Source organism: Cellvibrio sp. UBA7661 (genome assembly GCA_002483365.1).
Lineage (GTDB): Bacteria > Pseudomonadota > Gammaproteobacteria > Pseudomonadales > Cellvibrionaceae > Cellvibrio.
Genome location: DLHT01000006.1, coordinates 245,524 through 303,194, shown reverse-complemented (window position 1 = coordinate 303,194; position 57,671 = coordinate 245,524). Strand labels below are relative to the sequence as shown.

41 protein-coding genes and 1 other RNA gene (1 of these 42 running past the window's edge) are annotated in these 57,671 nt (G+C 48.4%); 28 read left to right on the top strand and 14 right to left on the bottom strand.

The features are described from left to right. Positions 1–428, top strand: partial view of a glycoside hydrolase family 5 protein gene (locus B2739_RS05410; RefSeq protein ID WP_331344845.1) — the final stretch only. The gene continues 679 nt to the left of window position 1, outside the view; only the last 428 of its 1,107 coding nucleotides appear in the window; its start codon lies beyond the left edge, outside the window; its stop codon occupies positions 426–428. A gap of 81 nt (positions 429–509) precedes the next feature. Here the strand turns inward: B2739_RS05410 and B2739_RS05405 are convergent, their stop codons facing one another. Both B2739_RS05405 and B2739_RS05400 read right to left on the bottom strand, forming a co-directional pair. Then, positions 510–1,418 carry a hypothetical protein gene (locus tag B2739_RS05405; protein WP_331344844.1) on the bottom strand — a complete coding sequence of 303 codons (909 nt, stop codon included), beginning with the start codon at positions 1,416–1,418 and terminating at the stop codon, positions 510–512. 20 nt (positions 1,419–1,438) lie between these two features. Continuing rightward, the gene (locus B2739_RS05400) at positions 1,439–4,201 is read right to left on the bottom strand and encodes a TonB-dependent receptor (protein ID WP_331344843.1); all 2,763 of its coding nucleotides are present in this window, start codon (positions 4,199–4,201) and stop codon (positions 1,439–1,441) included. Between the two features lie 306 nt (positions 4,202–4,507). Between B2739_RS05400 and B2739_RS05395 the strand changes: the two genes are divergently transcribed. From B2739_RS05395 to B2739_RS05360, 8 genes are all read left to right on the top strand, one after another. Then, a complete protein-coding gene (locus tag B2739_RS05395) occupies positions 4,508–8,023 on the top strand; it encodes a glycosyl hydrolase (protein ID WP_331344842.1) in 3,516 nt (1,171 codons plus the stop codon). A gap of 372 nt (positions 8,024–8,395) precedes the next feature. Then, the gene (locus B2739_RS05390) at positions 8,396–11,347 is read left to right on the top strand and encodes a TonB-dependent receptor (protein WP_331344841.1); all 2,952 of its coding nucleotides are present in this window, start codon (positions 8,396–8,398) and stop codon (positions 11,345–11,347) included. 40 nt (positions 11,348–11,387) lie between these two features. Beyond that, positions 11,388–12,212, top strand: coding sequence for a SapC family protein (locus B2739_RS05385; RefSeq protein WP_331344840.1), 825 nt, complete (start codon positions 11,388–11,390; stop codon positions 12,210–12,212). Between the two features lie 49 nt (positions 12,213–12,261). Beyond that, positions 12,262–13,275, top strand: coding sequence for a cupin-like domain-containing protein (locus B2739_RS05380; protein ID WP_331344839.1), 1,014 nt, complete (start codon positions 12,262–12,264; stop codon positions 13,273–13,275). Positions 13,276–13,320: 45 nt separating this feature from the next. Next, a complete protein-coding gene (locus B2739_RS05375; protein ID WP_331344838.1) occupies positions 13,321–14,805 on the top strand; it encodes a tryptophan halogenase family protein in 1,485 nt (494 codons plus the stop codon). 591 nt (positions 14,806–15,396) lie between these two features. After that, positions 15,397–17,946 carry a glycoside hydrolase family 3 protein gene (locus tag B2739_RS05370; protein WP_331344837.1) on the top strand — a complete coding sequence of 850 codons (2,550 nt, stop codon included), beginning with the start codon at positions 15,397–15,399 and terminating at the stop codon, positions 17,944–17,946. Between the two features lie 181 nt (positions 17,947–18,127). Continuing rightward, a complete protein-coding gene (locus B2739_RS05365) occupies positions 18,128–20,230 on the top strand; it encodes a glycoside hydrolase family 16 protein (protein WP_331344836.1) in 2,103 nt (700 codons plus the stop codon). 99 nt (positions 20,231–20,329) lie between these two features. Beyond that, on the top strand, positions 20,330–21,703 hold the full coding sequence (locus tag B2739_RS05360) for an ADP-ribosylglycohydrolase family protein (protein WP_331344835.1): 1,374 nt from the start codon (positions 20,330–20,332) through the stop codon (positions 21,701–21,703). A 51-nt stretch (positions 21,704–21,754) separates the two neighbouring features. Here the strand turns inward: B2739_RS05360 and B2739_RS05355 are convergent, their stop codons facing one another. Further along, positions 21,755–22,915, bottom strand: a complete 1,161-nt coding sequence (locus tag B2739_RS05355) for a helix-turn-helix domain-containing protein (protein WP_331344834.1) — start codon at positions 22,913–22,915, stop codon at positions 21,755–21,757. Positions 22,916–23,064: 149 nt separating this feature from the next. Between B2739_RS05355 and B2739_RS05350 the strand changes: the two genes are divergently transcribed. Together B2739_RS05350 and B2739_RS05345 are read left to right on the top strand one after the other, a co-directional pair. Continuing rightward, on the top strand, positions 23,065–24,126 hold the full coding sequence (locus B2739_RS05350; RefSeq protein ID WP_331344833.1) for an alpha/beta hydrolase: 1,062 nt from the start codon (positions 23,065–23,067) through the stop codon (positions 24,124–24,126). Between the two features lie 108 nt (positions 24,127–24,234). Next, complete coding sequence (locus B2739_RS05345; RefSeq protein WP_331344832.1) at positions 24,235–25,197, top strand: DUF368 domain-containing protein; 963 nt, start codon at positions 24,235–24,237, stop codon at positions 25,195–25,197. Positions 25,198–25,321: 124 nt separating this feature from the next. On the opposite strand, the gene serA is transcribed toward B2739_RS05345, so the two are convergent. Continuing rightward, positions 25,322–26,551 (bottom strand): phosphoglycerate dehydrogenase, encoded by a 1,230-nt coding sequence (gene serA, locus B2739_RS05340; RefSeq protein ID WP_331344831.1) that lies wholly within the window; start codon positions 26,549–26,551, stop codon positions 25,322–25,324. A 330-nt stretch (positions 26,552–26,881) separates the two neighbouring features. Here serA and B2739_RS05335 point away from each other — a divergent pair, with 330 nt between their 5' ends. Then, positions 26,882–28,102: an MFS transporter gene (locus tag B2739_RS05335; RefSeq protein WP_331344830.1), complete on the top strand. Its 1,221-nt coding sequence runs from the start codon at positions 26,882–26,884 to the stop codon at positions 28,100–28,102. Here the strand turns inward: B2739_RS05335 and tsaA are convergent. Then, positions 28,085–28,801, bottom strand: coding sequence for a tRNA (N6-threonylcarbamoyladenosine(37)-N6)-methyltransferase TrmO (gene tsaA, locus B2739_RS05330; protein ID WP_331344829.1), 717 nt, complete (start codon positions 28,799–28,801; stop codon positions 28,085–28,087). The genes B2739_RS05335 and tsaA overlap by 18 nt on opposite strands. Before the next feature lie 354 nt (positions 28,802–29,155). Here tsaA and B2739_RS05325 point away from each other — a divergent pair, with 354 nt between their 5' ends. Continuing rightward, the gene (locus B2739_RS05325) at positions 29,156–30,100 is read left to right on the top strand and encodes a choice-of-anchor A family protein (protein WP_331344828.1); all 945 of its coding nucleotides are present in this window, start codon (positions 29,156–29,158) and stop codon (positions 30,098–30,100) included. A 67-nt stretch (positions 30,101–30,167) separates the two neighbouring features. Here the strand turns inward: B2739_RS05325 and B2739_RS05320 are convergent, their stop codons facing one another. Further along, the gene (locus B2739_RS05320) at positions 30,168–32,351 is read right to left on the bottom strand and encodes a metallophosphoesterase (protein WP_331344827.1); all 2,184 of its coding nucleotides are present in this window, start codon (positions 32,349–32,351) and stop codon (positions 30,168–30,170) included. Positions 32,352–32,681: 330 nt separating this feature from the next. Between B2739_RS05320 and B2739_RS05315 the strand changes: the two genes are divergently transcribed. Next, a complete protein-coding gene (locus tag B2739_RS05315) occupies positions 32,682–35,474 on the top strand; it encodes a TonB-dependent receptor (RefSeq protein WP_331344826.1) in 2,793 nt (930 codons plus the stop codon). A 60-nt stretch (positions 35,475–35,534) separates the two neighbouring features. Here B2739_RS05315 and rpiA read toward each other — a convergent pair whose 3' ends face one another. Beyond that, on the bottom strand, positions 35,535–36,209 hold the full coding sequence (gene rpiA / locus B2739_RS05310) for a ribose-5-phosphate isomerase RpiA (protein ID WP_331344825.1): 675 nt from the start codon (positions 36,207–36,209) through the stop codon (positions 35,535–35,537). 180 nt (positions 36,210–36,389) lie between these two features. Between rpiA and ilvA the strand changes: the two genes are divergently transcribed. Beyond that, positions 36,390–37,904 carry a threonine ammonia-lyase, biosynthetic gene (gene ilvA / locus B2739_RS05305; RefSeq protein WP_331344824.1) on the top strand — a complete coding sequence of 505 codons (1,515 nt, stop codon included), beginning with the start codon at positions 36,390–36,392 and terminating at the stop codon, positions 37,902–37,904. Positions 37,905–38,227: 323 nt separating this feature from the next. Continuing rightward, on the top strand, positions 38,228–40,825 hold the full coding sequence (locus tag B2739_RS05300; protein ID WP_331344823.1) for a family 20 glycosylhydrolase: 2,598 nt from the start codon (positions 38,228–38,230) through the stop codon (positions 40,823–40,825). A gap of 594 nt (positions 40,826–41,419) precedes the next feature. Here B2739_RS05300 and B2739_RS05295 read toward each other — a convergent pair. The 4 genes from B2739_RS05295 to B2739_RS05280 all read right to left on the bottom strand — a co-directional run bounded on the left by B2739_RS05295 (position 41,420) and on the right by B2739_RS05280 (position 43,005). Beyond that, a complete protein-coding gene (locus B2739_RS05295; RefSeq protein WP_331344822.1) occupies positions 41,420–42,064 on the bottom strand; it encodes a 5-formyltetrahydrofolate cyclo-ligase in 645 nt (214 codons plus the stop codon). 41 nt (positions 42,065–42,105) lie between these two features. Beyond that, a non-coding RNA gene (gene ssrS, locus B2739_RS05290) (6S RNA) lies at positions 42,106–42,284 on the bottom strand. 153 nt (positions 42,285–42,437) lie between these two features. Next, the gene (locus B2739_RS05285; protein ID WP_331344821.1) at positions 42,438–42,743 is read right to left on the bottom strand and encodes a cell division protein ZapA; all 306 of its coding nucleotides are present in this window, start codon (positions 42,741–42,743) and stop codon (positions 42,438–42,440) included. Positions 42,744–42,798: 55 nt separating this feature from the next. Then, positions 42,799–43,005, bottom strand: a complete 207-nt coding sequence (locus tag B2739_RS05280; protein WP_049631597.1) for a TIGR02449 family protein — start codon at positions 43,003–43,005, stop codon at positions 42,799–42,801. A gap of 230 nt (positions 43,006–43,235) precedes the next feature. Between B2739_RS05280 and B2739_RS05275 the strand changes: the two genes are divergently transcribed. The 9 genes from B2739_RS05275 (at position 43,236) to B2739_RS05235 (ending at position 51,168) form a co-directional block, all read left to right on the top strand. Then, the gene (locus B2739_RS05275) at positions 43,236–43,850 is read left to right on the top strand and encodes a UPF0149 family protein (protein WP_331344820.1); all 615 of its coding nucleotides are present in this window, start codon (positions 43,236–43,238) and stop codon (positions 43,848–43,850) included. 39 nt (positions 43,851–43,889) lie between these two features. Continuing rightward, positions 43,890–45,203, top strand: coding sequence for a Xaa-Pro aminopeptidase (pepP, locus tag B2739_RS05270; protein WP_331344819.1), 1,314 nt, complete (start codon positions 43,890–43,892; stop codon positions 45,201–45,203). 11 nt (positions 45,204–45,214) lie between these two features. Beyond that, positions 45,215–47,749 (top strand): 2-octaprenyl-6-methoxyphenyl hydroxylase, encoded by a 2,535-nt coding sequence (ubiH, locus tag B2739_RS05265; protein ID WP_331344818.1) that lies wholly within the window; start codon positions 45,215–45,217, stop codon positions 47,747–47,749. Positions 47,750–47,770: 21 nt separating this feature from the next. After that, entirely contained in the window at positions 47,771–48,283 is a 513-nt protein-coding gene (locus B2739_RS05260) for an MgtC/SapB family protein (protein WP_331344817.1), read from the top strand. A gap of 39 nt (positions 48,284–48,322) precedes the next feature. Beyond that, a complete protein-coding gene (locus B2739_RS05255; RefSeq protein WP_049631602.1) occupies positions 48,323–48,697 on the top strand; it encodes a hypothetical protein in 375 nt (124 codons plus the stop codon). A gap of 284 nt (positions 48,698–48,981) precedes the next feature. Beyond that, a complete protein-coding gene (locus B2739_RS05250) occupies positions 48,982–49,191 on the top strand; it encodes a cold-shock protein (protein WP_039912329.1) in 210 nt (69 codons plus the stop codon). Positions 49,192–49,310: 119 nt separating this feature from the next. Next, positions 49,311–49,628: a DUF3301 domain-containing protein gene (locus B2739_RS05245; RefSeq protein WP_331344816.1), complete on the top strand. Its 318-nt coding sequence runs from the start codon at positions 49,311–49,313 to the stop codon at positions 49,626–49,628. A gap of 15 nt (positions 49,629–49,643) precedes the next feature. Next, positions 49,644–50,201: an NUDIX hydrolase gene (locus B2739_RS05240; RefSeq protein ID WP_331345125.1), complete on the top strand. Its 558-nt coding sequence runs from the start codon at positions 49,644–49,646 to the stop codon at positions 50,199–50,201. 121 nt (positions 50,202–50,322) lie between these two features. After that, on the top strand, positions 50,323–51,168 hold the full coding sequence (locus B2739_RS05235; protein WP_331344815.1) for a hypothetical protein: 846 nt from the start codon (positions 50,323–50,325) through the stop codon (positions 51,166–51,168). 61 nt (positions 51,169–51,229) lie between these two features. Here B2739_RS05235 and B2739_RS05230 read toward each other — a convergent pair whose 3' ends face one another. Next, positions 51,230–51,952 (bottom strand): acyltransferase, encoded by a 723-nt coding sequence (locus B2739_RS05230; RefSeq protein ID WP_331344814.1) that lies wholly within the window; start codon positions 51,950–51,952, stop codon positions 51,230–51,232. A 107-nt stretch (positions 51,953–52,059) separates the two neighbouring features. Between B2739_RS05230 and B2739_RS05225 the strand changes: the two genes are divergently transcribed. Then, on the top strand, positions 52,060–52,668 hold the full coding sequence (locus B2739_RS05225; RefSeq protein WP_331344813.1) for a class I SAM-dependent methyltransferase: 609 nt from the start codon (positions 52,060–52,062) through the stop codon (positions 52,666–52,668). A 29-nt stretch (positions 52,669–52,697) separates the two neighbouring features. Here B2739_RS05225 and B2739_RS05220 read toward each other — a convergent pair whose 3' ends face one another. Beyond that, positions 52,698–53,534, bottom strand: coding sequence for a MipA/OmpV family protein (locus tag B2739_RS05220; protein ID WP_331344812.1), 837 nt, complete (start codon positions 53,532–53,534; stop codon positions 52,698–52,700). A 113-nt stretch (positions 53,535–53,647) separates the two neighbouring features. On the opposite strand from B2739_RS05220, the gene dbpA reads away from it, so the two are divergent. Next, a complete protein-coding gene (dbpA, locus tag B2739_RS05215; RefSeq protein WP_331344811.1) occupies positions 53,648–55,027 on the top strand; it encodes an ATP-dependent RNA helicase DbpA in 1,380 nt (459 codons plus the stop codon). A 283-nt stretch (positions 55,028–55,310) separates the two neighbouring features. Beyond that, positions 55,311–56,624 (top strand): gluconate:H+ symporter, encoded by a 1,314-nt coding sequence (locus B2739_RS05210; RefSeq protein WP_331344810.1) that lies wholly within the window; start codon positions 55,311–55,313, stop codon positions 56,622–56,624. A gap of 80 nt (positions 56,625–56,704) precedes the next feature. On the opposite strand, the gene hslO is transcribed toward B2739_RS05210, so the two are convergent. After that, entirely contained in the window at positions 56,705–57,610 is a 906-nt protein-coding gene (hslO, locus tag B2739_RS05205) for an Hsp33 family molecular chaperone HslO (protein ID WP_331344809.1), read from the bottom strand. Between the last annotated feature and the right edge of the window lie 61 nt (positions 57,611–57,671).

The window sequence follows — 57,671 nt, the reverse complement described above, 5'->3', positions numbered from 1 at the left end:
CGCACAACCCCAATGCGATTTCATTGGTGGCTGGTTTTAATTGGGCGTATGACTTAACGCCGGTTGCCACTGCGCCTATCGAGCGCGAGAACGTAGCGTATGTGAGCCATCCTTATCCGATGAAAGTGGGTGCGCCTTACGAAAAAAACTGGACGCGCGATTTTGGTTTTATCGCCGATAAATATCCGGTCTTTGCCACCGAAATTGGCTATCAGTTAGCGACCGATAAAGGCGCACACGTACCGGTAATTGACGATGGAAAATACGGCAAACGCATTACCGATTATTTTGGCAGCAAAGGTATTAGTTGGGTGGCCTGGGTGTTTGATCCGGATTGGTCGCCACAATTATTTACCGATTATGAAACCTACGAGCCAACCATGCAGGGCAAACATTTCCGCGCGGTTATGCAGAAGGAAAATAAATAGGCTGCGCCCATGGATCCCCGCTCGCGGGGATGACCGCTGCTTTTGATTTGAGGGCAGTGTTTTTAATCTGGAGCAGTGCTTTTAATCAGGAAAGTTCAGTGGTTTATCGCACTGCTGTGCGTCCGGTAAGTAGGGTGATGGCAAACAAAACATTTTGCGCTGCCGCAGGTTCAGTTGTGCCATATCGGCAGCGTGGTGTTGATTAAACAAACGCATGAACTCGCCTGAGTCCTGCAATTTTTTCAGCCCCAGTTCAACCCGCTGTGCGAGCTGTGGGAATTTTTTGCTGACATGCAAATAGATTGGGTAGTTGTAATAGATCAACAGGTTGTTATCCAGTGCTAAAAACGGGTACAGGGCTTTCTTGTCACGCAAGGTGTACATCACCTCATCGGCACCCAACGGTAGGCACTCGAAGCGCTTGGCGGCCAGCATGTCAAATAGGGCTTCAAATGTTGGAGCCTGTTTGAGTGCGATGCCGTTGTGTTTATAAATCTCAATATCCTGCCAATTCAAACCCTGCCCGATAGATAACTGGTGCAGTGACGTGAGCTCGCGCGGATGGGCAGGAAAATTAGCGGGGTTGATCAGGCACACCCTATATCCCAATAAACCGCGCAGGATGTCCACCGGAATGGTATGCACCTCGGCGCGTGCGATGACCGTACCCGGCGATGCCCACAGCAAATTGAGGATTTGTCCTTCCGTAATCAGCAGCGCTTGCCGCTTGGCACTGGGTTCTTCACCGAAGGGGACGATGGTGTAATCGCCAAATTCGGTGCGGGTGACTTCCAGAATCCGTTTGATCAGTTCGAATTTGTAAGCGTGACGGGCATCTTTAAGCCCGCGGTCATAGTAACGAACGACCATGGGTGTTGCTGTTGCGGAGGCTGTGGTAGCTGTTTGGGTATTGCCATGGGTGCTTCCACTGAGCAACCACAACAGCGGCAGCCATACAGGCAAAAAGTTGTGCAGTCTGATCTTGGCCATTCTTGGTTCCGTGTCTGGCATTACCATTTTATTGTTGCGCCCAAATACCAGCGACGTCCGGCCTGATCATAGGTCATGGTGTCGGTATTGGTATCCAGCCAATTACTTACATAAGGCGCACTGCGGTCGAACAGGTTATCTATGCCCAGCGCAAGTTCGAGTGTTTTGGCGGCTTGATAGCGCATCTGTAAATGATGATAGCTAACCGCAGGAATATTGGCACCGATACTGCCGGGAGTTGCATCCAACTGGGTGCCTTTGTGCAAGTAACGGATGCCGTAGCTGCCCGACCAGTTGGCACGCGCAAGGGTCAGGCTCGCCAGTGAGCGCCACTTGAGATAGCTGCCGCGCCCGCTGGTGACTTTACCGGCATAGTCAATCCGCCCGGCATTTTGGTAGGGCTGGATCTGGTAGCTATCCAGATAGCTGGTGTACCAGTCGAGCTGTGCTTGCCAGCCCTCCCACTCTGTTTGCCCGCTGAGCCTGAGATCTACCCCTTGTTGTGTCTCGCGTGCGGCATTTACCCATTGCACCGAGAGGTAATTGATCTCGCCACTAAACGGATTGCGAGTGAAATGGCTGGCTCCGCACAGGGGGTGCGAGAGATTGTTGGAGTTATAGCAGGCGGCAAGGCGGGTGGTGCCATCGACCGTGACTATCGCCTTGTCGATGTTAATGCTGTAGTAGTCCAGACTGGCGCTCAACCCCGGCGCAAACGCAGGTTGCCAGAGGATGCCGAGGGTGTGTGTGTGCGCTTCTTCCGGTTGCAAATCGGGGTTGCCGCCCACGGTGGTAGGGACGCTGGTGACCAATTGCTGGTAGTTGGCCGGTACCCCGGCTGCCTGACAGTTTTGGCGTGTCATTGAGTTGGCGGGCAGGCTGCTCCAGTTGTTACATGGGTCGCGGGTGATACGGTTTTGCACCAGATTCCCCAGAAACAGTTCAGGCACATTCGGGGTGCGGAACGCACTGGCGTAACTGCTGCGCAGCTCCAGATCATCCACTGGCTGCCAATTCAGTGCCAGTTTGTAATTGGTGTTATCGCCAAATAAATCGTAATCGGAATAGCGCAATGCACCGCTGAGTCCCAGCGATTTGATGGCAGGCAGATCGCGCAACAGGGGAATATTGGTCTCGACAAATGCCTCCTGTGCCTTGAGCGTACCTTTTACTGATTCCTGCTCTCCGCTATTGGCCGCGCGGGCAAGTACGAGTGGGTCGGGGTAGCGCCAGGCTTTGTCTTCACGAATTTCGGCACCCGCCGCCAGCAGCAGTGCGCCCGCGGGGAGTTGCATCAGCTCGCCGCCCAGATGGGCGGCGATAGCCTGTTGCTCATTGCCGCCACTGTCCTCGATATTCGTCATTATGTAGTCGAGCACCCGTTCACTCAGGTCGCCATAACCCAGATAGTCGCCACAGGGAATAGCGGCATTGGGAGCATTGCTGCATATGCTGGTGTCGAGTGTTTGGTCTACCCGGTCAAGGTTGGCGACATTGGTCCAGCCATCCAGCCCGGTGTTGCGGCTATGGTTGATGCTTATCTGCCATAGCCAGTTGTCCCGGATCTTGTACTCCATCCCGATCAGGCCGTAGCTGTAATCAATATCCTGATAAAAATTCCGCGTACCTGCTTCCAACAGCCGCCGCCGCTCCAATACCAAATTCTGGCCCGTGGGGTTGGTCGGGTGATCGGCGCTGATCGACATTGGCCGGTTTAACCCCAATATGCCCGGGGATGCAAGCTGCTCAGCCTCTTGTTTGGTGTACATAAAGGTTGAAAACAGCCGCAGTTGGTTTTGGGTAATAAGCTCCGCTTTGGCGCTTAGGCTGGTGCGGTCAACTGGGTTGATGGCATTGAGATAAGGGTTGGCGTTGAAATTATGCTTGCTGGCGGAATAGGGCTCATAAAAGTCGCCATCACCGCCTGCTGTTTGGTTGAAGTTGATGCGTTGGCCATCGGCAAGGCGCGCGCGCCCACCAATCGTATTGCCGCTGTTTACGCAGACGAGCTTCCCATTCACCTCACCCAGTCCACAAGGCGCGCGGCTGGCCATATTGATGGGGTCGCTGGTGTAGTGGTTCAGGTCAACTAGCAGGGATGCCTGATTGTTGCTGGCACCCAGCTGGCCGCTTGCGCCCCAGCTGATCTGCGCGTTGCGTACAGCGCCATCGTGTTTGCTGGTTTCGCCATAGCGGATACTGGCTTCGGTGCCCTGCAGCTTGTTGCGGGTGATGATATTGACCACCCCAGCCACAGCATCGGCGCCGTAAATTGCTGAGGCGCCATCGCGGAAAATTTCAATCCGCTCCACCAATGAAAGGGGGATGGCATTCAGATCAACCGCCGCATTGGCACCTGTGCCGCCATTGGCGATGCGATGGCCATCGATCAATACCAGCGTCCGGTTAATGCCCAGCCCGCGCAGGTTTACATGAGTACTGCTGTTGCCGTTAGTGCCCCAGTAGGTATTTCCTGCATTGCCAGCGTAACCGGCAGAAATAGGTAATTGCTGCAGGAGTTCATCCAGCGAGTTGGCGGCAGAGCGGGTGATTTGCTCCCGGTCAATCACGGTGATCGGGCTATAGGCTGGTGATTCAAGGCTCAAATAGCTGCCGGTGACGCGGGTATTGAGCAGTTGCTTGAGATCCATTTCGAACAGGTCTTCGACCGAAGGCGATGAAGCGGCCATGACCGGGCTTACCAGTGAGCCAAGTATCAAACAGGCTGCGCTGAGTTGTCGCTGCGCCCGCAGTAGGGCGCGAGCCGGAAAAAGTATCTGCATAGATTGCTCTGGGTTGTTATAGCCAGCCAGTGTTGTGTCGCCTAAAGCCTAGCTTGAAAAAACTATAGCAGCAGATCGGTAGCTTTCCCTCTTTGCATCACATCAAAGTGAGACAGGCCCAGTTTGTCTTTTGACGCCAACATGGGACGACCAGAGTTAAATTCAGGTAGACGATAAGGCTACTGGAGCGCAGTCCCTCTCGTCTCTCAGGAATCTTGAATAATAATAACAGTGACGTTCGCAATACCCATTAGAGACACGGTGCTCCCGGTTCAAATAATCAATAACAACTATTGGGTCACTTATATGAAAAGATTCAACAGAGTCCTGCTATTGCTGGGCGCGCTGGGCTTTGCCCATGCCAGCAACTCCGCAATCCTGAATTATGGTGCCGGCAATATTAGCGATACCGTCAACCCTGCCGGCTGGAAATGTGTGGTGGATTACGGCAACTGGATCCACAACGCCGGTGTGGTCAAACCGGGTGTGAGCAGCTGTAATCCGATTGGCACTCCAACTCCCATTTATCCGCAAGAAGTGTCTCCTGCGAGCACCAAACCGACCATGACCCATCGCTGGTGGGGTTCAATTCCTTTCATGGGGGAGATGAGAGTTGGTGCCACCACTGACTCCGGCTATATCACGCCTGATCCAATTACGGCACGTATCACCGAGCGCGGTGTGCGTATTCTGGGAATTCCGGGCGGTCTGCGCACCGGCACCAACGACACCCTGTATTCAATTCCCGATCCTTTCAGCGAAGTGTTTGATGGCATTGCGGTAGGTAACTCGTCTTACTCTAACCTCGATGCTTTCCTCAAAGATTTCAGCGACGGTTCTGTCACCGTGCAGTGGAAAAGTGGCGCGACCGCGGTAATGGAGGCGACCTTTGTTCATGGCTCTCCTTACGTTTACTTCACCGCGTTGCAAGGCAATCTGGTCATACGCACCAAGTCTGCTGACGGCGGCGAGAAAGGCGTATTCCACCAAAGTGGTAACAATTTGGGGATCTGGACTGACGTGGCGGGCAACCGCAATGCGTTCCTGATCGTCGGTCACGATGCCACCACCTTTACCGGTGTGAATACCAATAGCATCGGCGTAAATAACAGCACCAAGCGCATGACTGTAGCCTGGTTGCCACAGCTGACCGGAACGCCATCGGCGGCCATGATCACCGCTTTTGCCCAGTACGCTACCCAGCGCGTGGACAAAGTAAACATCAACTACAGCGTTAACCGCGCCACCAACATGGTGACCGTGAGCCATCAATATCAATTCAATGGCGCGAACGTGACCACCATGGCGGGATTACTGCCGCTGCACTGGAAAAACTCTACCCAGGCAGTTACCAGCTATAAAGTGCGCTCGGCTCGCGGTGTAACCAAGTTCGCGACTACCAGTAGCTTCAGCTACACCATCCCATATGTGGGTGTGTTGCCTTACTTCCCCGAGAATATTGGCGATTACAACGCAACCCAGTTGCGCGCGCTGGTAACCGAGTTTATGAATCAGGGTAGCGCTAACTGGAATACCTTTACCGACACCTACTGGGCAGGCAAAAACTACGGCAAAGTCGCCGAACTGGCAGCGATTGCGCGCTCAATTGGTATGACTGCCGAGGCGAACCAGCTAATCGCCTGGCTTAAAGGTGAGTTGCAGGATTGGTTCCGCGCCAACACCACTGGCAGTCTTGATACCACCAAGTACTTCGCATATGACAACAACTGGAACACCCTGCTCGGGTTTGACGAATCCTTCGGTGCGCAACAACAGTTGAATGACCACCACTTTCACTACGGCTACTTTGTCCGTGCGGCTGCTGAAATCTGCCGTATCGATGCCGCCTGGTGTGGATCTACCCAATACGGTCCGATGGTTGAGTTGCTGATCCGCGACTACGCCGCTGGCCGCGATGACGCTATGTTCCCGTACCTGCGTAACTTTGACCCTGCTTACGGTTTCTCCTGGGCATCAGGTCACGCTAATTTTGCGTTGGGCAATAACAACGAATCCACATCAGAGGCAGCCAATGCCTATGGTGCGATGGTGTTGTACGGCATGATCACCGGCAATAATGCGTTGACAGAGCGCGGTATGTACCTGCACGCGTCATCGACGGCGAGCTATTGGGAATACTGGAATAACATCGACCGCTATAAAGGTCTGGGTGGCGATTACGACAATTTCACCTCCACCTATACCAAACCAACCACCTCGATTATCTGGGGTAACGGCCATGTATTCTCGACCTGGTTCTCAGGCGCTTATGCGCACATCCTCGGCATCCAAGGCTTGCCGCTCAGCCCGCTGGTGTTGCACATCGGCCAGCATGCGGATTATCTGAACGGCTATGTATCCCTGGGTTTGAGCGAGTCATCCAATGGTAAGCCTTCCGGTTTACCGAATGACCAGTGGCGCGATGTCTGGTGGAATATCTGGGCGATGACCAATGGTCAGGCCGCCGTGGACGATATGCTCGCCTATGGCTTGAACAATCTGACCCCTGAGCAAGGTGAAACCAAAGCCCATACCTATCACTGGGTCTACACCCTGAAGCAATTGGGTCATTTGGCGACGGGTACTGGTGCGTTGACCGCTAACCACCCTGCAGCGGTTGCCTTTAATAAGAACGGCACCCTGACGTATATCGCCTACAATTTCGGTTGCTCGGCTATTAACGTGGCCTACTCTGATGGAACCAGTTTCTCGGTTCCTGCCAAAGGCTATGCCCTGAAGCGCACCGGCCAATCCGTTGTCTCCAATGGTGCAGGTTGTGGTGGTACCAGCAGTTCGACACCATCCAGTGTGGTGGGCAGCTCCAGCAGCGTGCCTGCTAACGCGGTAACCCTATACAACGACATCAACTATGCCGGTTGGTCAGCCAGCTTCCCTGTCGGTACCTACAATTACAACGCGTTCGTAGCGGCGGGCGCGGTGAACGACCAAGCCACCTCAGTGCGTGTACCTGCGGGTTACAAAGTGACCCTCTATGAGCATGGCGATTTCACTGGTACCAGTGTGACTTTAACGGCGGATAGCAACTACCTGGGTACATTTAACGACAAAGCATCGGCCGTGGTGGTGAGTCTCAATAACAGTAGTTCCAGTGTTTCATCAACTACACCAACAACCGGTAATGGGCATACAGTCTTGACTGGCAGCAGTGTTCGCTTCTATGCCAACAATGCGGCCTGGGCGGATATTCACTACACCATCAATGGTGGTGCACAACAAAATATCCGCATGACCAATGCGAACAACAATAACACCTATGACCTAACCGGTATTCCTGCGGGTGCGACAGTGCGTTACTTCTTCACCATCGCCCAAGGTGCCGGTGCAATTGATACCGCGTGGGTGCAATTCAGTTGCTGTTCCGGGGGTAGCAACTCCAGTACTCCAGCCAGCAGCACTGCTGCGAGCAGTTCGGCTCCTGCGTTTAGCCAGTTGGTACAAGCGGAAGCGTTCACGGCAATGAGTGGTGTCCAAACGGAAGCAACAACCGATACCAACGGTGGTCAAAATGTATCTTACATAGATGCAGGTGATTGGATGGCTTACGCCAACATCACCATTCCGACTACCGGCAGCTACCGGATTGAATATCGTGTCGCCAGCCCATCAGGCTCACTGCTATCAGCAGACTTGAATGCGGGCGCTACCCAATTGGGTAATGTGACGATTCCGGCGACAGGTGGCTGGCAAAACTGGACTACCGTAAATCACACTGTGACCCTGAATGCAGGAACCTACAGTTTTGGAATCTTTGCCCAGCAATCGGGCTGGAATTTGAACTGGTTCCGAATCACCAAGCTGTAAAAGCGCAGTAAACAGATAAGTAAAAGAAAGCTTTAAACGTCAAACCCCTGCTCGGAGAGGTCCGCGCAGGGGTTTTTTATTTGTACCACTTTCTGAATTGGGTAGATTCTACACGTGGGAGGTAACAGGAAAAAATCAAGATAACTTATTGAAATATAAATGAATTGTGTAATCCCATTTACTTGGGTGGAAAGTGACATGCCTCAGGTTCGAGTAAATTTGAAGGTGGGACGACACTTTTTCGAACCAATTGTAATTATGGCTTCGCTAGAAAAGCAGTTCTGACCCGGGGTTTTACAGAGAGGCTCATACCTCTTAATCACTGGAAAGGTCATTACACAATTTCATACCAATAAATAAATGGAGAACTCCATGAATAAGACACTAACAACCAAGCAGTCTACGGGCTTTAAGAAAAAACTGATCGCTACCGCAGTTGCATCTACTCTATTCGGCATGAGTGGTTTTGCAGCAGCACAAGATGATAGCGTCGAAGAAGTACTGGTTACTGGTATTAAAGGCAGCTTGCAGCGCGCCATGGACATCAAGCGTGATGCCAAAGGTGTTGTAGATGCGATCTCCGCGGAAGATATCGGTAAGTTCCCTGATACCAACCTGGCAGAATCCTTACAGCGTATTTCTGGTGTGTCTATTGACCGCCAAAATAACGAAGGTAGCAAAATCACCGTGCGTGGTTTTGGTCCGGATTTTAACCTGGTTACCCTGAACGGCCGTCAAATGCCAACTAACGGTTCCAGCCGTAGCTTTGAGTTTTCTGATCTGGCTGCTGAAACAGTAAGTGGCGTTGAAGTTTACAAAACCTTCAGTGCTACCCGTGCTTCTGGTGGTATTGGTGCGCTGGTAAACATCAAAACTGCACGCCCATTAGACAATCCAGGCCTGAAAGCGGCTATCGGTGCCAAGGCAGTAATGGATAGCACCAATGAAGTGGGCGATGACATCACTCCGGAAATCTCTGGTATTTTCAGCAACACTTTTGCAGATGACACCTTCGGTATCGCCATTTCCGGTTCATACCAAGAGCGTGACAACCGTGCGGTAAATGCTGATATCGCCAACTGGCGTAACGGTATTGACTTCCAGTCGGCGGCAGCTGGTGCTGGTGCTACAGTCAATGTGACTGACAATCGTGCCGACAAAACTGGCCCTGTCTTTTATCCACGTAACTTTGGCTACGGCATTGAAGATTTCCATCGTGAAAGAACCAATGGCCAATTGGTGTTGCAATACACTCCAATTGATACCGTCAAGGCTACTCTCGACTACACCTATGCAAAAGTTGATTTGACTGCAATCAACACCGGCGTAGGTATTTGGTACAACGATTCTGGCTCTGATGCACGTGAAGTTGTAATCGATGAGAACGGTACCGTTACCAAACTGACTGCTGCTGGCGACGACTTCGCTTCAAATATCCGTTTGAACGAATCTGAAACTGAAAACAAATCTGTAGGTTTCAACGTAGAGTGGGAAGCATCAGACAACTTGACGCTTTCTTTTGACGCGCACGATTCTGTTAACGAAAACGGCGGTGTTGGTCGCGGTAATAACGCATTCCTGATTCTGGCTGCGCCATTTATTGATCGCAAAACCTACGATTCTACAGAAGGGAAAGACATCCCTTACATGCACGTAACCTTCAATCCAAACGGTACAGGTATCGTAAACGGCGTACCTACAGCAGCGTCTTACGACTCTCTGTTTGGTGAAGCTAACCTGGCGCTCAATAAGTCAGAAGTAACCCAATTCCAGTTTGATGGTACTTTCGATACCGGTGCAGATGCAGGTATTACTTCTATTGATTTCGGTGTGGGCAATGCAGAAATTGCAAACCGTTGGAGATCTTTCAGTACTGGCCAGATCGCAGCGGGTTGGTACGGCGGCAACCAGGATTTGTTCCCGGATGACATTTTTGCTGAGCACAAACTGAACGGCTTGACTCCATCATTCTCTGGCGGTGGCTCGAACGTACCTGTGTACCACGATTGGGATTTCGAGAAAGGTGTAGCGATTGCTGAATCCGAGTGGAATATCCCTGGCGGCTCAACCAGACCTTGGGGTTGGGGCACAGGCAATATGCGTCCTGACCTGAATGGCAACCCTGTTAGCGACCATAGAGTGACTGAAGAAACCACCAGCGCTTACATGGAAATCAACTCGGCGGGCGATGTTGCAGGTATGGAGCTGAAAGCGACCGCCGGTATGCGTTACGAGAGCACTGATATTGAAGCGAACAGCTTCCAGCGCGATCCAGCCGAAATCGTATGGATTAACCAAACTGAGTGGAGTCTCAATCTGGCTGACGAAAGCTCTTACACCTCAGTTGGTGGTGACTATGATGTATTCCTGCCAAACCTGGATTTGAGCCTGGATATTAGTGAGGATGTTGTGGCGCGTATGAGCTACAGCAAATCCATCACTCGTCCTACTTTGGGCAAAATGATTGGTACTACCAGTGTGACTACTCGTCCGAAGCCAGGTGAGCGTACCGGTACTGCGGGTAACCCAGACCTGATGCCATTTATGGCTGACAACTTCGACTTGTCTGCTGAATGGTATTACGACGAGGCGAGTTATGTATCTGCCGGCTTCTTCCTGAAGCAAGTAGATGACTTCATTGTTGATGTGATCACTGAGCGCCCGGTAGGTAACCTGCGTGATCCTTCCAAAGGACCACGTGCTGATCTTGCAAGAGCACAAATCCTTGCTGAAGGTGGTACACCAACTGACGCTAACGTAATTGAGCGTATTAAAGCGAACGAAGGTATTGCCACTAACCAAAACATCGTGCAAAACAATAACGATCCACTGGCAATGTTCAACATGACCCAGCCTGCTAACCAAGAGCAAGCACGGTTCCATGGTTGGGAATTGGCTGCCCAGCATATGTTTGGCGAAAGTGGTTTCGGTTTACAGGCTAACGCCACCTTTGTAACCAGTGATATCGATGTTGATAATTCTTCAACTGATTTCCAGTTCGCATTGCCTGGTCTGAGCGATTCTTACAACTTGGTAGGTTTCTATGATGCCAATGGCCTGCAAGCGCGTATTGCGTACAACTGGCGCGATACTTTCTTGAATGGCTTCGGTGAAGGCAATACTCCTTACTACACCGAAGAATATGGTCAAGTAGACGTTACCGTTAGCTATGACCTGCCATTTGTTGAAGGTATGACCGTGTTTGTTGAAGGTATTAACGTAACTGATGCATCACAACGCGTTTATGCTCGTTACGAAAACCAGTTTAAATCTGCTTACCAATACGGTGCGCGTTATAACCTTGGTGTTCGTTACAACTTCTAATCCTCTCCTTGGGTTAGGAAAAGACAAGGAAAAGCCGCTGATGTCTAGCGGCTTTTTCTTTTTACAAAAAACCTATTTCCAAATGTCGTTGTGCATTAATAAATTGTTACTGAAATACAGTAGCCGGAGAACTAGTGTGACCAAAAACGTTTTGCTCGATAATGTCACCCATAAAGACTTGAAAATCATTCCAGAGAATAGCAACGCTCAAGGAGAAGGTTTGGGGTTTTCCGCAATAGTGCCATGGGAATTTCGTCAGGTTGCGGCCTGCTACCCTATATTTTTTCGTAAAACAGGTAGCGAAAATCAATTTGAAGCAATTGCCCTATTTGGTTTTTCTCCCAATGAGAATTTATTTGTAAGTGATCAGCGCCGGGATAATATTTATACCCCGCTTTCGGTTGCGCGAATTCCGTTTGTGATTGGCTATACTCAAGCTGGTGAAGCAGGGCAACGTGAGCCTGTAGTGCATATAGACATTGACCATCCTCGAGTTAGTTTTACAGAAGGCACTCCTGTCTTTTTAGAACACGGTGGCAATTCACCTTATTTGGAGCAAATAAATAGCATTCTGGCAGAGCTGATTAGCGGTGTTAATGTGTGTAAGCGCTTCACTGATATATTACAGGCTGAGGATTTATTGGAGCCGTTTGTATTAAAAATTACACTGGATAATGGTCAGCAAATAGAATTGGGTGGCTTTTACACCATCAATGAAAAAACGTTACGTGAATTAGGGGTTGAGCAGCTCGCGCGTTTACACAACCAAAATTTTCTGGAACTCATTTATATGTCAATCGCCTCTTTGGCGAATATTAAAAAATTAATTAATAAAAAAAATGCCTTGCTGCGTAATGAAAAATAATTCTAATTAAAAAATGAGAGCAATCGCAAAGCAACAAAGAGAGTATTTTATGTTGGAGAGCATGCAATCGATAAAAGTATTAGAGGGAATTTCACCTGACGCTATTCCCTCGACAGTTCTGGAATCATCTGTCCCATTAGTACTAAAAGGATTGCTAAAAACATGGCCGATTGTGCGTGCTGCAGAGCAATCATCACTTGATGGTTTTGAGTATCTTTGCCAATTTTATAATGGAGAACTGGTTAATACTGCTATAGGGGATGCAAATAATACCGGGGCTATCTTCTACAATCAGGATTATTCGGGCTTTTCTTATGAGCGGGCCCGCTCCTCGCTCACCAATGTCTATAACAATATTAAAAATCTTCACGCGAGTGGTTCGCAGCGTGCTTATTACGTAGATTCTGCCCCTGTTGATTTTTGCGTGCCAGGTTTTCGCGAACAGAATGATCTGAATTTAGGTGAGTTTAAGCCTCGCGTCAGTTTATGGATGGGCAATAAAACGATTGTCTCGGCCCACCATGACATTCCTGACAATATTGCATGTGTCGTGATTGGCAAGCGCCGTTTTGTGCTTTTCCCTCCGGGTCAATTAGAAAATCTTTATATTGGCCCGCTGGATTTTAACCCCGCTGGTCCAGCGATCAGTATGGTGGATTTGCATAATCCCGATTTTGAAAAATTTCCTCGCTATCGCGAGGCGCTTGCCCATGCACAGATTGCTGAATTGGAATCAGGTGATGCGATTTACATTCCCAGTATGTGGTGGCATCACGTAGAAGGATTGATGCCGTTTAATATAATGGTGAATTACTGGTGGACATCTTTTCCTGGTTATATTGGTTCCCCTCAGGATGCATTTACTCATGCGTTAATGAATATCCGGTCTCTTCCTGCAGATGAGCGGCAGCATTGGAAAAACTTATTCGACTATTACATTTTTAATGCAAGCGAAGAAACCGTTGCGCATATTCCCAAAGAAAAGCTCGGTATTTTGGGTGATATGGATGAGATGACGGTACGGCGACTACGCTCGCAGTTACTCAATCGTTTGAATCGCTAACAAAAAATAAATAATTCGGCTAATGAGCAAGCTAATAGGCATCTGATGAAAAAAAATGAACGAATAGTCATAGTGGGGGGCGGCTCTGCAGGTTGGATGGCTGCAGCTGCACTATCCAATGCTTTTGGCACCACGAAAAAAATTACCTTGATTGAATCCGATGCCATCGGCACTGTCGGAGTTGGTGAGGCTACTATTCCGGCCGTAAAATCGTTTAACAAATTACTGGGGATCGATGAGGCAGAGTTCTTAAAAACAACCCAGGGTACATTTAAGTTAGGTATCCAATTCGAAAACTGGGGCGAAAAGGGCGATGTTTATATGCACCCTTTTGGTTTGGTTGGTAAAGATTCATGGATGGCCAACTTCCAACATTTTTGGCTTAAAGCCAGCCGCATGGGAATAGCAAAGAGTTATTTTGATTATTCACTGAATATCCGTACTGCGAAGGAAAATAAGTGTTTTATAGATCCTAATTCCGGGTTGGATTACGCCTATCATTTTGATGCTGGTTTATATGCTCGTTATCTGCGCCAATACAGTGAAGTGCGGGGTGTCATGCGCATCGAAGGGCTGATTGAAAGTGTGCAGACCAGTAGTGAAAATGGGTTTATTGAATCTGTAACAATGCAAACCGGTGAAACAATCGACGGTGATATATTTGTTGATTGTTCCGGATTTCGTGCGCTATTAATTGAACATACCCTGCATACGGGTTTTGAAGATTGGTCGCATTGGCTGCCATGTGATCGCGCGCTGGCAGTGCAAACCGAATCTGTTGGGGAGCCTGTTCCTTATACCCGTTCTATTGCGCATGCAAGTGGCTGGCAGTGGCGAATTCCCTTGCAGCACCGAGTCGGGAACGGTTTGGTTTATTGCAGCCGATATATCAGCGATGATGATGCTAAAAAATTATTGCTTGCTAATCTTGAAGGGACTGTAAGAACAGAGCCGCGCTTGATTAAATTCAGAACCGGACGCGCGATAAAACAGTGGAACAAAAACTGTATTGCGATTGGCTTGTCCAGTGGTTTTTTGGAGCCTCTTGAATCAACCAGCTTACATTTGATCCAAACAGGTATTGTGCGTCTCATTCGTATGTTTCCCGGTGATGCAATCAACCAATCAGAAATCGATGAGTACAATCGCCAATCGCGCTATGAATATGAGCGTATTCGCGATTTTATTATCCTGCACTATCACGTAACCCGGCGCAGTGACAGTCCCTTCTGGAATTACTGCCGCACTATGTCTATTCCCGATACGCTCGCACGTAAAATGGAGGTGTATAAAAATACGGCCAGTGTTTTCAAAGAGCAGGACGAGTTGTTCCACGAAGGCTCCTGGCAGCAGGTTATGCTCGGGCAGGGCTTAACGCCAACAGATTATCATCCCGTTGTTGATAAGCTTTCGGATGATGAGTTAATACGTTTATTGAAAAGTATCGAAAAAGAGCATGACCAATATTTGTCGCGCTTCCCTTCCCATCAGCAATTTATCGATCACTATTGCAAAGCGGTAATGCCCTGAACGAAACACGGAGACCGGATAGTCGGTCTCCGTGTTTGTCCGCTTTAACAGCCCTCATCCTGCGGTTCGCTAGCAAGAATTTGTGCGCACTCGAACGCAAACTTATCGTTTGCCGAGTTCGTAAAACCTCATTTATTTACTACGAAGTCCGGGTTGAATCCCATTATTGGATGTAGGTGCCCCATCTTCGTCCGTTGGCACAAAGTGGGACGACCCCTTCTTTATTTCAGTGCCATTATTCACTCACAAATTCCTGCTTGTGCCCGTGGTTGAGCCTGGCTGGAGTTGTTGCTGATGTGTGTTTTCAGCAGATGAACCCTTGGGTGATGTCAGGTCCCCACGGGTGTTAGCAAGTTTGGTTAGGTACACAAATGCCAACCCTATCTATTCTTGTTAGCTCTCCTTGCTTGGCCCCCGCGTTCTCCCTCAAGTAGAAAGCGGGGGCTTTTTTACATTGGCGGCCATTTTTTGTTTTTCAATCAACCCTGAACTAATAAGCCTGACCCCAATACCAGAAGAACAAACATTTGGGTATTAGGAATAAAACTCATACTACAGCTCCTACAACAACATTTTTTTGCGAGGTAATTTATGCCTAGTTTGTATAAATCGGGTGTTTTCGCGGCCTGCAGTCTTGCCGTGCTGGCTACATTGAGTGGATGCGAAAAAAAATCCAGCGAGATAACTACTGCGGATACGACACCGGCGGCAACAGCAGAAGCATCTCTGTGGCCAAGCGTACAAAGCGCGGTTAAGAAAGATCCGGCAATCGAAGCAAAAATTACCGAACTCCTGGGTAAGCTGACCCTTGAGCAAAAAGTGGGACAGTTGATTCAGCCTGAATTGCGTCAGGTGACACCAGCAGATGTGACTGAATACTCGCTGGGTTCTATTTTGAATGGTGGCGGTTCTTTCCCGTCGGAGAACAAGCACGCCAAAGTGGAAGATTGGCTGGCGCTGGCCGATGCGTTTTATAACGCGTCCATGAGCACCGAAAATGGCCGCGTACCTGTACCTATTATGTGGGGTACCGATGCAGTGCACGGCCACAACAATATTATTGGTGCAACCCTTTTCCCGCATAACATCGGTTTGGGCGCAGCCCGCAACCCGGATTTGATCCGCCAAATTGGTGCAGTAACCGCCGCTGAAATTGCAGTGACCGGTATCGACTGGAGCTTTGCACCCACGCTCGCGGTTGTGCGCGATGACCGTTGGGGGCGCACCTATGAATCCTATTCAGAAGATCCTGCAGTAGTGAAATCCTACGGCGGTGCGATGGTTGAAGGCCTGCAAGGTGTTGCAGGTAAAGATTTACTCAGTGAGCGCCATGTTATTGCCACTGCCAAACATTTTTTGGCTGATGGCGGTACTGAAGGCGGCCAGGACCGCGGTAATGCGGCGATGAGCGAAGAAGAATTGGTAAAAATCCACAACGCCGGTTATGAAACGGCGTTGGCCGCTGGCGCACAGACGGTGATGGCATCGTTCAGCAGTTGGCAAGATGTAAAAATGCACGGCAATAAATATTTGTTGACCGATCAACTTAAAAACCAAATGGGTTTTGATGGTTTGGTGGTGGGAGACTGGAACGGTCATGCGTTCGTATCCGGTTGTACACCGGTAAGCTGTCCACAATCGATCAATGCCGGTTTGGATATTTTCATGGCCCCGGATCCAAACTGGAAAGAGTTGTACCACAACACTCTCGCGCAAGTGAAAAGTGGCGAGATTTCGATGGCGCGTTTGGATGATGCGGTAGCGCGTATTTTGCGTGTGAAATTACGTGCAGGTTTGTTCGATAAAGGTGCACCTTCCACACGTGAACTTGCGGGAAAGGCGGACGTCATCGGTTCGCCGGAACATCGCGCAGTTGCACGTCAGGCAGTGCGTGAATCGATTGTGTTGCTGAAAAATAATGGCGCGACATTACCGGTAAAAGCGAACAGCAAAATTCTGGTCGCAGGCGATGGTGCTGACAATATAGGGAAACAATCTGGTGGATGGAGTATCACCTGGCAGGGCACTGGCAACGTGAATGCGGATTTCCCGGGTGGCAGTTCAATTTATCAAGGTATCGCCGATGCCGCTAAAGCTGCCGGTGGTTCAGCGGTGTTAAGCGTTGATGGCAGTTACACCGAAAAACCGGATGTCGCTTTCGTGGTGTTTGGTGAAGACCCTTATGCGGAAATGCAAGGCGATGTAGGTGCGCTGATTTACAAAAATGAAACCAGCCTCGCACTGCTGAAAAAATTAAAAGCCGATGGTATCAAAGTGGTTTCCTTGTTTATCACTGGCCGTCCTCTCTGGGCTAACAATTTTATCAACGCCTCTGATGCATTTGCCGTTGTATGGTTGCCAGGTTCTGAAGGTGTCGGTGTTGCGGATGTGGTACTCACCAAAGCCGATGGTTCAGTCAATTACGATGTAAAAGGCAAGTTGCCGTTCTCCTGGCCGTCATCGCCAACACAGTCGCCATTGAACGTGGGTGATGCTGACTACAAACCTCAATTTGCATTCGATTTTGGTTTGACCTACAGCGATAAAACCGAAACCGGTTTATTGGACGAATCTGCAGCGCAAGCCGTTGCTGCTGCAACACCCGACAGCGCACCAATATTCAATCAACGTGTTATGAACCCATGGACACTGGTGTTGCTCGATCACATGAATAACATGTTGCCTGTGACCACCAGCAGTGGCGAATTAGGTGCGGTGGTTGTGTCATCAGAAGATAAATCTGTACAAGAAGATACCCGTCGCTTGAGGTTTGATGGTTCAGCGAAAGCAACTGTCACTTTGGGTTCTACGACGCGCACCGATTTCACTCCTTATCTGGAAAACAAAGGCGCATTGGTATTTGATGTCAAAGTGAATACAAAACCAAATGCTGACGTAAATCTGGGGATGTATTGCGGCAGTGATTGCGGTGGTGAAATTGCCATTACTGAGCAATTAAATGCAGCTGCAGTAGGCGAGTGGACAAGTGTGAGTGTTGCGCTTGAGTGCTTGGCGAAAAAGCGTGTGAAAATGGATATGGTTCTGTCGCCCTTTATGCTGAGCACTGCGGGTAGCTTGGATGTATCTATTTACAATGTCCGCATTGAGAAAAATGCAACAGCTCCTGCGTGTGTTGAATAAGTGAATAAGAAAGGCGACTAAATAAAAACTGGGCTCCATTGATGGAGTCCGGTTTTTTGTATCAATAATGATATGAATTTTTTGTTTTTTCAGTTTTATAGTTTGTTGAGTTTGCATAAAAAATTAAGCCTGTGTTTTAACAACATCCCGGTTTTTTTACACAATAACAATAGAGGTAACTATGAGAAATCACGAGCTCGGTTATAAGCCCCATTTCACCAAAATCTGCGCAGCGATAGCATTAGCTAGTCTGGTTGGCTGTGGTGGTTCAGGTGGCGGCGGCAGCAGTAAAAATAGTTCCAGTGCTGCATCAAGCTCTTCAACTGCCGCTACTCCAGAGTGGAAGTTGGTATGGAGCGATGAATTTGATGGTGCAACAATCGATACCAGCAAATGGAATTTTGAAAAAAATTGCTGGGGTGGAGGTAACAATGAGCAGCAGTGCTACACCGACCGCGCAGAAAATGCGTACATCGAAGGTGGCGTATTGAATATTGTTGCAAAACGTGAAGATTTTACTGGCTCTGATTCGCCGGAAGGCGATAGCCCAAACACCAAAACCTTGCCTTACACTTCTGCACGTTTGCGTACCAAAAATATCGCAGAGTGGACATTTGGCAAATTTGAAGTTCGCGCAAAACTTCCTTTTGGACAAGGTACCTGGCCAGCGATTTGGATGCTGCCAACGAATTCACCTTACGGCACCTGGGCTTCCAGCGGTGAAATCGACATTATGGAAGCGGTGAATTTAAAAGTCGTGACCAATGGCGGTGAACCGGAAGCAGCGGTGCATGGTACTTTGCATTACGGCCGTGTTTGGCCGGGTAACATGAATGCCGGTGCAGATTATAAATTGCCGAACAATGCTAACCCTGCTGATGATTTCCATACCTATGCTGTTGAATGGGAAGAGGGTGAAATTCGTTGGTATGTAGATGGCGTTCACTTTGCCACTCAACGTGAAACCGGCTGGTATGGCCAATACATGCAAGATGGTGTGTTGAAAGATGCACCGGTAGGCGCGCCATTTGATCGCCATTCCAAATTCCATTTATTGTTGAATCTTGCTGTCGGCGGTAATTGGGCGGGCAACGTAAATAACAAAGGTGTTGATGAATCCGTATTCCCGCAAAAAATGTTGGTAGATTGGGTGAGAGTATATGAATGTACTGGCTCACCAACGACAGGTAAAGGTTGCGCTACCATCAGCCCCGATGCAGAAATTGTGGAGGGTCATCAGCGCCCGGTTATTGGTGCAGTTGAATTGCCTGGCCCGCCGTTGTTTTTGATGTACGACAATAGTCTGGCGAGCGTATTGCAATTTGATTCTTACAATCCCGATGGTGCAATCAGTCATTCACAAGTTGAGGAAGCTGGCCGCGGTAATGTGTGGAATGTCGCAAAGACGGGCGCTAACGGTAACGTCTATTTCAAAATAAAAGGTGACCCTGCTGATATGAGCAATTGGTCAACTGACAGTGAATTAATTTTTGATGTCAAAGTTAACAGCAAAGCAGCCGGTGCAAAATTACTGGTGAAAATCGATAGTGGTTGGCCGAATGTGAGCGATGTCAGTGTGCCTTTAGGTGCGGACGGCGAATGGAAAGAGTTTCGCATTACACTCGCAGACTTGCTTGATAACGGCAACTCATTGGCGGGTGGTAAAGCGAGACTGTCATCGGTCGTGAATACTTTTGTTGTTGATCCATCTGCGGCCATGAACGTGTCGTTTGATAATATCCGCATTGAAGGCAAATCGGCAGATGGTGGCGATATGCCAACATTTGCTGCATTGCCGTTGTTCACCGCTTATGGAGACGTTATTGCAGATGGTTTACAGATTCAAAGCTATAACCCAAGTGGCCATATCGCCGCATCAGAAAAAGATGAGGATGGCCGCGGTAAAATATTCAATGTGGTAAAAACCGGTGCCGATGGCAATGTGTTTTTTAACGTGATTGAGGGGCCTGCAAATTTGAATCATTGGGCTGCACAAGGTAAATTGAAATTTGATTTCAAGGTGAATAGCAAAGCTGAAGGCACTGCTTTATTAATTAAAATGGATAGCGGTTGGCCGAATGTGAGTGATGTCAGTATTCCACTGCCTGCAGATGGTGTGTGGACTTCTTACAGTATTGGTGTTGCTGACTTGATTGATAATGGTAACTCGGTGCCGTGTTGTCCTGGTGTTGCACGGCTCAATGAAATTACCAATTTATTTGTGGTAGAACCTTCGGGTGCAATTGATGTTTCGTTTGATAATGTGCGTTTGGAAGTGGAATAACATCGCACTGACATAATCCAGAAAAGGCCGGCAATATGCCGGCTTTTTCTTTGATGTGGAAAAAGAGAAGAGGCTGAAAGCCTTTCAAGAGGAGAGTGTATGCGTAATGTTGCATTTCTAATATTGTTGCCAATATTCGTAGGTTGTGCTGCGGTTAATGAAAAACACACAAAGGAGTCAGTAAATAAACCTCGCGTAATTGAAGTGTCCCGCGCTGCTTATCGCGACTCCCTGTATGGATTTTGGTTAGGCCAATGTATTGCTAATTGGACTGGTTTGGTGACAGAAATGGATAAAGTCGGAAACATCGGTGATATCAAAACCGGTGATTTTTATACGCGTAACGATTGGGGCAAAAAAGATCTGCCGAGTATTTGGGGGCAAGGTATCCCCAGCAATTTATCGGACACCATTGATTTTGTGACTGTTGATGAGAAAGGTGTCTGGGGTTCAGATGATGACACGGATATTGAATATATTTATCTGCAACTGTTGAAAAACAGTCCATCCGTTCTGCTCACGCCGGAGCAGATTCGCACAGGTTGGATGACGCATATTTATTCTGCAAAAGAAGAAACCCCTTTTGGCCGTGATCCGGAAGGAAATTATGAAAATTTTTTATGGGTATCAAATCAAAAAGCATTCGACTTGATGTCTGATGGTGTGCTGCCCCCTCTCACGGGAAGCCATACCCTGAACCCCCATTACGATATGATCGATGCGCAGCTGACGACGGAAATTTTCGGATTTTTTGCACCTGCAAGACCGGATATCGCTTTGCAGTTAGGTGATTTGGCTGTGCGCACGGTAGCCGACAAAGAAGCTGCCGACATCGCTCGCTTTTATATCGTGATGTATTCACTCGCGCCTGCGGTGGACAAAAAATTGTCGCGCAAAGAGCAAGTGTTATGGCTGGCTGAACAAGCACGTTCTTATTTGCCGGAGGGTGGTCAGTATCCTGCCGCAATGTTTGATTTCGTCAAACAACAATATCATTCAGGCGTAACTTGGGAGCAAGCGCGCGATGCCATTTATGTGCGCTACCAGCAACAGCAACAAGACGGTTATGACCTGACATCGCGCAATCTTTATTGCAATGGATGTTTTGCCGCAGGTATTAACTTCGCTGCAAGCTTGGTCAGTTTGTTTTATGGTGAAGGTGACCTGAAAGAAACAATTAAGATAGGTGCTTTGGCAGGCTGGGATTCTGATAATCCCACTGCAACCTGGGGTGGGTTGCTAGGTTTTATGTACGGCCAAAAAGGAATTGAAGATGCCTTCGGTAAAACATTTTCAAACCGATTTAACATTCATCGCACGCGTAAAAATTTCCCTAACAATGGCATAGATACATTTGAGAGCATGGCGGATGCAGGCGTATTAGTCGTTGATAAAGCCATTGTCGAGCTATCAATGGGTAGTCTGGATAAAGTAAATGATAAATGGATTATTGGCGGAGAGAACAAAAGGTAGAAACAGCCCAGGTAGAAAACAGAATAGCCGGCATAATTGCCGGCTTATTTATTAGGCAGCTTTATTTTCTTTGTTTAAATTTTGCTTACGGTATTCGGTAGGGGACATTCCCACCAGTCGATTAAAAAAGCGATGAAAGGCTGATTTGCTGTTAAAGCCCGCGTGTAGTAATACATCCATTACGGTCATGTCGGCGTGTTGTGCATCGCCTAACAAACGCTTCGCTTCTTCAACGCGGTAGCTGTTCATAAATTCAAAAAAGTTGGTGCCGTAATGTTTGTTGATGACGGCGGAGACTTCTTTGACAGGCAAGTTGATACGCTTGGAAAACTCATCGATATTGAGGTTTTGTTTTAAAAACAATTTTTGTACTTCCATGCCCAGCTGTACTTTCTGGATTGCGGAGTCGGTAAGCTTTTCGTCAGTTTTATCTTTGGTAGCTTCAGGCTTGGTGGTGAGTAATTTGTGTGTGTGTACTACGCTGTTAATGAATAACGCGTTGATCAGGATAAATACAACGTAGTTTTCTGCAATACCGAACAGATCCGACACCTTGGGTGCATCCAGTGCTACGGTATTGGCGATGACATGGACGAGTATCGAAAAGCTCCAGGTAAATAAGAAACCCAAACTCAACATATTTAACCAAGTGGGTTCGGTAGGTGAAAAGTTGGAGTATTGGTTGTGCAGGCTAATACGATAGCGACGCACAGCATTCACTGAGGCCAGCGCATAAAAGAACGGCATGATTTTAATAAAATGCCATACGCAGTTGGCAATTTCACGTTCTGTTTCGGTTTGCCCGAGGGTTTTGAAACGTAAATCGGAACTGTCAATTTGGAAGCCTAGTAACCATAGCAATGCAACTGCAATGGGTGCGAGGTGCAGCAGGTGTCGCCGCGTAAACCGGAAGGCATCTTCCGTGAGTGCAACAACATAAAATAACAACATGTGGCCTTTGAGTAGCTGCGCAATAACCAAAAAATACGGCAGCATGGTTTCATCAAAAAGCTCAAACAGTTTTACATCGTCATTCCATAAAACCAGAATACAAGCGGAGCTGATGGCGATGGAAATTAAGAAAATACTGAGCAGACGGTTGGCGAGTTTGTTTTTGACCGGCAGTATCGCTTGGAAAATCACCAGCAGGATACATTCGGCAACGGTCATGAATAAGATGACGTCGTGGATATTGAAAATGTGTTTTTGCATGAGCGTCAAACCCTGGTTGTCGTTGTTATGTGTTATTAGGTCTGTAATGTGTCAGGTTGTGGCCTGTGTTTGAGGGGGGGATTATAGTGGATGCAATCTTTTGTGTCGCAGCCAATCTACCCTCTTACCCCCTATTTATGGATTGTGTTATGGATTATGACCCTATGCCGGATATTGCCCGTTCTTTGCTCTCCGGGAGCAGCCTTTTATTTACTTCGCAGCATGCACAAGAGTTGATCGCGCAAATACCGGAATTGCGGTTTGATCTGGCGCACGACCAGGCGTTGGTTGAGACACCGGGCGCGCAAACCTACTTGAACTTTTATAGTATCAATTTCGCCAAATACCAGAATTATCTGGGACACGGCTTTGGTTATGTAATGGCGGCGGGGTTTCGCATTGCCACCCATTACTGGTTGCCGTTGAACCCTGTGTCGCCCCCTAAAGGTACTTTGGTCATTGTGCATGGCTATTACGATCATGTGGGTGTCTTTGATAAGGCAATTGCGTTTGGTTTACAGCAAGGGTTTGCGGTGATGGCGTTTGACCTGCCTGGCCATGGATTAAGTAGCGGTGAGCAGGTTGCGATTGATTCGTTTGATCAGTATGCCGATGTGTTGGAAACCCTTTTGCAATCAGCACGTCATCTGTTGCCAGCACCTTACTATGCGCTGGGGCAGAGCACCGGTGGTGCAGTCTTATTGAATCATTTGTGGCGTTATGGACAGCAGCCTGTGGCTTTGCCATTTGCCGGTATCGCACTCTGTGCGCCCTTGATATTGCCGTACGGATGGGGATCGGGCCGTTGGCGTTATGCATTACTCCACCACTTCGTGAAACGTATGAAACGCGGCCCCTCACAAAGCTCGCATGATGAGGCATTTAACCGTTTTGTGGATAATCAGGATTGTCTGCAATCGCGGTTTTTGTCGGTGCGTTGGGTGGGAGCCATGAAAGAGTGGAACGCCCGGTTTCGCCAGTTCCCACCTTTGCTTACACCCCAAGTGGGATCGAAAAAACCGGTTTTGGTGGTGCAGGGCGATGAGGATATGACGGTCGATTGGCGCTACAACCTCACCCATATCCAGCACGCTTTACCCGGTACCAAAATTGCAATGATTCCCGGGGCGCGCCACCAGTTGGTGAACGAAGAGTTGGTTCTGCGCGAGAAAATCTTTATGGAAATTAGTCGGCATTTCTTCAGCGATTGACTTGTTGATCTAGTGATGCTTCAGGCACACTCGCGCCAGTTTTTTATCCTTTATTCATTATTTTTTTCAATTTTTTCTCTACGGATTTCTGTAGAAAAAGGAGCTAACGTGCATCAATCTGACCGAACGATTAAAGATTACTTATTGGTATTGCTGAAGGGGCTGTGTATGGGCGCTGCCGATGTGGTGCCGGGCGTGTCGGGCGGAACTATCGCGTTTATTACCGGTATCTACGATGAGTGGCTCAATTCCCTCAAGCGTTGCACGCCGGCGGTGTTGTTGATGTTAAAGCGTGAGGGTATCGCCAAGACCTGGCGTTATATCAATGGTAATTTTCTGTTGGCGCTATTCGGCGGGATTCTCATCAGTCTGAAAACCTTTGCTGCGATTGTGTTGATCGCGATGGATTCATATCCGATTTTAGTTTGGGCATTTTTCTCCGGTTTGGTGGCGGCCTCGATTTATCATCTTGCGCGCGAGCAACGCGGTTGGGGTGTTGCGGAGGTGTTTGGCTTGCTGTTTGGTATCGCCTTTATCTTAGCGATTTCGTTTATGGCTCCAGCGCAGCTGCCGGGGCATGGGTGGATTTTATTCCTGGGTGGTTTTGTTGCGATCTGTGCCATGATCCTGCCGGGTATTTCAGGCAGTTTTATTTTGCTGTTGGTGGGGTTGTATCCGGTCTTTTTGCAGGCGATCCATAACTTGGAGATCGTCAAACTGCTGTGGTTTGGTGCAGGGTGTATCTGTGGCTTGATTGTCTTTTCGAGCTTTTTGTCATGGCTATTAAGCCGCTATCACAGCCAAACGTTATCGGTGCTGATCGGCTTTTTGGTTGGTTCGCTTTATGTGACCTGGCCTTGGAAAAACGCGCTGCTCACCACGACTGACAGCCATGGCAGAACCGTGGTCTTGCAACAGGAAAATCTTAATCCGTTTAATTTTCTGGCGGTGACCGGCAGCGAACCCCAGATCGGGCTTGCCATCCTGTGGGCATTTTTGGGAGTTGCTCTGGTGCTTGGTGTAGAGCAGGCCGCTTTGTGGATCAAGCGTCGCAATGAGGTTGCTGCATAAGGTCGATGTGTCTGATGCAATAAAAAACGCCGCAATCCTTTCGGGTTGCGGCGTTTTTTATTGCTGCGCTATTAGCTGATTAGAGCAATACGCGGCAGCGACTTAGAAAAGCACGCGGCAGCGACTAGAACAACACGCGACAACGAATAGTCCCTTCAATATTCTTCAATTGCTCCAGCGCGATTTCATCGTAGGGCGAATTGATGTCCACTACCACGTAGCCAACCTTTTCGTTGGTTTGCAGATACTGGGACGAGATATTGATATGGTTGTCGGAGAAAATCTTATTGATCTTGGACAGCACACCCGGAACGTTGGCGTGCACGTGCAGCAAGCGGTGTGCATCCGGATGACCAGGCAATGCCACTTCCGGGAAGTTGACCGAGCTGGTGGTGGTGCCGTTGTCGGAGTATTTGATCAGCTTTTCCGCGACTTCAATACCGATGTTCTCCTGCGCTTCCATGGTGGAGCCGCCGATGTGTGGGGTCAAGATCACATTGTCCAAACCGCGCAAGGGGCTGATGAACTCATCGCCATTGGCTTTGGGTTCTTCGGGGAATACGTCAATTGCCGCACCGGCGATATGGCCGGATTTAATAGCATTGGCCAGTGCATCGATATCCACTACGGTGCCGCGCGAGGCGTTGATGAGGATCGCGCCCTGTTTCATCAGGCCAATTTCACGTGCGCCAATCATCATCTGGGTAGAGGCATTTTCCGGCACGTGCAGGCTGACGATGTCAGAGGTTGCGAGCAGCTCATCCAGCGAGCGTAATTGCGATGCATTACCCAGTGGCAGCTTGGTGACCACATCAACAAAGCGCACTTTCATACCGAGCGATTCAGCCAGCACACTGGTTTGGCTACCAATCGAGCCGTAACCGATCAGGCCGAGGGTTTTACCGCGGATTTCATAAGAGCCGACCGCTGATTTATCCCAGCCGCCGCGATGGCAAACAAAGTTTTTCTGCGGAATATTGCGCAGCAGCAAAATCGCCTCGGCAATCACCAGTTCGGCAACTGAACGGGTGTTGGAGTAGGGTGCGTTAAATACTGCAACGCCGTGCTCTTGGGCTGCTTTCAAATCTACCTGATTGGTGCCGATACAGAAGCAACCGGCAGCGATCAGCTTGGGCGCATTTTCAAATACGCGGCGGGTCAGTTGGGTGCGCGAACGCAGGCCGACGAAGTGGGCGTCCTGAATGCGCTCGATCAATTCATCTTCACCCAGCGCGGTTTTCAGGTAGTCGATATTGGTGTAACCCTGCGCATTCAAAGTGTCCACCGCTGACTGGTGTACACCTTCCAGCAACAGAAACTTGATCTTGCTTTTATCTAACGAGGTCTTGCTCATGGAACAATCTCCTAAAGTGCCTTGCACCTAAAATTGAAAGCGGTGTGCAGCGTGTCTCCGGCAGGTTAAATAAGGGGAGACTGAATGGCCGGGCATGAGTGCTAAACGAGCGCCGGCGGGGCTGAAAAAGTGGCGCGCATGATACCACAAGCCGGCGTGCGATAAGCAGCTGCCAGGTCGGCCTGACTTGGGATATTTGGCGCAGATGGTTAGGTGAGTGGTTTTACTCAGCTTATGGTCAATTTTTATATTACCTGCAGGGGGCGAACTTCTTATAATGCCGTGACCGATTATCTGCTGTAGGTAATCATCACCTTCGAGGTTCAAGGTTTGTCATCCCCTTTGTCATCACCCGCTGTATCAAACGAAGCTCCATCTCCCACCTTTTTTATCGCACTTCTCGCCATGGGGCTGGGCAGTTTTGCGATTGGCGTGGGCGAGTTTATTTCCATGGGCTTGTTGCCTGAAATTTCTACCTCGCTTGCGATCAGTATCCCGCAGGCCGGGCATTCCATTAGCGCCTACGCATTGGGGGTGGTGGTGGGGGCGCCGGTGCTTGCCGTGCTCAGTACTGGCCGGTCGCGCACGCGCATGTTGGTGGTGTTGATGGGCTTGTACGCTATCGCCAATATCGCCAGTGCTCTGGCACCGAATTATGAGGCTATGTTGCTGCTGCGTTTGCTGAGTGGGCTTCCCCACGGCACTTTCTTTGGTATCGCCTCGCTGGTCGCGGCATCGCTTGCACCCGCGCATATGCGCACCCGCGCGGTGGCCTATGTGATGCTGGGGTTGTCCATCGCGACGCTCGCGGGTGTGCCCATCGCTACTGCTCTTGGTCAGTGGCTGGGTTGGCGCTCGGCCTTTGTATTGGTGGGGTTGATTGCGCTGGCATCGGCCATTTGTATTATTAAATTTGTCCCTTACGAAGCACCGCAGGAAGGTGGGCGTGTTTCCCATGAGTTGTCGATGTTCACCAACCGCCAGGTATGGATCACCCTGGGAATTGGTGCGATTGGTTTTGGCGGTTTGTTTTCGATTTTCTCCTACGTCAAACCAACGCTAATGAGTTTGGCAGGGTTGACCGAAATGGGCGTGCCCTTTGTACTCGCGCTCTTTGGTGCAGGTATGGTGGTGGGCAATATTTTTGGCTCGCGCATGGCCGACCGGGATTTACTTGGCACCATCAAGCGCTGTCTGATCTGGTCGATGGTTGCCTGCGCTTTCTTCGCGATTGTCGCGCCTTATTTGTGGTTGGCGTGCATCGCCGTATTTTGTGTGGGTACCGTGGTGGTGATTGGCCCCGCGGTGCAAATTCGCCTGATGGATGTTGCCGGAAAGGCGCAGACCATGGCCGCCGCAATGAACCACTCCGCGTTTAATTTTGCCAACGCCGCCGGTGCGTTTTTGGGTGGCGTGGCGATTGATGCAGGTTTGGGCTTTGCCTCTACCGGTTGGGTGGGGGTGATACTCTCAGCCGCGGGTTTGGCGATGTTTTATTGGATGGTGATTGATGCCAAAGGTGCACAGGCCGCATCAGGTCGCGGCGATTAGTTCAATCAGGCGAATATGATGCTGGCCGTTGTTAATCCGGTACTGCCAACGCACGTCCAAATCCAGTAGTTTCATCCCATACACGCGCTCCGGTTCCGGTTGCTGATACTGCGGGCGCGGGTCTTGTTGTAGTACCTGGGTGATAAGCCCCGCCAGATCAGTGCCGGTGTTGCGCTGGTAATCCGCGCAAAATGTACGTAATTCATCGGGGATCTCTACCCCGGTCAATGCGGGCATACTGGCGGCAAAGGTATTTTTTGCCTCGGGCACGCAATCCACATAGGGCACATAGGGTTTGATATCCAGCACCGGTGTGCCATCCAGTAAATCCACGCCACTGATCTGCACCAGCAGTTTGCCATCGCGTTCAATAATCCCTTCAAAGCGCACGACCGATAAGCCAATCGGGGCGGGGCGGGTAGGCGAGCGCGTCGCAAACACCCCAAGCGTTTTGTTGCCGCCCAAGCGCGGCGGTTTCACTTTGGGTTTCCACTCCTCCCGCTTGTTGGCGTGAAACACAAATTGAACCCACAAGTGCGTGCAGCCTTCCAACCCGTCAAACGCACTTGGCTCGTTGTAAGGAGGGAATAATTCAATCTGCGCACGGGCAAGTGGTGCGAGGCCAGGTTGGCGTGGAATACCAAATTTTTCCTTGAAACAGGAGTGCACAAGGCCGATGGCGGGAAAGTGGAATTCCATAGACAAGCTGCCGTATTGAGAGAGCTGCACAGGCTAGGCAAAAGTGGCGGCCAGCTCAACCCTAATTTAGACCGGCGCTGTTATTGGAAAGACGCTGCTTTTGGAATGAGCGATCAGTGTGAAGCCTTGCTTGAGCCCGTGAGTTGACGCAAATTATCGATTGTCTATTCTTATCAGGATAAAAATGTCCTTCGCTGTCATTTTATGGTTGTCGGCAAAATTGACACTTTTGTGTGATGCGGTTCGCAAAAAATAGCTGCGAGCTTTGATGCTAAAGGAAAAAACAAAGCAGGTATGCTTTGTGCTTATTGTCGGATATACCAATAAACGGACATTACTACCAGAGAACTTTTTATGCGTTTTTATTCCAAACTGCTGGCGATTGCCGGTGCGGCTTCCTTCTCGGTGATGGCGTCAGCCACCCCGTTGAATGATTACAACCTGATTTTGTTCGGCGACTTGAATGTATCTGGCGGTAGCGGCCATATCGAAGGCAAAGCCTTTATTGGCGGCAATGTCGTCAACGCGTCGGTATTTGCGCAGAAAGAACCGGATAACTCTACTGCCGATACCGTGAAAGTTGTTGGCAACTTCAAGAGCAATAGCGGTACGCATATTGATGCCGGTTATCTCGCCTATGAGGGTAGCTTCTCCGGCCCTGCCAATATTTGTAACGGCACGGACATGGGGCAAAGTGGCTGTCTTAAGAAAGTGACCGACGGCTCTTTAAGTGCAGAAAAAGTTGATTTGTTCAACGTGCTGCAGGCGGAATCTGACTATTACAAAGGCTTGGCCAGCTCGGACAATACCGCGTTAATCGGTGACATGAACAATAAAAAGTTCAGCTATACCGGTGGTGCAACTGACCTGGTCGTTTTCAATATCACCGCAGACCAGCTGACCGGACCCCAATGGAGTCTGGATATGGATTTTGCCACTGCCCTGAATGTTGTGATCAATGTATCGGGCACCAGTTTTAATGCGGGCACTACCAAAAACGGTACCCAGAGTTTCCGCAACAACTTCAACAACGTGTTGTGGAATTTCTACGAAGCCACCACTTTGAATTTTGGCGATTCTTGGTATGGCTCCATTCTCGCGTTAAACGCCACCATTAAAACCAACTCCAATCTGGATGGCGCTATTGCAGCCAAATCCTATAAGGGTAATGGCGAAATTCATAAAGGCAGCTGGGATTACACCCCGCCAACCGTCGAAGTACCTGAACCGTCGCTGCTTGGGTTAATGATGGCCGGATTGGGCTTGCTGGGCCTTGGCCGTTTGCGTCGCCGCCGCTAATCGGTTTTTATTTAAAACTAAAATGCCCCGAGTGATCGGGGCATTTTTTTTGCCTGTCACAAAACAATTATTGCATCGCCTGTTCTGCATCCTGCGATGGGGGTGATGGAATGGCTGTTGATGTGATAACTGTAGATGGCACGGCTGCAGATGAAAGCGGTGTAATTTCACCCGTATCCAGTTTCAGCAAAAAATGATCGCTCGGCGCATCACCAGAAAATTTCACCAGAATAGTTAGCAGTTTTCCCAAGCGCTGCTGATAAAAAGGCAGTGGGTTATCAACCGGATTGTTGGCTGTAGATTGATTATTTTGCGATAACAACAATTGCTGTGCGAGTATTTGGTAGTGCGCGAATCGTTGCGCGCTAATGTCTTGCAGTGCGAGTTGATCTGCACTCCATAAACGATAAAAATCCACGCTTAAATCACTGCCGGTCCAGTCGGCAAAACTGGCCAGCATCAAACCGTTTTTTTGGGCAACAATCTCTGCCTGTTTGGTTGCCTGTTGCCAGTCTCTCTTCACAGCTTCATAGCTATCCTGGTTGTTTATTACGGCTGTTAACTGCGCGAGACTAATATCAGTTTTTAATTGCGAGAGAATCAACAGTTGCATTCCATTTAATTGCATCAATAACGCGCGTATATCCGCAGGCCACTCCTGTGGCAAAAAACGCAAGCGCGCCAGTTCGCGCAAATGCCATTCGGTAAATTGGCGATAATGTGTTGCTTGCAGGATGTTGTTGTCCCAAATGTCGGGCGCATTGATCGATTGCAAATAATTCCATTCTGCGCGGTAGTGCGCAAACAATTCATCAAAACGCGGCACTTCTTTTAAGGCAACTGTTTCCACTTCAACGTGTTGATTCTGTTTGATGATCAATATTTTATAAGCGGGAATATAAGCTGCAAGTGAAGGTGCTTGAATGTTGAATAACACATTGCCGTTTTCACCGCGATACACACCTGTATCATTAATATGCATATGGCCTGCAACATGAATTTTCAGCCCGGTATCGGCCAAGGCTTTGCTGGTGTTGGTGCTCGGGTTTCGGTTGAGCTGAAATTTTTGCTCGCCCATTAATTGCGCAATATCGCCGCCTGCGCCGTCATAAAATTCCTGCATCGGAAAATGGGAAAACGCAATCAGGGTTTTCCCTTGCGCTTGTGCGCGTGCGACAACATCGGTTATCCATTCCAATAAATGGGTTTTGTGGGTAATGACTTTGTTGTAGCCCGCATCGCTTGACCCCATAAAATTATCAGGATCTTGCGCGTTGCCGGTGCCGCCCATTTCAGGTTGGTAAACATTGGCATCAATTGCCAGCAACCATAAACCATCGACGGGCTCTACCAGATAACTGCTGTCGGGCAGGTGATAACAATCGCTGTAGTGCGCTTGTTTGTACACTCCGCCGGTACCTTGATGGCAAATTTCATAGTGCCGGTTTTCAAATGTTGCTTCGCGTGTAGCAGTTGCAAGATCGTAGTGATTTTTTTTGGTGCTGTAAGGTGTTTCAAAATAACGATAACTCGCCTTGGGGTAAAAACCGTGGTCGCCCAGCAAATCCATAATGGATTGATAACCTAACTCCTGCACCTCATCCGAGCACACTACGTGATGTCGCTGCGCTTCATGACGATGTTTTTTTTGCATTGGGATTTCTTGCATTGACATTTCTTGAATGGACATTTGTTGTGTGCACAGTGGGTGTTGCCTGCTAAAAATCGGCTGTTCTTTTCCATCTGTACCTAAGTAGTCCTCTTTTCCTGCCGGATGTGAAAACGGTCGTGTTGGATCGTGATTGCCCGGTGCGGCAAAAAACTCAATACCGTATTGGCGGTGGTATTGATCCAGAATGGTTTTTAATCCGCGTAAATGTGCGGGTTGGCCGTCATCACTAAAGTCGCCGGGCAGGGCAACGTATTTAATGTTGCGTTGGGCAATGTCATCGAGTGCGGCGAGCAGTGAAAAATAATTTTCATTGAATAAACGTGTGGAGTGCAATTGCGCGCGCATAGAGCGAATGCTCGCGTGTTGCGTGCCGTAAGGCGTTGTTGTGGGCAAGCCGGAAAAATGATCGCCGCTGAAATCGGCATAGATATCGTGGAAGTGAATGTCCGGCATAAACGCAATTTGTAGCGCAGCAGTATTTTGATTGTTGGTTGATTGTATTTGTTGAGGCGGTTCCGGCGCGCATCCGGTGATGAAAATAAACAGAGTGAATGCAACTAAAAAGAAAATTTTTTTCATAGTGAAAAATCTATAAGCAACATAACAATCAAATAACGGTGCAGTCTATTGCAGAATCGCTACAGCCTTATGACAAACAATAAAATGAAATTTCGATAGAAAGTCGGCATATAAAAATACGAGGATACATTGTTAATAATTGTTAAATGAAGCGGTGGAAATAGAACAGCAATAAAAATGAAATGCACGTCGTTTATGGTGCCGTGCGTTTCTAATTCCTGCTCAGGAACATCAATCTGCTTGGGAAGTAAAATGGAGTTTTCTCTTTTTATGAGAGCTAGAAATGGTCGAATGTTGTTTTTCTAACTGTAATAAATAGAGGACGTTAACGTGAGAACTCATAAAAACATCGCAATCCATTCAGGCAGGAACCCATTAAGTGAAGCCGTTTCCCGCATAGTGTTTGGTGCTGCATTGGCAGCGCTATCACTGCAAGGTATGGCGCAGGGTGCTGACCAGCTTGAAGAGATTGTTGTCACTGGCAGCTACGCCAAGAGTCTGGAAAAAGCGATTGATATTAAACGTAATGCGATTGGTTTTTCTGATTCTATTGTCGCCACCGATATTGCCGATTTCCCCGAACAAAACCTTGCTGAAGCCTTGCAGCGTATGCCCGGTGTAACCATTGAGCGCAATAAAGGTTTGGGTAGCAAAGTGAATGTGCGCAGCCTGCCCAGTGAATTCACCCATATTTCCATTAATAACCTTTCTACTGCATCAGGCAGTGGTGGGCGCGATGTTGAGTTCGATATTTTTGCATCGGAAATTATTCAAAGTGTGACGGTTAAAAAATCCCCTACCGCTCTTGACGAAGAAGGCGGAATTGCGGGTTCAGTGTTGATTTCAACAGCGCGTCCATTTGATTACAGCGATGCGAAATTGGTTGTGTCAGCCGAAGGCGCACACAATTCTATTTCGGAAAAAATTGATCCAAAAATTTCCATGTTGGCGAGCAATACCTTTGGTGACTTTGGCGCGCTGGTATCGTTTTCGATGGCGGAGCGCACTAACAGAACCGATTCCAATTCCGGTATTAATTTTCGCCCATTGTCGCGCTGGACTGAAAAAACCGGTTCATCAAAATGGCAAGCTGACCAAACCATCGCGGTGCTTGAGCGCGATACCGGTGTAAAAATTAGTGATCCTTTTAACAAGGAAGAAACCAATCGCGTTGTGTTTCATGACAAGATCGGCGATCGCGCTTATTTGAATGAGCAGGACAAGTGGGGTGCAACTGCCGCTTTCCAATATCAACCAAGCAGCACTTTTAGCCTCACCTTTGATGCCATGCTCGGCGGCTATGACAACACCGAAGACGAATACGATGCGGCGGCCTACACAGCTTCGAGCATTAGCGCATTAGAAACTGTTCACGCTTACGACAACACAACGCTCGCCAAACACGGTATTGTGGTATTGACCGATGTTTCCTACGCGGCGACACAACACGAATTCTTGAGCAAAGAAAACGTGCACGAAACTGATTTTACCCAGTACAGCTTTGACATGGAGTGGGAAATTGGCGGGTGGTTAATTGACGGGCTTATCGGTTATTCAGGTGCAGAAAAAATCTCGGACACCAGCAATTTAAAACACGTGGCATTTGCACCTTCACGCAGTCGTTACACCAACAATGGTGGTGAGACGCTGTTGAGCGCCAATCCAAAAAGCATTGATATGTACAATTCGCCGGAAAAATATTTATTCGATTCCTACGAAGTGAACCTCGAAGCAATTCAGGATGATAAATATGCAGCACAATTGGGTTTCACTAAACCCTTGGAGTTGGATTTCTTCAGCGCTTTGAATCAAGTGCAATTTGGTGCGCGCTATACCGATAAATCCAAAGAGCGCGAGCGCGGAACCAATACTGTGCGTGGACCCAAAGCCGGTGACAATTCGTGGCGCAATGTGCGCACCTTGCAAGACAGCGAGTTAACGCCGGTTTCCGATTTGGTTCCCGGTGGAAAATATTTGTCGCAATCATCCAACAGTCCGCAGTGGTCGCAAGTATCCAACGGTTATGCGCGCGATACTTTCCGCTACGACGGTTTCAACGTGGAATTTGCCGATAGCGAATATTATCGCGTCGATGAAGAGGTCGTGAGCCTCTATGCCATGGCTGATTTTACATTTGACCTGGCGGCTATGCCGGTGATGGTCAATACCGGTGTACGCACAGTAGATACTTCAGTGCTGTCGTTTGGTTATCACCAAATCCAGAATGCAAACGGCTCTACCGGTTATACGCCAACACCCATTTCCAAAGAAGGCAATTACAACGATGTACTGCCAAGCCTCAACATGAATATGGAATTGCGTGAAGGTTTGATGTTGCGCGCAGCGGCATCGCAAACGCTAATGCGACCGGCACTGGGCGATATTGCGTACAAACGCACCGTGAGCCTGAATGATTTTAAATATCGCGATGGCAACCCGGATTTGAAACCTACCTATGCTGACCAATGGGAACTGGGTCTGGAATGGTATGTGGGCGATAACGCACTCTTTGCTGCATCTTATTTTGAGAAAAAAATTGAAGGCGTAGTGCGTGAGTCACTCACCGGCGTTGTAAAAGATGTGACCAAATACAATGCCAACGGCACTATCGATGGCGTGTATGATTTTGAAATTTATCAAAAGGTGAATGCAGAAGGCGATTACGACGTATCGGGTGTGGAATTAATTGCACAATTTCCGCTGACGATGCTGCATGAATCACTGGAAGGTTTTGGTATCAACGCCAACTACACTGCGCTGGATAATTCACTCACTGGTGAATCGGATTTGGATATTCCGGCACCGCCGGAAGGTTTGGCAGATGAAACCTACAACCTGACGTTCTATTACGAAAATGACTTGTTTGATGCGCGCATTTCTTACAACTACAAAGACAAGTATGTTGAATATATCGCGAGCGATATGTATCCGGTCTACCGAGATGCTTACGGTCAAACGGATATTTCGCTTGGATATCAGGTGATCGATGCGATCAAAGTAGTGCTAGAAGGTATCAATATTACCGACGAAGAAACCAGCGCTTACACCATTGATCCGTCATTCCCGTCGATGTACGAATTTTCTGGCCGCCGCATTAGTCTGGGTGTGCGTGCAGATTTCTAAGTGGCAAAAAAAAGGATGTTCCGCGAGGGGCATCCTCTTTTGTTTTTTGGGCAAACAGGCCTAGCGTGGATACAGGGTCTTTACCCCTTCGGCAGTGCCCAGCAGCAATACATCGGCACCTTTGGCGGCGAATAAGCCATTGGTCACTACGCCGGTAATCTGGTTGATGCGGTTTTCCAATCCCACCGGATCGATGATCTGTAAATTGTGGACATCAAGGATCACATTGCCGTTGTCGGTAACTACGCCTTCGCGATATACCGGTGTGCCGCCCAGTTTGACCAGCTCGCGTGCGACGTAAGAGCGCGCCATGGGAATTACTTCGACCGGTAGCGGGAACTTGCCCAGTACATCGACCCATTTGCTGCCATCGGCGATGCATACAAATTCTTTCGATACCGCGCGCACGATTTTTTCGCGCGTCAAGGCCGCACCGCCGCCTTTGATCAAGTGCAGGTAGGCGTTGCTTTCGTCCGCACCATCAACATACACCGCAAGCTCGCTGACGGAATTGCAATCGAGCACATCGATACCGAGTTTTTTCAAGCGCTCGGCAGACGCATCAGAGCTTGCGACAGCACCGGCAAACAGGGATTTGATCTCGCCCAGATAATCGATAAAAAAATTGGCAGTAGAACCAGTGCCGACGCCAATAATGGAGTCGTTGAATAATTTGGGTTTGATGTATTCAATCGCGGCGCGCGCGACAGCTTGCTTGAGTTGGTCTTGAGTCATGGTAGTCTCGTTTTGATGGTTCTTTGTGCTGATAGAGAGCCCGCCAGTCGCTTGCGACTGGCTCGGTGTGAACGTCAGGCGCATCCGCCAAAAACGTTATTATACGGATTTTCGCCGTGCCAGCGGCGGCCAAATTGTTTACACTGCGGTGACTTTTTCACTTCATTATGCAAAACAATCATGCCTGAATCCTACATAAAACGTATCCTCAACGCCCGTATCTATGATCTGGCGATAGAAACCCCGCTCGATGAAGCGCGCTTGTTGTCAACGCGCACCGGCAATAAAGTCTTGCTCAAACGCGAAGATTTACAGCCGGTGTTTTCATTTAAATTGCGCGGTGCGTATAACAAACTGCAACAACTGACCGAAGAAGAGCGCAACCGCGGTGTGATTTGCGCCTCGGCGGGCAACCATGCACAGGGTGTCGCGCTCGGCTCACAGCATTTGGGCATCAAGGCGACCATTGTGATGCCGCGCACGACACCTGCGATCAAAGTGGATGCCGTACGCGCACGCGGTGCCAAAGTGGTGTTGCATGGCGATAGCTATGACGAAGCCTCTGCGTACGCGAAAAAATTGGTGGAAGAAAAAGGCATGACCTATATCCACCCGTTTGATGATCCGGATGTGATCGCGGGTCAAGGCACCATCGCCATGGAAATCCTGCATCAGTATCCCGGCAAAATTGATGCGATTTTTATCGCCGTCGGCGGCGGTGGTTTGGCGGCAGGTATTGGTGCGTATGTGAAATACCTGCGCCCGGAAACCAAAATTATCGCGGTGGAGTCGGAAGAGTCGGCGTGCCTGATGGCGGCGATGGAAAAGAAAAAACGCGTTGTGTTGCCGCAGGTTGGCATCTTTGCGGATGGCATCGCGGTTGCGCAAATCGGTGAGGAGACCTTCCGTGTGCTGCGCAAGGTGGTCGATGAGTGCATGACTGTCACCGCCGACGAAATTTGTGCAGGCATCAAAGATATTTTTGAAGATACGCGTTCCATCGCAGAACCCGCCGGTGCGACCAGCGTGGCTGGCCTGAAAAAATACGTGGCACAACACGGTATCACCGGCCAAACGCTGGTGGCGATCGACTGCGGTGCCAATATCAATTTTGACCGTTTGCGTTATATCAGTGAGCGCACGGAAATTGGTGAGCAGCGCGAAGCCATTCTCGCGGTGACAATTCCGGAACGCCCCGGTGCCTATAAAGAATTTTGTAAAGCACTGGGTAAGCGCAACATCACTGAATTTAATTATCGCTACGCGGATGCCAAAGACGCGCGCATTTTTGTGGGCGTGCAAGTGGCGGCAGGCGGAAAAGATCGCGCTGATTTGGTCGAGGAGCTAAAAGCCCAGGGTTATGATTTGGTGGATATGACAGAAAACGAGTTGGCGAAATTGCATATCCGCCACCTTGTGGGCGGTCACGCTCCGCAGATCACCGATGAAGTGCTCTATCGTTTTGAATTCCCCGAGCGTCCGGGTGCGTTGATGACCTTTCTGAACAAAGTGGCTGGTCGCTGGAATATTTCGCTGTTCCATTACCGCAACCATGGCTCTGCTTCTGCACGTGTGTTGGTGGGTATGCAGGTGCCTAAAAAAGATTACAGCGAGCTGAAAGCGTTTTTGAATGACCTGAATTATCCCTTCTGGGATGAAACCAAAAACGAAGCCTATAAATTCTTCCTCGGGTAATTCCTTTACCCGCGATGCAGCCTGTCGGCTGCATCGCGCTTTTGACTCTATACATCCCCCTGTTATCTGTCTGCCCAGGCATCGATTACGGCTTGTCCTGCAATTTGCCAATCCCTGTCTATCCTTAAGGCTATTCCTCCCAAAGGGTTAATTTATGTTCAGAAACTGGCACATCCGGATTTATGGTGTAATCTGGACAACGTTGTCAGGTGATTAAAGTGTCAAATAACCCAAGTGTTAAATCAACCCATTAAAACGACTTTAGCTACAACGAACTTAACTGCAACATTAACTACAACAAACACATAGCAGGAGCATTGCTAATGAAATCTGCAGGTCAACATATCGCTGCGCATTTAGGCGCATTGACGTTGGCGTTAGGGCTCGCCCAAAGCGCCTTCGCTGGAAACCTTAGCCAGCAACAACTCAGTGAATTTGCGGGCAAAGCCCAGCTGCGCTTTGGTGTTGTAAACAATCTGGGAGCGAAACCGCAAGGGCAGGTGATACTGGTCAATGACTCAAGCGCTGCGTTACCTGCAGGGCAGGGCGATTGGCGGATTTACATTCACTCGGTGCGTAAACTGGACTCTGCAACGGTAGAAGGTTTGAGCCTGCGCCACATACAAGGCGATTTGCATGAGCTTGCACCAACCGCATCTTTCAAGGGGCTCGCAACAGGGGCGAAACTGGTAGTGCCCTACGCCGCGAGTTCAAGTCTGGTGAGTTACTCGGATTTTATGCCGCGTGCATTTATCGCCCAGCAAGGCTTAACAACGGAAATATTCGCCAATACCAATACCGAAAACCTCAGTGAATTTGTCGAGCCGTTTACCAAGCCGGAACAACTGCAACGTTTTTCACCGGATCTTTACCCTATCGCGACACCTACTACCCGCTATCAGGATAACCTTGCGGTGAATGCCGCTGCCGCCAAGGTAGATGCTGCTCCCAAAATTATCCCGACACCCGCCGATGTGAAATATCGCAAAGGTACGGCAGTGATTGATAACAGCTGGAAAATCAGCTACGCAGGCCGTTTAACCGGCGAAGCCAAGTATCTTGCCGATCAATTAAAAGCGGCCGGTATTACCATGGCATCAAGCCCGGCACAGGTGAGCGCGGCAGGTGGTGTTACTGTGTCATCCGCTAAAATAATTGAGCTGAAAGTCGATGCGTCTATCGGCAAGAGCGAAGCCTATAGTCTCAATATCTCGGGCGATAAAATTACCATCGTCGGCAGTGATAATGCCGGTGCGTTTTACGGTATCCAAAGCGTATTGAGTTTGCTGCCGGCGCAAACTGCTGCGAGCCACAGCTTGCCGCAACTGACGGTCAATGATGCTCCACGCTATCGCTGGCGCGGCATGATGTACGACATGGGGCGCAACTTCCATGGCAAGGAATACACCTTGCGTTTGATCGAGCAAATGGCGCGTTACAAGCTCAACAAATTGCATTTGCACCTTACCGAAGATGAAGGCTGGCGTTTGCAAATCCCCGGCTTGCCAGAGCTGACCGATGTCGGCGCGCATCGCTGTTTTGATCTGAGCGAGCAGAGCTGCCTGCTGACCCAGTTGGGCACTGGTCCACACAAAACCGGTTCAGGTAACGGTTACTACACCACCGAAGACTTCATTGAAATTTTGAAATTTGCCAGTGCGCGACACATCGAAGTGATTCCGGAAATTGATATGCCCGGCCACGCGCGTGCTGCGGTGAAATCCATGGAGGCACGTTACAAAAAGCTGCTGAAAGACGGTAAAAAAGCCGAAGCTGAGCAGTATTTGTTATCCGATCCATTGGATAAATCCCAATACATGACGGTGCAAAACTACACCGACAACTCCATCAACGTGTGTTTGCCATCAACCTATGCATTCGTAGATAAAGTGATTTACGAATTGCAGCAAATGTATCGCAAAGCCGGAACGCGACTGGTGACTTTCCATATGGGCGGCGATGAAGTGGGCGCAGGTTCCTGGACTGCTTCACCTGCGTGTAATGCTCTCTTTGCCAAAGGCGAGATGGGCGTTGCTGGCCCTGCGGATCTGAAACCCTACTTTGTCAGTAAAGTTGCGGCTATCACTGCTGCGCGTGGTTTGGATTTGGGCGGTTGGGAAGACGGTTTGATGTACGATCCTAACAACACCTTTAATCGCGCCCAATTCGCCAACAAACATGTACTGGCAAATGCGTGGGATAACATCTGGGAGTGGGGCGTTGCTGACCGCGCGTATCGTTTGGCAAATGCCGGTTATGAACCGATTATTTCAGCGGCAACCCATTTGTATTTCGATCACCCGCACGAGGCTAATCCGGAAGAGCGCGGTTACTATTGGGCTGCGCGCTACACCGATGCCTCCAAAGTGTTTGGTTTCATGCCTGACAATCTCTACGCTAATGCCGATAAAACCCGCAATGGTGCAGCGATTGAAAATCTGGAAGCCTTGGTAGGGCGCGCTATGCCCGCGCTGGAAAAGCCTGAGAATTTGCGCGGTATGCAAGGGCAGGTTTGGAGTGAAACCATCCGCACTGGTGCGCAAATGGAGCAGATGATTTATCCGCGTTTGATTCCACTGGCTGAGCGTGCATGGCACAAAGCATCTTGGGAAGGTGACAAGCTGGATGCCAGTGAGCGCCTTGCTGATTGGGCTGCATTCGCCGTGCAATTAAGTACCAAAGAATTGCCAAAACTCGCTTCATTAGGCGGTAGTTTTTATCTGCCACCACCGGGCGCGGTGATTGAAAAAAGCCAATTGTTGGCCAATACCTCCTTACCTGGACTCGCAATAGAAATCAGTTTGGATCAAGGCGAGACCTGGACTTCCTACACCGGCGCGCTGCCAGTCAAGGATAATCCAGTATTACTGCGCAGCCGTCTTGGCGATGCAACCAGTCGCGCAGTAACGGTTGCTCCTTAAACCGGAATAGATTTTTTTGGTAATTCGTTCGCGGCAAGGATGCACAGATCGTCAGTTGATGGCGATACAACTCGCCGCGATCAGCTACAAAAATACCCATGATTTACCGGTGTTTTTGTAGCTCCCTCCATTAAAAGCATGGAAAACATCGGGAAAAACGCACTTTTTTGCTAAAAAGTGCGTTTTTTTTGCAGTTTTTTATGGGTCATTGGTTTCCTTCCAGCAAATCCTTGCCTATTATTTATCCACGCCACAGCCTTGGGCTGTTTTGTGGTCGCTTATAAAAGATGTTGTTTTTTTAAAATAATATTGCGCAAGGTTACCACCATGAAAGTCGATGTTCTCTCCGCTGTGATCTTGATATTTTGTTTAGGAGTTTGTGTAACCCTGTTAGATGTAGGTACTTTAGTGTCGTTTGCAGAGGCAGCAGTAGAGTCGGTCTCTGAATAAACAGATACAGGTGCATCGGAAAAATCAGGCGATAAACGGAATTTTCGACAACAACTCCCGCTCTTGCGGGAGTTGTTTTTTGTAGGCAGCAATTGCGTGTTTATGGATGGATTTCTATCGATGTATTTTTTATTGACGTGTTTTTTATTGATGCGTAAGCAGAATTTCCTGTTCGGTTGCGATGGCGAACAACGGAATATCCCAGGCATCTGTCGCGAGTGAATCAACTTCCTGGCAACTGTGCGCCAGGCCAATCAGATAAGGTTTTCCCGCGCTATTTTTTTGTTTAAACGCAAAGGTTGTATCGTAAAAACCACCGCCCATCCCCAAACGCGCCCCGCTGCGATCAAACCCAACCAACGGCATAAGCACAACATCCAGACGCTGTGCCGGTAGTTTATGGTGCTGGCGAAAATCCGGTTCGGGAATACCGAATCGATTCTTCGTCAGAGCTGCATCGGGCGTGTATTCCACAAACCACAGGGTTTTATTTTTGTCAGGGCGTAGCACCGGTAAATAGCAGTGCTTATCCATTTTCCACAATTGTTGGGCAATGGGGGCCGGGTCAATTTCACCATCGTTTGCAATATACAGAGCGACATGACGCGCGCGCATAAATTGCGGCAGTTGCATCAGCTGGCGCAATAACAAGAGTGACGCATGTGCTTGTTGTGTGATGCTCAAGGCTTTTCGGCGTGCACGCAATTCGCTGCGCAAAGCTGATTTTGCATGTGCGGTTGCCGTAGTTTGTGAAGGTGTTTGTAGTGATGGGGGAAGCGGGTCGGCCATAAACAGCCTTGAACAATCGTGAGGAAAACAAGAGAGAATTAAAAGACCCCGAAATGCCGCTTACCAAGCTGGCCTTGAACCCAAAGGTTCAAGGTGGCGATACCTGTGGCTTTTTAGGCTTTCCGTCAGGCGGACATGCACACCAAACTCAACGAGATACTGCCGGGCTAACATTTATCGGCTCAAGGACATTGTTGGATTGCAAACATTCCAGGGCGTGGCGTCAGTATAACCCAGAGTTACCGGTTATTCGCAAATGAAATTATGCTTGGGTTATATAGCCGTTTATTGATTAATCGTCTTAAACGGGGCTGGAAAAAAGTCGTTATTTGCGCTTATGGTGATTTTTAATCCAAGTTGCTTTTAATAAAGACTATTCTCGGTCCAAACCGGACAGGGTGCGATCCAGCTTCTCGTTCAGGCGCAATAAATCAGATTGGTTGGCTGAACCACTTGTTCCGGTTGAGGAGGTTTTGGCCTGCAGCAACTCATGACTCAAGTTGAGCGCAGCCATGACTGCAATACGCTCAAGGCCAATGACGGCACCGGTGCCGCGGATCGCTTTCATGCGCTCATCCAGCAATTGCGCTGATTCCACCAGCGCCTGGCGCTCCTCGCGCGGGCAGGCAACCTGATATTCCTTATCGAGGATTTTTACAAAAACGGTTTCGTTGCTCATGGCGTATTCTCGGGTGCTTTTTATCGGGTGCTTATTCTCAGGTGCTTTTGTTGAGCTATTCGGCATCCAGATTACGTAAATGGGTGATCATGGCCTCAACGCGGCTGCGTGCCAGCTCATTCTTCTCGATCAACCGCACGCGCTCGCGCTGCCATTCATTTTCGCGGGTTTTAAGCTCGGCATTTTCTTGCTGCAGGCGATTACACAGCAGGATCAGCTTATCCAGCTTGGTTTCGAGGGCGAGTAGCAGATCGTCAGACATGATAATAAGTAACCATAAAATAGCGCAGGTTGCCCACTATATTGTGCGGCCCGCAGGTGGTCAATCATAGAGCACAAGTTAATGTGAATTCGAGAAGATAGTTGCTATCAAGCGATAAACAAACAGGTTTTACTTGAGGTGCGTCAACCTTGGAATTCGCTATATAAAAAGTTTGCGGAGCCGCCAAGGGCAATCGTGATAGCATTTGCCCATTGCGATGAGAGGCCTACATGACTGAAAACACATCCCCCGAGCAACTGCTCACCCCCCTGAATTTTGATGAACTCGCCAACCTGTTGGCTCCCTTGGGCACATTGAATAGCCCCTCTGAATTGCACGGACTTTTATGTGGCAAGTTGGCGGGTGGTGCAACACTGAGTGAAACCCATTGGCTGCTGGAAGCCGTTGAATTCCTCGATTTTATTGCTGCGCCCGATGAGCGTGTGCGTATCGCGCTGAGCCGGCTGTATCACACCACCAATGATCAGCTTCAGGGCCAAATGAGTTTGAAATTGATGCTGCCTGACGATGACAGTTTGCTCAGTGAGCGCGTGCGTGGTTTGAGCGAATGGTGCCATGGCTTTCTAACTGGTTTTGGCAGTGTTGATCATCAAGGTAAACGTGTGATCAATGAAGAATTTGAAGAGATGTTGGAAGACATTGCCAATATTGTCCAAATCCAGGCCGATGATGAAGAGGATGAATCCAGCTCAGAAGCAGATTATATGGAGGTGACCGAATACGTTCGTGTTGTGGTCAACTCATTGTATTTTGAATTTTCAGCTGAGCCTGCTGCGCCACTTGATCCATCCAGCAGCGCGCCTGCATCTGATTTGTTGCATTGATTGTGTGAACAACCGTGAAAAAAATGTGTGAGCGCATCCATGAGAATCTCCCGAACTGAATTTGCCCGTCGCCGTAAACAATTAATGGCGCAGATGGAACCTAACTCTATCGCCATAGTACCTGCTGCGCCTGAGCGCCCGCGCAGCCGCGATACCGAATATCACTACCGCCAGGATAGCGATTTTTTATATCTCTCCGGATTTGAAGAGCCGCAAGCTGTATTGGTATTAATTCCCGGCCGCGATCACGGCGAATATGTTTTGTTTGTGCGCGAGCGCAACCGCGAGCGGGAAATTTGGGATGGCTATCGCGCGGGGCCGGAAGGTGCTTGCAGCGAATTTGATGCTGACGATGCCTTTCCGATTGATGATATCGATGAAATTCTGCCGGGGCTGTTGGAAGGACGGCAGCGCGTGTACTACTCCATGGGGAAAGACAGCGAATTCGATAAGCATGTGATGGATTGGGTCAACACCATCCGCGCAAAAGTCCGCTCCGGCGCAACACCACCGGGTGAGTTTTTGGATTTGAGTCATTTTTTGAATGACATGCGTTTATTTAAAAGTGCTGCCGAATTGCGTGTGATGAAAGAAGCGGGCGAAATTTCAGCACGCGCCCATGTGCGTGCGATGAAAGCTGCTAAACCGGGAGTGATGGAGTATCAGCTTGAAGCCGAAATCATGCACGAATTCCAAATGAGCGGTGCGCGTTTCCCTGCATACAATTCCATCGTCGGCGGCGGAAGAAATGGTTGTATCCTGCATTACATTGAAAATTCAGCACCGCTGAAAAATGGTGATCTGGTGCTGATCGATGCGGGCTGCGAACTGGATTATTACGCGGCTGACATTACCCGCACCTTTCCGGTAAACGGAAAATTTTCACCCGAACAAAAAGCGCTGTACGACATTTGCTTGCAAGCACAACTGGAAGCAATCGCTGAATGTAAATCCGGTAAACATTGGAATGATCCACACGAGGCAACCGTGCGTGTGATTACCGAAGGTTTGGTAAAAATCGGTTTGCTTGAAGGTGACGTGAATGAATTAATCAAAAGCGAAGCTTACAAAGAATTTTATATGCACCGCGCTGGCCACTGGCTGGGAATGGATGTGCACGATGTTGGCGATTACAAAGTCGGTGGTGAATGGCGCGTGCTCGAACCGGGCATGGTAATGACCGTAGAGCCGGGCATTTATGTTGCGCCTGACAATGAGCGTGTTGCGAAAAAATGGCGTGGTATAGGTATCCGGATTGAAGACGATGTCGTAATTACCAAAGACGGCAATGAAGTGCTCACCAAAGATGTACCCAAAACCGTCGCCGAAATTGAAGCCCTGATGGCAGGTTAATATTATTTGCTATGACCCAATCGTTTGAATTTGATATCGCCATTATTGGCGGCGGCATGGTGGGGGCAAGTCTTGCCAGTTTGCTTGCAGCCAGTTTACCGCAGGTGCAAATCGCCCTGATCGATTCACAGCCATTTGCGCGTGCCGATGAAATACATTTTCAATCCAGTTTTGACGCGCGCTCAACTGCGCTCTCACTCGGTTCAGTGGAAATATTCAAGCAGTTAGGTTTGTGGAATTTACTGCAGCAGCACGTGACAGCAATTGCGCAAGTACATGTGTCGGATCGCGGGCATTTTTTAGGTGGTGTGATTGATGCAGCCGAGCGCGATCTGGATGCAGTGGGTTATGTTGTTGAAAATACCTGGCTGGGTAAGGTGCTGCTTGCACACGTGCAAGCGCAATCCAATATTCACTGCTTCGCCCCTGCACAAGTTACCCACATTGTTCCGCACGAACATTCTGCACAGTTACATTTATTGCACACACACCCGGAAAAAGGTGAACAGGTATTGCTGATCAATACCTCGCTGGCTGTGATTGCAGATGGTGGCGAATCAACGTTGCGTCAACAGCTGGGAATCGGTACCGATGTTCGAGCATATGAGCAAACGGCGATCATCACTAATGTAGAATTTTCCGAGCCACACAATGGTGTCGCGTTTGAGCGATTTACTGACCAAGGGCCAATCGCGTTATTACCCTTGGGTGAATCACATCATTCATCCCAGGCTGCTTTGGTGTGGACATTACCGTCTGCACAGGCAGAAGAAATCCAATCCGGTAGTGATGAAATATTTCTTGCGCAGCTGCAAGAGCGTTTTGGCCATCGTGTGGGAAAATTTACCCGTGTCGCAAAACGGTTTGCCTATCCGTTGCAATTAACCTTGGCGCAAGAACAAGTTCGCTCTCATCTCGTGTTGATGGGAAATGCAGCGCACTTTTTGCATCCGGTTGCCGGACAAGGTTTTAATTTAGCCTTGCGCGATTGCGCATGTCTGGCAGAAATCTTGCGTAAGGCAGTGGCGGATAACCAATCGCTCGGTGATTTATCGGTGCTGCAACAGTATGTTGCGATGCAAGCTTTGGATCAGGAAATTACCATCGAATTCAGCGATAAATTGGTTCGTCTTTTTTCTAATAACCAACTGCCACTCATTGCGTTGCGGCATTTAGGTTTATTAAGTCTTGAGTCGCTGCCATTGTTGAAAGACCAGTTTGTGGCGCAAACCATGGGCACTGCAGGGCGTAAATTTCATTGGAAACCAGACGGCTTTCTTGCTGCCGAAAAAACGCCCGCCGTTGATCCTGCATCAAAAATTATTCCCCATGGCTCATCGCATTTCGATGTGATTATTGTAGGGGCAGGTTTGGTAGGCGCATCACTGGCTTGTGCAATTGCACAATTGAATGCAGCGCAGTCGTTGCGTATTGCAGTGATTGAAGCGAGTAATTCCGCTGCGCAGTTTAGCGGTGACAATTTTGATCCGCGTGTGGTTGCGCTGACACATGCGTCGGAAAATTTATTGAAAAAAATCGGCTGTTGGAATGGTATTGCTAACGAGCGAGTGTGTGCCTATCGCGAAATGAAAGTGTGGGACGGCGAAGGCACTGCAGCAATTGAATTTGATTGTGCGGATGTGCAGCAAGATCACCTGGGGCATATCGTTGAAAACTCGCTGCTTGTTGCGCATTTGCGTAAACGTATGGACGAATTCGCGACTATTCAATTAATTCAGCCTGCGGCAGTCGTCGCACTTCACTCTGAGGCTGATATGGCCTCACCTGTGCGCATTACCTTGAACAATGGCGATGAGATCACTGGGTCACTATTGATTGCGGCGGATGGAGCGCAATCCAGTGTGCGTGAACTGGCCGGGTTTGCAACGCGCGAATGGGATTACAACCAGCAGGCAATTATCACTACCGTACGCACAGAAAAACCGCATGAATTTACCGCGTGGCAGCGTTTTATGCACACGGGGCCTTTGGCTTTTTTACCACTCCAACAAAATGGTGATGCGCATCAATGTTCCATTGTGTGGTCTGCAGATAACGATTTTGCACAGGAGTTGATGGCACTTGATGATGAACATTTTTGTGCGCGGCTGACGGATGCGTTCGAATCGCGTTTGGGTAAAGTCATTCGCTGCGATCAGCGCTATTGCATTCCTTTGCGCCAACGTCATGCAACATCTTACATACAGCAACGCATTGCATTGGTTGGGGATGCCGCGCACAACATTCATCCGTTGGCAGGGCAGGGCGTTAATCTCGGTTTGTTGGATGTTATTGCGCTGGTAAATGAAATTGAACGCGCACTGGTGCGCGGTATTCCGCTTCACGATGCATCCATCCTGCGCCGTTATCAGCGCCAGCGGCTCGCTGGTAATCTCGGCATGATGTCGGCAATGGAGGGTTTCAAGCGATTATTCGGCAGTCGCTCAATTGCCATCAACTGGCTGCGCAATACCGGCATGCGCCAACTAAACTCTGTATCGGGTATCAAAAAAATTATTATCAATGCGGCGCTGGGCGTGCCTTAACAGCTTAGTCAGGATGAGGTTATGGATTTAGCACTATTTTCAGTTGCGCCCTTTGATTGGGCTGGTATCGGGACATCATTGCTGTGCGGCAGCATCATCGGGATTGAGCGCCAATTGCGCGGTAAGCCAGTAGGTATACGCACATCATCATTGATCACCCTGGGAACCTATATTTTTATTGCGGCATCTTTATATGTGTCTGCGCATATGTCCGGCCCCGAAAAGGTGGTAACTGACCCCTCGCGGATTATTGGCCAGGTTATTACCGGCATCGGTTTTTTGGGTGCAGGTGTCATGCTGGCGCGCGATGGTTTTGTGTTGGGCGTGACATCGGCAGCCACTATTTGGGTGTTGGCTGCTATAGGGGTAGTTATTGCTATTGGTTACCACCTGGTTGCAATTAAATTATCGATAGTCGTCATCGCTGTCCTGGTGGGTGTGGACTTGTTGGAAGATTACTCCCAGGCGTTCACCCGGGGCGTGCATAAAAAATATCAGGACTGGCGAGATAAAGGTAAATCCAGTTCTGATTAAATTGGTGTAGAAAAGTAACATTTTTTTAAAGAAGTATTTATGTCAAAACTCTTGATTGTTTCAAATGTATTAAACCTCTTTTTATTGATGATTTTGTTAGCGTCAATTGCCGGTTTTATTTCGTTTTTAAATATCTACGGATTATTTTTGGCCTGCGTAACGGCAGCAGTTGCATGGGGTGTGTATAAGCATCGGCGATGGGGCTATTTTGCCGCGGCAGCATGGGCCTTGGCTTGTTACCAATTAGCCAAGCAAGGCTATGAATTTCAAAGCATTAAACGCCACGTCATGATATTGGGTTTTACATTAATTCCTGTTGCACTGTTTTTGCACGAAACACTGGGCAAGGCTGCTGCAAAAACTGCACAAAATCATGGCAAAAAAACACAAGATGACTCAAAAATGCCCGATTAAATGTGTCCCTCTTACACAGCTTAATAATTATGTGTCGATATTCTCTAAATTCCCTTATAACCGCTTGACTCGGCGCAGGCTAGTGTTTTAATTTTGAGCTGCTACAGATTGAGATCCGCCCCAAGACTAGGCTTTTGTAAGACAACCGCTTGCTCAAGACACTTGGACGTACCACGACCTGAGCAATAGCTTTATTACAGGCTATTTCACTCTGGCTTTTAGTAAAGTCGGTTTTTTTGTTCGGTCAGCTACGCTGACGTTTTAAGATGCAAGATGAGGAAACTATGTCAGATCTAGTCTCTGGTGTTGTTAAGTGGTTCAATGATGACAAGGGTTACGGTTTTATTGAGCGTGAAGGCGGTGCCGATGTATTCGTACACTTCCGCGCAATTAACGGCAATGGCCGTAAAACCTTGAAAGAAGGTCAAAAAGTGACTTTCGAAGTAACTCAAGGTCAAAAAGGTCCACAAGCCGAAAACGTAACTCCACTTTAATCTGTGTGAGTTTCGAAAAGGGTGATTGAGTAATCAATCACCCTTTGTTGTTTTTAATGATTATTTCTTTTCTGTCATTGCCCTTACAATGACTCTTTTCCTGCTTTGGCTTGTTCCCCATGTTTGATTTGCAATCCATTCTTTGGCTTACCTTGATTGCCATCGTTATTTATTATTGGCGCGGTGCATTGCGCGTGAAAGAGCGTGCCTACATTGCGGCGCAAAAACGTTGTGCTGAAATGGATGTGCAATTGCTTGATGAAAATGTGTATTTGCGACGTATCTGGTTCAAGCGTAATGACAAAGGTGTTCTCTCGCTTTGGCGGGCTTTCTATTTTGAATTTACGGTGGGCGGTTCAGACCGTTATTTGGGGCGCGTCATTATGTTGGGGCCTCACATTACCCATGTAGAGCTCGATCCCCATCGGCTGCATTAACAGAGCGCATCAGTGATGAATGAAAAAATAGGTGGTTGGAAAACAAAAACATCGCAAGTGATGTATGAAAATCCCTGGATAAAAGTATCTCACGAAGAAGTGATTACCCCTAAAGGGACTGACGGTATTTACGGTGTGGTGCATTTCAAAAATACCGCTATCGGTGTGGTACCAATTGATGAAGACGGCAATACCTGGCTGGTAAAACAAAGCCGTTACTCACTCAATCAATATACTTGGGAAATTCCTGAAGGCGGTTGTCCACAAGGTGAGAATCCACTGGACGCGGCAAAGCGTGAATTGGAAGAAGAAGTGGGTTTGCGTGCGAATCAGTGGCAGCAGTTAATGACCATGCATTTGTCGAATTCGGTTACTGATGAATATTGCGTAGTATTTGTTGCACGTGATTTGTTCGAGGGTCAGCAACAGCTGGAAGCGACGGAAGATATTGAATACAAAAAATTGCCGCTACAGGATGCTATCGCCATGGTACTCAATGGCGAAATTACTGATGGAATATCGGTTGCTGCATTGTTGCGTGTTGCTTTGGATCTCAAAGGCTATTCTGCGTAACACTTGCGCGTATTAATAATCACAATAACGTAATTACATTTTTTAACAGCTTATTATCCAGACCCTGATTAGTGTTTGATATTTGTCCTCCCTTCATACTTTTTTGGTTAAGGAAATCTCAATGAAAGTTGTCAAAATATGTGCCTTTGCGTTTCTATTGGCCGCTGCCTCTGTGTCTCACGCCAATACCTGCGAAACCAATTTTCGCGCCGAGGGTGATCCTCGTAATGGTGCAGAATTTTCTACATCAACCTCCTTTACTGATCTCAATGCATCCAGTGCGCTAGGACAGTTGCGCACAATTGCGCTTGCGGATGGATTTAACGTTCTCGGGGAGGAATTAACTGCTACCGAAGGCACGTTGACCATCAAGCAAAAAAATGGCCGTCATCCATTTCTGATTTATCTTACTGCTGTTAACCAAGGCACAAAGGCCGATGTCAGTATTCGCACAAAACTAAACCGGCGCACGGTCGCCAAGCCGGAAGATATCCGTAAAGGCATGTGTGGAATGATTGCGCGGATCAAAACCGGAAAAGAGGGCGAGGCAATTGCGGCCAAGGCTCGTGCAGCCATCAAACCCGAGCCTGTTATTGAAGAGCAGCCACGCTGGTTGGCGAAAGATATTTATCGGTTATCAAAACGGAAAACCGCAGAAATGATTACTGCCCATTACAAGGGGAAGCGTTATCTTTTGGATGGGACAATAGGTACGCCGCTTGAAAATGAAGGAACGATTGAGCTTTGGTATAAAGTCACCATCGACGGCAATAGTTTTATGCGAACGCTCGACACGGATGAGTCTACATTCTGGCCTCCGATTGTGTGCCAAATGGCGAAAGAGGATCGCGCTGCGGCTGCAAAATTAAGTGAAGGTGAGTTCGCCAAATTGACTGGAACTTTTTCGCACTTCCAGAAAGGAATGCCAGATAGAGTCGTGTTGAAAGACTGTCGCTTCAGTCATTAATAAAATTCACGCGCACTCCTGGAATTCTCTGCGGGTGCGTGTGGTTGGTGATCAATTTATATTAATCTTTTTGGTTGGGTGAAATCAGCGAGCGAAGCCAATTGATCCACCCATTATTTCCCAGCATAAATTTATCCAGCTGATCCTGATTATCAAAATAATGCTCCGGATCGCTGAACAGCAATTCCCGTTTTAACATCCTGCGGTTTGGATTGATGGTTTTAATAATCCGCGCAGGATTCCCTGCGGTCACTGAATTTGGCGGAATGGATTTGGTTACCACCGAGCCTGCGCCTACCACTGAATTTTCGCCAATAGTCACGCCTTTGGTAACAATTACTCGCTCGCCGAGCCATACATTATTTTCAATCACCACCGGTTTAGTACAGCGAAAGGGGCGGATGCGGTTATAGATGCCGTGCCAATCGCTATCGCTAATAATGACATTTGCTGCAAACATGCAGTTATCGCCAATCCGGATAGATTTTGCGGATGAAATTCTCACGCCGGGCGAAATTAAACAGTAGTCCCCAATAATAATTTCTGCGTCGGCTTGCTTGCTTGGCCAGCTGGTTAATCGCACACAGTTATCACTCGCGCAAATAATTTGCGCGTATTTTCCTAAATGAATATTACGCCCAAAAATAACCAGACTGCGTGGGTGTGCAATTTCCGGAATGCTGCCCAAACTATCAAACTGCGGAGCAATGAAACGTTTTACATACCAGTTGTTAATTATTTTGTATAAACGTTTAACCGGGTAGGGCGTATTGCTACGGCGCATTGTGGCCTCGATTGATTGTTTAGGGGGCTTTGCTGTTTGCCAGTGACATGCCTGTTAGGGAGGCATGTCTGTTAGAATGCGGGCTCAATTATGAGTGAGAATAAGCCATGCTGCCAATTGATATCGAAACAGTAAAAGGATTTTTGGATCCCGTTGAAGGTGCTGCATTGTATGAGTACGCCGCTGCGGCTGCCGGTCGTGCGCCCTGTTTGGAAATTGGCAGTTATTGTGGGAAATCCACGGTGTATCTTGGTGGTGCATGCAAAAAAAATAATAGCGTGCTGTTTGCTGTTGATCATCACCGCGGATCGGAAGAGCATCAACTTGGTGAGGAATATCACGACCCTGCATTGTACGATTCCGCTGCCGGTAAAATGGATAGCTTCCGTGAGTTTCGCCAAACATTAGCGCGAGCAGAGTTGGAAGATGTTGTTGTTCCTGTTGTTGCGCCTTCAAGCCTCGCTGCACGCTATTGGTCAACACCATTGTCACTCGTCTTTATCGATGGTGGTCACAGTATGGAAGCGGCGCTCAACGATTACCGCTGTTGGGCGCCCCATGTGATGCGCGGTGGATGGCTTGCTATTCACGATGTGTTTCCCAACCCCGCTGATGGTGGCCGTCCGCCTTATGAAATATGGAAGCTTGCACAAACGTCAGGTTTATTTGAGGCGATGCCTCTGATTAAAACCCTCGGTTTATTAAAGCGGCTTTAAGGTATTTTGCGCAGGGTTTAGGTTGAGATTTATTTGATCACCCAAATAAATGCAATGCCACCGCGATAAGAGTGATTACTCACCACAAGTGAACTGTTGGTAAAATCTGCGCCCTCAATATTGTCGTAGCGAATAAAAAAAGCCAGCTGGGTGTTAATGCCGTTGTGATTGAATTTGCGGCTGAATGCCGCTTGGTTATTCCAGCCACTGTAGCCGCCGCTAGCATCAAAATAATTGCGCGTTGCTGTGACGTAATCATGATCTACCTTGTAGTAATAATCGTGATAACCCTCGCTTGCAAACGCAACGCCTGCGCGATAAGTAAATGTCCACTCCTGCAATTTATTGCGATACACAAACTGCGGCGTAAATACCGAGCCAATATAACCTGAATCCTCTGCGCCTATAGCGAATACCGCGCGCCATGGAATTTGCAGATGCCAGCCTTCTGCAAAACTATCGCCCGTTAAATTGATATTCAGTGATGGCCCCAGTTCCAATGTTGAGCCCAACTCCGGCATGCCTTCACGCAATGTGCTTTTGTCTGTTTCGGGTGTGATGGACGCGCTTGCGCTGACGGTAAATTCATATTGGTCTGTGCGTAAAAAATTGCCGCGCACACCGTCGCGGTCAGAGCGGATAATTTTTCCGCGATAGACAAAATAAGGAATGGGGCTAATAAAACTGCGATATTCATCGGAGCCGCGATAATCTGGGCCTGAGACCGCTCCAACCCCTAAACCCAATTCCCATTTTTTTGTGTTGCTGTCAGGCAGGTCCTGATTTTTTTGCGCATAGGCAGCAGTACTTAAGAATGTTAGCAAAAGTGCTGCGATTGAAGGCTTGAATAACAAATGTAATTGCATAAACAAATCTAATCCTGTCGTGGGGCTTGCCCTTCTCTGTGGGCGACTTGGTGGAATTTTACTGGTATTCTGCCGACATTATCCATGCAATAACCTTTTAGATTGAGATTCCCGTGAATACGACTGCTTTTTTCTCGCTTCCCCTTAACCCTGACATGCTCGCTAATCTGGAATCTCTGGGTTATAACGAGATGACCGATATTCAGGCGCAAAGTTTGCCGTTAGTGTTAGCTGGCAGGGATATTATTGCCCAGGCCAAAACGGGCAGTGGAAAAACAGCAACCTTTGGTATTCCATTATTGGAAAAATTGAATGTCCGTTTTTTTGGTGTGCAAGCGTTAGTGTTGTGCCCTACGCGTGAGCTCGCCGATCAAGTTGCCAAAGAGATTCGCCGCCTTGCACGTGCAACGCACAATGTAAAAGTGTTAACGCTCTGTGGTGGTGTATCGATTGGCCCCCAAATTGGATCGCTTGAGCGGGGCGCACACATTGTTGTGGGCACGCCGGGGCGTATTGTGGATCATATTTCCAAAGGTACTTTGAAGCTCGACAGCATCAACCAACTGGTGTTGGATGAAGCTGACCGTATGTTGGAGATGGGTTTTGCAGATGATCTGGAAACAGTAATTGCCGCCTGTAATATCGAACGCCAGACATTGTTGTTCTCGGCAACTTATCCTGATGATATTAAAAAAATCAGCGCGCGTTATCAGCGCGATCCGCTGATGGTAAAAGTGGAGGCGATTCATAGCGACACTAATATCGAGCAGCATTTTTATGAGCTGCAAGATACCAGTGAAAGTTTTCCCGCTGTATTGTCATTGCTCGCGCATTTCAAGCCTGAAACTTCCATTGCGTTTTGCAATACCAAAATTGCATGTGATGAACTGCTTGAGTATTTGCGTGATCACGATGTTAGCGCATTGACCTTACATGGCGATCTGGAACAGCGCGAGCGCGACCAAGTATTGGTTCGTTTTTCCAATAAAAGCTGTTCGGTATTAATCGCTACCGATGTGGCCGCGCGCGGTATTGATATCAAAGGTCTGGATGCGGTGATCAATGTGGATTTGGCGCGCGACAGTGAAGTGCATGTGCATCGTATTGGGCGCACGGGGCGCGCAGGTGAATCCGGATTGGCGTTAAGTTTGGTTGTGCAAAAAGAAGTACACAAAATTAACCGCCTTGAAGACTACATGAAGCAATCGATTACGCTGGAAAAACTTCCACAAAGCGATAGCCGGTTATTGCCTGAACCGGCAATGGTAACGATTAATATCGATGGCGGTAAAAAAGATAAGTTGCGTCCGGGCGATATTATTGGCGCACTCACTAAAGATGCCGGTTTACCCTTTGAAAAAATTGGCAAGATCGACATGTTTGATTTTACTGCATATGTCGCTGTTGATCACAGTATTGCGAAAGCGGCGCTCAAGCAATTATCCGATGGAAAATTAAAAGGCAGGAAATTTCGCGCGCGGCGTTTGAAATAATAAAAGTGCTTTCTAAGCAAATCAAAAATGAGTGCACATTAAAAGCGCCGATATAAAAATTCCAGTTCAAGAGTTAAATCTAAAAGGGCAAGCTTAAAAATAAATTTAAAAGCTCTGAGCGAATAGGTAATCGTTAAATATTGTTAAATTAAAAACACGATACCTATTTTTTCGTATCCTGCAGTTTCAAGTGGCATCTTGTTTTGGTAGGTCTGTCCTGCAAGACGATGCCTGTGCTCTTTTGTATCCACAAATACAATTACAATAACGAGAAGGTACTTGTATGGCTATTGCAGCAGTCATTATTGCAATTCTTATTCTGGTGGTACTGATCACCTGGGTAAAGCTCAATCCGTTTCTGGCGTTTTTGGTTTCGTCTATCTGCGCAGCAATCATGCTGGGTATTCCTCTGGATAAAATCCCGGCCACCATTGAAACGGGCATTGGCGGCATGTTGGGCTCGCTGGCGGTCATTCTGTGTTTAGGCGCTATGTTTGGTAAGTTAGTGGCTGAATCCGGTGCGGCCCAACAAATCAGTAGCAGCCTTATGCGTTGGTGCGGGAAAAATTACATCACCTGGGCATTGCTGCTGACGGGTTTTATTGTAGGTATTCCATTGTTTTATAACGTGGGTTTTGTGCTGTTGGTGCCATTGGTATTTTCAGTGATGCACCAGACCAAATTACCAGCGGTGTATTTAGGAATTCCCTTGCTTGCTGCACTTTCTGTGACTCATGGATTTTTGCCGCCACATCCTTCTCCGGTTGCATTGATTCCGCAATTTGGTGCCGACATGGGCACAACATTGCTGTACGGACTGTTAGTGGCAATTCCCACCATGATTATCGCGGGGCCGATTTTTTCCTCAACATTAAAAAATATTCACAGCGTTCCTCTTGCTACATTTAAACCGGCCGATTTGCCACCAGAAAAATTACCCGGCATTGCCAATAGTTTTATTACAGCGCTGTTGCCGGTATTGCTCATTGCATTGACTAGTCTTGCAGTCTACGCAATGCCAGCGGCTGTTGCCGATGCACCGGTGACGTTATTCTTCGCTAATTCAATGGTGGTATTGATGATTGCGCTGGCGCTTGCAACCTATACGTTAGGTATCAAGCAGGGTATGACCATTGGTAAAGTCATGACCGTGTATAGCGATGCGATAAAAGATATCGCGGTGATTTTATTAATTGTCGCGGGCGCGGGTGCATTAAAACAGGTGATGGTTGTGAGTGGGGTGAGTGAGCAACTGGCGCATTCGCTGGAAAATATTGCGATCAATCCACTGATTCTGGCGTGGTCAATTGCCACTGTTATCCGCATCGCGCTCGGGTCAGCAACAGTGGCGGGGTTAACCGCTGCGGGGATTGTTGCTCCTTTGATTCCGTTGACAGGTGTTGATCCGAATTTGATGGTATTGGCGATTGGTGCGGGAAGCTTGATGTGTTCGCACGTTAACGATGCGGGGTTTTGGATGTACAAGGAATATTTTAATTTGAGTTTGAAAGATACGTTTAAGTCCTGGTCGCTGATGGAAACGATTATCGGCGTGGTCGGGCTGATGGGTGTGTTGGCGTTAGACGTTGTTGTGTAGAGAATTGTGTAGCGAGTTGTGTTGATAAAAAACCGCAAGGCAAGTCGCCTTGCGGTTTTGCTTTTATAACAGCTGCACAGTTAATGCAGAACATTTCCGCCCAATAACTGACGGACTTCTTCTGCGGAAAAATGATAATGCTGGTTGCAGAATTGGCAGTCGATATCAATGCTGCCTTTCTCTACTAATAGTTCTTCTACCTCATCCTTTCCAATCGACAGCAGTGCACTGGCACTGCGCTCACGCGAACAGCTACAAGCAAAATGCAATGCCTTGGGTTCAAATAACCGCAACGGATGTTCGTTGAATAACCGATACAGCACTGTTGAGTGATCCAAACCCAATAACTCTTCGCGCTTTACCGTGCCGGCGAGCGTGGTAATGGTTTCCCATTTGTCGCGGTTGTCTTCGCTATTGGTAATAAGTTGTTGCGGCAATGCCTGAATTAAAAATCCAGTCACTGCATGGTTGTCTGCTGCAAACCACAAGCGCGTTGCCAATTGCTCTGACTGTTGGAAATAATGCTCCAGACATCCGCTAAGATTATCGGCATCCATAGGCACGATTCCCTGATGACGTTCGAGTTTGCCGCCAAAACTTTCACTGCGTTGTGGTTCGATGGTAATTACCAGCACACCGTTACCGAGCAGTTGTTGTAAATTGCCGTGGTTGGCAAGCTCATCGCTTAATTCCAATTCAGGGTTCATGCGCACTATGCCGCGCATGCTGTTGTGATGGTTGCACTCAGCCATGATGGTGCCCACTGCGCCGTCACCGCGCGCTTGCAAAATAATTTTCCCATCGAACTTTAATGTGCTGGATAACAATCCAACAGCCGCCAGAAATTCGCCGAGTAATCGTTGGATGGCGGGTGCTTGTGGATTGTGGCTTAGCACTTCGCGGTAACTATCTCCTAGCGTGACAATCTCACCGCGCACATCGCAGTCATCAAATAAAAAACGGTGTAGTAAATCGTTGCTTGGCATTGGTTAAAAATCTCTTAAAAATAGTAGCGATCTTTGGTCAGTAGCGGATGGTAATTAAAGA

Excerpts from the sequence above, each read along its gene's own strand:
- B2739_RS05235 (WP_331344815.1), top strand. The coding sequence starts at position 50,323 with ATGAAAGTTGTCAAAATATGTGCCTTTGCGTTTCTATTGGCCGCTGCC.
- tsaA (WP_331344829.1), bottom strand. The coding sequence starts at position 28,801 with ATGGAATTCCACTTTCCCGCCATCGGCCTTGTGCACTCCTGTTTCAAG.
- B2739_RS05395 (WP_331344842.1), top strand. The coding sequence starts at position 4,508 with ATGAAAAGATTCAACAGAGTCCTGCTATTGCTGGGCGCGCTGGGCTTT.
- B2739_RS05325 (WP_331344828.1), top strand. The coding sequence starts at position 29,156 with ATGCGTTTTTATTCCAAACTGCTGGCGATTGCCGGTGCGGCTTCCTTC.
- B2739_RS05355 (WP_331344834.1), bottom strand. The coding sequence starts at position 22,915 with ATGCAAAAACACATTTTCAATATCCACGACGTCATCTTATTCATGACC.
- B2739_RS05390 (WP_331344841.1), top strand. The coding sequence starts at position 8,396 with ATGAATAAGACACTAACAACCAAGCAGTCTACGGGCTTTAAGAAAAAA.
- B2739_RS05350 (WP_331344833.1), top strand. The coding sequence starts at position 23,065 with ATGGATTATGACCCTATGCCGGATATTGCCCGTTCTTTGCTCTCCGGG.
- ubiH (WP_331344818.1), top strand. The coding sequence starts at position 45,215 with ATGACCCAATCGTTTGAATTTGATATCGCCATTATTGGCGGCGGCATG.
- B2739_RS05250 (WP_039912329.1), top strand. The coding sequence starts at position 48,982 with ATGTCAGATCTAGTCTCTGGTGTTGTTAAGTGGTTCAATGATGACAAG.
- B2739_RS05220 (WP_331344812.1), bottom strand. The coding sequence starts at position 53,534 with ATGCAATTACATTTGTTATTCAAGCCTTCAATCGCAGCACTTTTGCTA.
- B2739_RS05240 (WP_331345125.1), top strand. The coding sequence starts at position 49,644 with ATGAATGAAAAAATAGGTGGTTGGAAAACAAAAACATCGCAAGTGATG.
- B2739_RS05210 (WP_331344810.1), top strand. The coding sequence starts at position 55,311 with ATGGCTATTGCAGCAGTCATTATTGCAATTCTTATTCTGGTGGTACTG.
- B2739_RS05260 (WP_331344817.1), top strand. The coding sequence starts at position 47,771 with ATGGATTTAGCACTATTTTCAGTTGCGCCCTTTGATTGGGCTGGTATC.
- B2739_RS05225 (WP_331344813.1), top strand. The coding sequence starts at position 52,060 with ATGCTGCCAATTGATATCGAAACAGTAAAAGGATTTTTGGATCCCGTT.
- B2739_RS05375 (WP_331344838.1), top strand. The coding sequence starts at position 13,321 with ATGAAAAAAAATGAACGAATAGTCATAGTGGGGGGCGGCTCTGCAGGT.
- hslO (WP_331344809.1), bottom strand. The coding sequence starts at position 57,610 with ATGCCAAGCAACGATTTACTACACCGTTTTTTATTTGATGACTGCGAT.
- B2739_RS05295 (WP_331344822.1), bottom strand. The coding sequence starts at position 42,064 with ATGGCCGACCCGCTTCCCCCATCACTACAAACACCTTCACAAACTACG.
- B2739_RS05255 (WP_049631602.1), top strand. The coding sequence starts at position 48,323 with ATGTCAAAACTCTTGATTGTTTCAAATGTATTAAACCTCTTTTTATTG.
- B2739_RS05280 (WP_049631597.1), bottom strand. The coding sequence starts at position 43,005 with ATGTCTGACGATCTGCTACTCGCCCTCGAAACCAAGCTGGATAAGCTG.
- B2739_RS05360 (WP_331344835.1), top strand. The coding sequence starts at position 20,330 with ATGCGTAATGTTGCATTTCTAATATTGTTGCCAATATTCGTAGGTTGT.
- B2739_RS05320 (WP_331344827.1), bottom strand. The coding sequence starts at position 32,351 with ATGAAAAAAATTTTCTTTTTAGTTGCATTCACTCTGTTTATTTTCATC.
- B2739_RS05285 (WP_331344821.1), bottom strand. The coding sequence starts at position 42,743 with ATGAGCAACGAAACCGTTTTTGTAAAAATCCTCGATAAGGAATATCAG.
- B2739_RS05275 (WP_331344820.1), top strand. The coding sequence starts at position 43,236 with ATGACTGAAAACACATCCCCCGAGCAACTGCTCACCCCCCTGAATTTT.
- pepP (WP_331344819.1), top strand. The coding sequence starts at position 43,890 with ATGAGAATCTCCCGAACTGAATTTGCCCGTCGCCGTAAACAATTAATG.
- serA (WP_331344831.1), bottom strand. The coding sequence starts at position 26,551 with ATGAGCAAGACCTCGTTAGATAAAAGCAAGATCAAGTTTCTGTTGCTG.
- B2739_RS05230 (WP_331344814.1), bottom strand. The coding sequence starts at position 51,952 with ATGCGCCGTAGCAATACGCCCTACCCGGTTAAACGTTTATACAAAATA.
- B2739_RS05405 (WP_331344844.1), bottom strand. The coding sequence starts at position 1,418 with ATGGCCAAGATCAGACTGCACAACTTTTTGCCTGTATGGCTGCCGCTG.
- B2739_RS05400 (WP_331344843.1), bottom strand. The coding sequence starts at position 4,201 with ATGCAGATACTTTTTCCGGCTCGCGCCCTACTGCGGGCGCAGCGACAA.
- B2739_RS05300 (WP_331344823.1), top strand. The coding sequence starts at position 38,228 with ATGAAATCTGCAGGTCAACATATCGCTGCGCATTTAGGCGCATTGACG.
- B2739_RS05385 (WP_331344840.1), top strand. The coding sequence starts at position 11,388 with ATGTCTAGCGGCTTTTTCTTTTTACAAAAAACCTATTTCCAAATGTCG.
- B2739_RS05245 (WP_331344816.1), top strand. The coding sequence starts at position 49,311 with ATGTTTGATTTGCAATCCATTCTTTGGCTTACCTTGATTGCCATCGTT.
- rpiA (WP_331344825.1), bottom strand. The coding sequence starts at position 36,209 with ATGACTCAAGACCAACTCAAGCAAGCTGTCGCGCGCGCCGCGATTGAA.
- B2739_RS05370 (WP_331344837.1), top strand. The coding sequence starts at position 15,397 with ATGCCTAGTTTGTATAAATCGGGTGTTTTCGCGGCCTGCAGTCTTGCC.
- B2739_RS05365 (WP_331344836.1), top strand. The coding sequence starts at position 18,128 with ATGAGAAATCACGAGCTCGGTTATAAGCCCCATTTCACCAAAATCTGC.
- B2739_RS05380 (WP_331344839.1), top strand. The coding sequence starts at position 12,262 with ATGTTGGAGAGCATGCAATCGATAAAAGTATTAGAGGGAATTTCACCT.
- ilvA (WP_331344824.1), top strand. The coding sequence starts at position 36,390 with ATGCCTGAATCCTACATAAAACGTATCCTCAACGCCCGTATCTATGAT.